Source organism: Arenibacter hampyeongensis (assembly GCF_002909255.1).
Taxonomy (GTDB): Bacteria; Bacteroidota; Bacteroidia; order Flavobacteriales; family Flavobacteriaceae; genus Arenibacter; species Arenibacter hampyeongensis.
On the sequence record NZ_PIOB01000009.1, the window covers coordinates 115,344 to 173,014 of the forward strand.

Consider the following 57,671-nt stretch of genomic DNA (forward strand, 5'->3'; position numbering starts at 1 on the left):
GGATACACTCAAAATACTGGGCCATAATTGGTCCTTAATACTTACGGATGTTAATAAGGGCAAGGTTGGTAACGGGGAACGCATGGCCTACCTGTTCGACACCAGAAGAGTCCAAATGTCCGGACTTGCCGGAGAATTGGTTGTCCCAGAAGAATGGGAGGACGACATAAATGATGGCGCATTGGTGAAACAATTCGTACGATCTCCTTACGCTGTAAGCTTTCAGTCCGGTAAGCACACTTTTATTTTGGTGACCTTGCATATTTTATACGGGGACAGTCCTAAAAGCCGTATCCAAGAGTTAAAGGGAATCGCGAAATGGTTATCAAGCTGGGCGAATGATATGAATGCCTATCATCATGACCTTATTGCCCTGGGAGATTTCAATATAGATGAACGCGGGGATCTTTTGGACAAAACGTTCTTATCGGAAGGATTGTACGTGCCCCCTCAACTTCAGAAAAAGGAAGTAACGAGATCGATTTTTGACCAAACTAAGTACTATGATCAAATTGCTTGGTTCGATGGCCCGCCGAACGGACCAAAGCTTTCAATGGAATTCCTGAACGGAGGCAACTATGATTTTGTTCCAATAGCACTTCAAAACCGTGGATTGACCAAAAACAGTCTTTCTTGGCTCATATCGGACCATTATCCGCTATGGGCGGAATTCAAAGTTTAAAATAATGATTATTTCTTTTAAAAAGGTCCCTTTTCCCTAGGCCCTTTACTGGTAACTTTCCACTGATCATTCTCTTTGATCAATTTGAAAATCCCAGGCTTTTTGTCAAATGAAGAATTATATTTGACCCAAGCCGTATTGTCTTCAACAGCTTCGTCTAGGATTTCAACTTTAGTACCAATTTCCTCTTCGGGCACCAAATTCTGAATCAATATCAAGCCACTATAACCATCAGAAGTAGTATACTTTTTTAAAATAGTGTTGTCTTTGGTGGATACTTCGGTTCGTTTTGTGCCACTTTGAAAGATCAAGTAACAATTACCTTGTCGCCAAAAAAGCGATATGGCCAACACACTTGATCCAATGGACTTAAAACAGATTATTTCCCTTCATCTCGATGGGTTCAGCAACCATAAGATAGGTGCCGCCTTAGGGATATCCCGTAATACGGTAAATACATATATGCGGCTGTACGGGGCCTGTGACCGCTCCCTTAAAGAATTATTGGCCCTTGACAATGGGGCCCTGGAAGCCCTCTTTCCCTCGCACACGACCATAGACAACAGGCGTTACGACGAGCTCATGCGGTGTTTTGAGGGGGTCAACAAGGCCCGGAACCATCCCGGATTTACCTTTCTATATCATTATCAGCAGTACGTACAGCAGGCCAAAGAACCTTATGGCTACACCCAGTTCATGGAACATTACCGGCGCAAATATGCCAAGACCAAAGGCTCGATGAAACTCGAGCACGATCCCGGAAAGGAAATGTTCATCGACTTCGCCGGCAAGAAGCTCCATATTGTTGATAGGGACACTGGGGAAGTGGTCCCGGTGGAAGTGTTCGTGGCCATCCTGCCCAATAGCCAGTATACCTATGTGGAGGCCTGCAGGAGCCAAAAACGGGAGGACCTGATCAGCTGTTGTACCAGTGCCCTGAACTTTTACGGGGGAGTGCCCAAGGCCATCGTCTCGGACAACCTGAAATCGGCGGTGACCAGGGCCAGCAGATATGAGGCGGACATCAACCGGAGCTTCAAGGATTTTGCACGCCATTATAACTGCGCCATAAACCCCGCCCGGGGGTATTCCCCCCAGGACAAGGCCCTGGTGGAGAACGCCGTGCACCTTGCCTACCAGCGTATCTACTACCCCTTAAGGGAAATGGTGTTCTTCTCTTTGGCAGATCTGAACCGGGAGATAAAACGCCTGTTGGAAACCTATAACGATCTATTGTTCAAGCGAAAGGAGGCCAGTCGCAGGGAATTGTTCCAATCCGTGGAAAGGGAATACCTCAAGCCCCTGCCCGAGAGTGCGTACGAGCTAAAGGATTACCGCAGGGCCAAGGTCCAGAAGATGGGCTATGTATACTTCTCCCCGGACAAGAGCTATTATAGCGTTCCCTACCGCTATATCGGAAAAGAGACCACCATCCATTACACGGGTTCCGTTGTCGAGGTCTATTACCACCAAAAGCGGATAGCCCTGCACCGGCGCCATACGGAAAAAGGCAGCTATAATACCAACAGGGAACATCTTAGCAGCACCCATAAATATTATAGTGACTGGAGCCCGGAGTTCTTTAAAAAGAAAGCGGCCCGACACGGCGACCATGTACTGGGCTGTGTGGAGGCGATACTCGCCAAGGGGGACTATCCGGAAATAGGATATAAACGGGCCATGGGGGTCATACAGCTCCATAAGGCATATGGCTCCGAACGTCTGGACAATGCCTGCAAAAGGGCCCTGCAGGCAGATGCCGCCACCTATATGCGGATCAGGAACATACTGAAGAACAACCTGGACAAAAGCTCCCTGTTCTACCGGGACCTCGAAGAGGACAAGAGCCATATCCCTGACCACGGGAACATACGGGGCGCCTCCGCTTACCGATAATAAATAACTTAAATCCAATATATTATGAACAATGAACAGACGATCGAAAAATTGAAACAGATGCGCCTTACGGCCATGGCCCAATTGCACCTACAGTACGTAAGGGACAACGGTGTGGCCGACATTACCGCAGATGAATACCTGGCCCTGCTCACGGACCACCAGTGGGAGGACCGCCAGAACCGGAAGATCCAACGGTTGTTGAAACAGGCGGGGTTCGCACAGTCCGCCAACCTGGCCGAGGTGAACTATGCCCAGCAACGCAACCTGGACAGGAACATGTTCGCCCGCCTGGGGACCTTGGATTTTATGGCCCGGAAGGAAAACATCATCCTCACCGGGGCCTCGGGAACGGGCAAAAGCTATCTGGCACAGGCACTGGGACATCAGGCATGTATGATGGAACAAAGGGCCATATACGCCAATACGGCCAGGCTCCTTAAAAAACTGAAACTATGCAAAGTGGACGGTACCTATCTCAAGGAGCTGGACAAGATCCTGAAAACGGACCTGTTGATCCTGGACGACTTTGGACTGCAGAGTTTTGACAACCATGCCCGCGAGGCACTGATGGATATCATCGATGACCGTTACAATAAGGCCTCGACCATCATATCCTCCCAGATACCCGTATCCGCGTGGTATGATATTATTGGGGAAAGCACCATTGCCGATGCTATATTGGACAGGATAGTGAACTCATCGCACAGATTGGACCTAAAAGGTTATGACAACAATATGGTTATGATAATTACAATCTTACTCTTCCATTAAAGGTTCTCATTTACAGTGAATTATCATTGAACTACGCATAATGACTTTCCATAATTTTAATGTGGCATATTACAAAATCAACATTAAAAGTAAAATTTATGGAAATTCAAAAACTTATTGAACGTGGCAACCAACTTTTAAAAGAAACGAGATATTCAAGTAGTCGCATCGACACCTATAATTGGCTGTGGAAGAAAGGCATACTTGCGTACATGTTCTCAAGGGGTTTGGTTGAGTATGATGAAAATGTCGGCAATGAATTTGCGATGACATGTCATGATGGGTACAATGTTACATTCCATCATCGGGACCTTATCAAGAGCATTGATGTGTTAACCAATGTGTTGTTAAATAACAATCTTGGTGGAAGAATGCATCGTGCAGTACAATACCCCCTTAGGGGTGAAATTGGGGACGCTGCCAATCAATATCTTGACTTCTTGAAATCCAGGCGCATAGACGAGAAGAAAACTCTCCAGCGTTACAAAAAAACAATGAGCAATTTTATTGAATATCTGTTAGGGACAGGAATAGATAATCTTTCCGAAATAACAGAAGAAGCAATAATAAAGTATATTGAAAGTCGCGAACATCAACAGAAGGAGTATATCGATACTACGAGGCGCTTCCTTTCCTTCCTCTTTCACAAAAACCTCATAACAAAGGACTATTCGTATTTGCTGAAATCAATTGGTAAGAGATTCAAGCGCGTGAAAATCCCTTCATTTTACGCTCCAGATGAAGTGCTTAAGGTAGAACAGTCGATATCTCGTTCAAGTAATGTGGGGAAACGGAACTATGCTATGGTGTTGTTATGTTCCCGCATAGGGCTGCGTGTCTCCGACGTTGCCAATCTGAACTTCAGTAATATAGATTGGGAAAACAATAAAATAAATCTTATACAATATAAGACTGAAAATCCGCTGACCGTTCCACTTTTACCTATCGTTGGTAATGCTATTATAGATTATCTACGCTATGCACGACCAAAATCCATGTCTGACAAGGTGTTCTTAAGCTGTCGTGCCCCGTATGAAGAGCTTAATGGGGCATCCGTTCATGGGGCTATCAGTGTTGTTTTTAAATCTTCAAAAATAGAGATCGAGAACAGGCATCACGGGGGGCATGCATTGAGGTTTAGTCTTGCACAGAGGATGTTGGATAAATCCATACCTATCCCAATTATATCAGAAACACTGGGCCATTCAGAATTGGACTCCACAAGAAACTATGTGCGGATAGATCTATTGCATCTGCTACAATGCGTCTTGGACGTTCCGGAATCACAGGATAACTTTTACAAGCAGAAAGGAGGGTTGTTTTATGACTGATCCATTTGATTATCAAGGAGTACTGGCTCCCTATATGAAAGCCCTGATTCGTATAAAAGAATCCTGCGGGCAAACTGTAATTGGGACCAAGTGGACTTACAAAGAGTTTGATGAGTTTACCATACAATATGGCTTGTCGGAACCGATCATTACGAAAGATCTGATAGGAACTTGGGCAAAGTCGAGAGAAAATGACTGTAGCAGGACGTTCTATGGAAAATGTTCCAGATTGTCGCAACTGGCTAAATACATGAAGGAGCATGGGATTAAATCATATATCATGCCCTTGCCGAAATGTACGAATGATCGAGGTTTTATACCCTATATCTTCTCAGAAGAACAGATGCAATCCATATTCCAGGAGTCTGACAGGCTCCTGCGCCAAAGTCGCCGAAAAGACGACCCAATTATATCAGTGCCTTGTCTTATTCGGCTTTTATATAGTACGGGTCTAAGAATCACAGAAGCCATTTCATTGAGGAACAAGGATGTGGATCTTGATAGGAACATTCTAAAAGTAGGGACATGGGGCAGTACTAAAAATGGAGAAGAACGTTTGGTTCCTATATGCAACACCTTAAAGGAGAATCTTCAGAAATATCTACATTACCGGAGTATGCTTCCAGTACAGGATATTACTGACCACGATCATCCGTTCTTTATCAAGTTAAATGGCGAAGCGCTTTCTTCCGCTAATGCATACCACTGGTTCAAAAAGGTATACGGGCAATGTGGGATTGCATATAAGGGTGAACGCTTTGGACCTCGTGTACAAGATCTTAGACATACCATGGCAACACATTCTCTTGCAAAAATGGTGAGAGAAGGGTTAGATATATACGCTGCCCTTCCATTGCTGTCCGCTAGTCTTGGGCACAAGTCTCTCTCATCCACTGAAGGGTATGTAAGGCTAACTTGCAGTGAATACCCTGAGCTATTGGAACAATGCTCTTCCCTGAACAATTTTATATATCCGAAAAAACATGACAACAACGAATAACTTAGCAAAATATATGACAGGCTTCCTTGGCGTATATCTCCCGCACGAACGAAATGTCAGTCCGAATACAATATCTGCATACCGCGATTCTTTTGTCTCCTTCTTTTCCTACTTGAGAGATGAAAAGCAAATAAAAATTGAAAATGCAGCATTGTCAGACATTAACAGAGATAACGTGCTTGGATATCTTCGATGGCTGATCGATAAGCAAGGAAATAGCATCGCCACCCGAAATAGTAGGTTAGCGGCTATCCGTTCCTTTGTATCATATCTTCAGTATGAAACCATAGAGCATCTTGAACAGTGGCAAAGAATAATGGCAATCAAGAACCTAAAAAAACAACATCCAACTCCAGCACACTTCACAAAGGAAGGGATAAAGCTACTACTGGAACAACCAGATAGTACATGTTATAAGGAGTTAAGGCATCTAGCGATACTCGCGTTGATGTATGATACAGGTTGTAGGGTACAGGAACTGGTCGACCTAACGGTAGAGTCATTAAGAATCCAGTATAGGCCATACTCAATCCGGGTATATGGAAAAGGGAGAAAAGTGAGGATAGTACCTCTTTCTGAACATGTTGTTGCAATACTCAAGGAGTATATGAATAGACATAACATTGATTATGAGCTGAATATAAAAAAACCTGTATTCTGTAATAGCGCGGGAAATAAACTCACCAGAGCTGGAATAAGTTACATTTTAAAAAAATATGCAGATATGGCTCGTGTATGTAATTCTAATATGATCCCTGAAATAATTAGTTGCCATCAGCTTAGACACAGCCGGGCTATGCATCTGTTGCAATCTGGAGTAAATCTAATTTGGATAAGAGACTTGCTGGGACATACTTCTATCCAGACTACAGAGGTATACGCAAGGGCCGATTCAAAACAGAAAAGAGAAGCAATAGAACAAGCATCAGAATGCCTTACACCTAGTATGATAACAGGAGAATGGATAGATAACAAGAACCTGATAACTTGGCTGAAAGGGTTGGGTAAGGTATAATTATTATGTAAAGTCCAAATGTAAAGTTGTAACGTAATATGCTAAAGTTCAACACGCTTTACATCGGGCTTTACATAACCATATTGTTGTCATAACCCTTTTTATGTAAAGCTATCCATAAAAAAGGGGAAAGCTTAAGAAAAGGAATTTTAAAAAACGACTAACACATTTTTTTTGTATAATTGAAAGATCTTTCAAAGTGGCACTGTTTGACCGAAACAGGTGGCACCATCACTCGGTTCTTCCTCATATTTGGGGAAACATCAACCAGTTTGAGATAATATCACTTTTTTGCGCAATAGATCAAAGCTGGCCCTACCATACATTTGTCTTTTTATACTCTTTATCCGGTTTACATGGCCTTCCACAGCACCATTGCTCCAGGACATGTTAATCCCGTTTTTAACAGCTTTAATATCCCTTAATAGACCATTGGCAAAATTGATCAAACCTGGCATCTTGTATTTTGAGCGTTTTATAAATCCGATCCATCGGTTTATATTACCGCGTCCTCTTTTTAACATCGTTTTGAAAATCTGCACCAATTTTCGAACGACCTGTAGTTCTGAGATATTATCCAATAGTGTTTGCAGATAATTTCGTTCATCGGGATCCTTGATAACAGTTAAACAAGAGCCAATATATTTAGCCAGCGTCCTTGAGCTCAAGGGCTTTATATAGGGGATTCTTGATTTTTGAATTTGGGCGAAATCAGGTGTGTGTATTTCAAATTTTTCCTTTATGCTATTTATATTATGGTAGGCCTGGGTTCTACTTCCGTTGTATCCTAATTTATAGATCTCGTCTATTATATCTTTCATCATATATCCTTTGTCATTTAATCGAGCAACAATGTGCTGGGCAAATAATTCAATATTGGTTGATTTAGAGCTTATTCTGGGAGGTAATGATTCTAGTGGGAAATATGAATGAACTGTATTGCGGCTTATGCCCAGATCCCTTGCTATCTTTCGTTTGGATATGCCCTTGGCCTGTAATTCCTTGACCTTATTGAAGACATCCAACCTTTGGTCTCTTCTAATTTCAACTATTTCCTGGACTTTTGATAATAATCGTGACCTTTTTCCTTTGTCACAGCCTGCATTCTGGCCATCCGACATATTTAAAAGCTCATTGCCCTTATCCTTAATAAGCTTTCTGATTTTTGGATTCACACTTTTGAAATACTTGTCCAAGGCATCGGATAGGTTCATTAATAAATGGAATCGATCCGCGACCTGTTCTGCATCAGGACAAACCTCATTGATAGCAGAAGAATACGAACTGGCCCTGTCCCTGGTTACAATTTTCACATCAGGATATTTTGACAGCCACTTTTTTAGCTCTTTGCCCTCCCTGGAAGGTAAGATATCAATAGGCCTTGAAGTCTCCATATCAATGAGAATGGTTCCATAACTTATCCCTTTTCGGTATGCAAAATCATCAACGCCAAGCACCTTTGGTTGTATTATCGGGGGTAGTCGTTGTCTGTGGACTATTCGTGTAATGGTCGAGCTGCTAACCGAAATCAGTAGTTGTCCAGATAGTATACTGCCCAATTTTCCTGTTAATTCAATTGACAAGGAATCAAGAATCCTTGATACCCTTTTTGTTCTTCTTGAATACCTCAAAATATATGGTGTTTGTTCTGAGAATACTTTTCGGTCACATTGCGGGTTTTGGCATTTGAATTTGCGTGTCTTTAGGATAATAGTGGTTTTGTTTTGAAATACCGGAAGATCTGATATTGTTCGGGTATAACGATCATGGACTTTATTGCTATATTTTTCACATTTCGGACACTTTGACCGCTTGGCTTTTATTGATGCGTATATTTTAACAATGGAGCAAGAATAATCAATATTATTTACAATCAGCACAGGCATGCCAATCAGTTGTTTTATGGTCATAAGTAGTTGTCAGATAACTACTTAAAGATAATAAATATCGTCCTGTAAAACAAGGGAATACGACTTTATATCTTTGATTATCAACATTTTACAGCAATCCTCAATGTTTGGAAATTTCCCCAAATATGAGGAAGAACCCATCACTCCGAAATAGCCACTTTGGCGTAGAAACTTTCTACAACTATCTTGGCTGTTTCTGTATGCCATAGATCTTGTTTATTAGAACATGCAATCAGCAAGAATGCCAGTATGGAAGTGATCAGTGCTTTCATAATATTTTAATTTGGGTTATTGATATATCTATGCGAGACTTTTAACTCCAAATTTCGTTCTCCTTTCCTTTCATTCAATTCAAGGACAGCGATGCGGTCATCACTCAAAGAGAATTTGGGAACGACGTAAACCAATCTTGCCGTTTCGTTTTTCTTGATTCTTGAAGGCAGGTTGTGTTTAAACATGGGTTTCAAGTATAGTTTCTGTAAAGATTTCCTTTTTCCCTTCTGTCTTGTTTCAACCGAGAGTTTTAAGAAATTTAAATCGTAATCCAAAGTAGATTTGTTTTCAATCTGGATAACGAAATAGAGTTCTTCGGTATCAAAAACAATATTTTCAACACTTAAAAGGATATCTTCGCTACCCTTTTTTAACCGATCTATTTTCTGCTTTTGGTTGAGAAGGTATGCGCAAATTTTCTTGTAATAAAACGTTTTGTTGTCAATGGTATCCACAAGCGAATCTTTACTGGGAATTACTGGTGTCAGAGGCTTTTCATTGCCTATACTACTGGAATCCGTTATAAAATAATTCAGCTTGGAAAGCTCCTTTTTATACCTTACAATATACGAAAAAATAGAACCATTTCTATTGACTACTAGCAAGTTACTTTCCTTTCCGGGCTTTGCCTGTAGCAAACCGAAATATTGTTCTTTTTCCCGATTGTAGGTAAAGATGAAGTTATCGGACCCAGTAATTCCTTGGCGAATGGGATCGGGAAAAAAGAGTGCCACATTCTTATGGTCATTAGCGTAAATAGTATCCAATGCTATTGACTGTTGCGCAGGGGCCTGTGCCGAGCAAAGTTGAAGTACAAAAGCGGAAATTAGTAGAGTAGGTATTAAAATAAATGTTCTCATAGCTTTGGTTTTAAAATCAGTTTGTAGTTGTTCAATACGGTTACTTTTACGTTTCGATTCTTTCGCCGAAGTACTTTGGTCACACCGCCCACCTGGGGTACGCTGGGAATATTGATGACCTGAATAATATCGTTGAGAACTTCGGTGCCTACTTCTTCCCGAAAACTATTTTCTACATAGATTCCCTCACTACCATCCTGAACATCAAAGGCCTTTAATTTGGTAGGATGATTGTCAATATTTTCAATTTCGATCAGGGCACGATTGGGCTGAAAGCTGATGAAACCGAAGACAGGTGTATTTTTAGGAACGACCCTGCCATTTATAATCGCTGTGTTGGTCAACCGCATCCGCAATCGTGAATTGGCCTGGACTACTTGGTCTCCGTCGACCACTGCATAAATCGTAGCATCCGTATTTCCAATAATCGAAATATCGTTTGGTTTAGGTGAAGCAGCAAAGAATAATTGATGTTCCAAGCCTAATTCCTTGGCTTCAATCTTCTGTTCCCGTTTTATTTCCGCAGAATCTATTTCCTGAACTTTTTTGGGAGCGGTTTTTCTTTCCCCAAGATTCTGATAGGACGATTTAGAATATTTAATTTTCCCTGCTGCATAGATGCTATCCACAATACGCTCTTTTTCAAGTTCAGGGAGATCTGGATTATAATAGCCAAGGGAATCAATCAGTTTTTCATTATAAATACTCGGCGCATTGTTCTCACGCACTTCTTTCAAATCATTGATGGCATCCAGTTTGGAATTGTATTCTTTTTGATTCTCTTCCAAATCGGGCACTAAGGTTTGCTCCAGGTTTTCATTTTCACTTTCATCATCGCCCATTACCATTACGGAATAGGAAATTAGAAACAGGAATATCACAGCCAGGACTGCAGCAAAGACAATTTTATTTTTTTCTATCTTCATCGTTAAATTTTTTTAAAGTGTTCTCGAAAAAGTCAGTAATCAATAGGCCATGTGGATTGTTTGGAAAGTTTCGATCGACCATAGCTAGGTTGCCAGTGGAAACAAGTTCATAGGTGTCTATTATAGACCCTCTATTGATTTCAAAAATGGTCGTGGTCGTAAAGCCATAGGAACCATTATTTTCTGTTAACCGTGAATCGATGCTCAGTACTTTTTGAACCAAAGAATATTGCAATAATCGATTATAGACACCATCAGCTTTTTTTTGGCGATAGAGATTATCCACCGAACTATTGCCCAGCCAAAGTGCTTTTTTTAAATTACGTTCATAGTTACTGGCATCAATATTATAGAAGTAATTGTGGAACAGTTCCAAATGGGCCAAAGCTTCGACCCTGATATTCTCTTTTTGGGTTACAAGCTTTAACGGAATGATACTCCCATCGGTATTGATGGCAAACGCACTATTTAGCGCATTTTTATTGGCCGTAAAAGCCATCCAAACCGAAAAGGTGCTGGACAACAAAGCAAAAACGACGACTGTCAAAACGATGAATCGGTTTAGCTTTAGGACGTTATAAATATTCTTGTATGCTGTTTTCATTTTAAGTTAAATTAGCTAGTAAACAATCTAAGGGTAAAGGACGTGGCGCGCCTGTATAATTTGAATTTCAGGAAGACAATGAAACCCACAGATCCAAGCTGTACCACAGGGGCAAAAAAGCCTTGACCCACATCCGTACCAAAAAGATTTGTCCAGAAATTGGTATTGATTTCGGTGTAAATGGCATTCACAAATATGTTGACCAAAAAGAAGGCGGGTACGAGCATATAAACTGCAGCATACAATTTGAAAAACGTGTAGGCCAGTGATCGAAATTTTTCAAATACTGCCAAGCTTATGACCAATGGGAACAATGCCTGCATTATTCCCAATAGAAAATATCGTTCTGCAAGAAATAATGGATAGATAAACAAATCCAAAATCCAAAGAATGATACTTATGATAAAGGCGAATATTTTAAAGCCATATAGTGGCGTTATAAGGGCTTCATAGAGCAATGCCATAGCTGCTTGAGCTGCTCCTATAAAGTTGATATCCTCCTCTATGGGAATGTCCTGCATCTGTAATGGCAATAGTGCTGGTGCTGTGCCGCGATATTGCCCTTCAATTGCTACTAAAATGCCATCAAATAATCCCAAAACTTGTGATGAAAAAATGACCAATACAACTATTGCAAAATTCTTAGCCAATTCTCCAGGGTTCAATCCCCAGGTGTAGCCATCCTTATCCGCAATCCCCTCATTGTATTTTTTAAGGATATTGACCAGAAAGAACAGCACGGCAAGCGCTTTGATTCCTGCAATAGTGTATTGCGAGAAGCTGCTGTTCTGTATGGTCTGGAAAACAGTATCTATATATTCCAGTCCTATCCCTAATATGATGGTCGCGGTCATCTTTAATATTCGGTTTCTCGGTTGTTGATTTTATCCTGCATTTTCCTGAAGGAAATAATATCCTTGTAGCGTCTTGTTTTAGTAGTGATATTGGAAACCATTTCCCTTGATTCCAGCTCTTTTTCCTTTAGAATTTCGGCACGTTCGGCATCGCTCATTTTAAGATAGTCACTGGATAGGATCTCGTCTATAAAATCCATGGTGTCCAAAGAATTTTCTATAACAGCAGTGAACGATTCCGAAACCCTTGCCACTTCCTCGGGTTTGATATAGGGGCTATCAAGGATGTTTCTTAGATCATCCTGCATCACATCGATAAGTCGTTGATTATTGCGTCCAATTTCCCGGACAGCTCTTAATTGCTTGACCACATCGTTGACCTTTTCAAAATTTTCTTTTTGTACTTTCAAGAACTTTACGGTCTTGATAATGTTCGCGGTCTGCTTACCAGATTCTATCAGTTGTTTTACCAAACTTATAAAATTGGTGTTGTCATAAGTCGGTATTCCTTGGCACTTGGCACGTGCAGGCAATAAAAAAATAAATGCCATTGCGATAATTAAAATTTTTGTTTTACTCATCGCTAAAAATTTATTTTGGTATTCGTGAATCTTTGATTTCATTTTATTGTGTTTTAGATGTGAATTCTTTAATGGCTTGTTCCATATTCTGGGTCCTTTCGTAAATGGCCATTATGGTCTCGTTTTCCTGTCCATCCGTTAGATAGGCAGCATAGACCTCCTTTGGGACTTCGAGCCGAAAAATGTTGCTTTCCTTTCCTATTTTGATGAACATTTCGGTGTACTTCCTTGGTCCGGAAAGATTGTTCTTGATCGATTTTAATTGGTTCAGGTCGTGGCTGGAAAGGTTAAGCCTTTTGACCAGTTCGTTATAGCCTTTCTCGTTGTTCAGGCTATAAATGACCTGTGTGTTTTCCAGAATACTTGCGGAGGTAGAATTGTTGGGCAGCTGATTAATGGATTGCAGTATAATACCAATTGCACCGTTCTGTTTACGGATAGCTTGGTAATAGAATTCAACGCTTTCCAGTACGTTTTCAAACTTTAGTTGTTTGGCAAACTCGTCGAATAGGATGATTCCTTTTTCAGCTCTATTTTTCCAAATAGTCCTTTGGATCGCCGACTTGATCAGCTTCAACATTACGGACAGGATTTCCTTATTATCCTTTACTTCATCCAATTCAAAAACAATCAATCTTTTGTCCTCGATCTTGTAGGTTTGGTCTTCGCTTACCTCAAAAAGAAAGCTATATAGACCATCGCCGACGTACTCGGACATTACGTGCAGGAAGCTTGTAACATTGAAGTAGTCGGGATGGATTTTAAGGGTATTTAGAAGGTCTTCCCGATTCTTTTCGATAAAGTTATAGAAGCCTTCCAATGAATGATTTTCCACAGTGCCATCGTAATAATGGCGCAGTATTTTCTTGATAGAGACCGATTGTGCCTTGGTCACTTTTAGATCCGAAGCGAACAATTCAAAAAGGAACACGGACAAATCTTCAAGACGTTCCGGTGTCAGGTCATTTTGGTTACTGATATAAAATGGATTGATGCCCAGATTCTTTCCGCTCTCGTAGCGAAGCACCGTGTATTTTTCGGGATAGAGTTTTGCGAATTTGGTATACGAGCCCCCCAAATCTATAATGACCAGACGAAGGCCACTTTCAAAATATTGACGCAGGATGTTATTGGCCAAAAAGGATTTTCCCTCGCCCGTTGGTGCGAAAATGGCAAAGTTCCTTGCCTTTATTCGTTTCTTTCGTTCGTCCCAAACATCCTTTAGAACTGGAATATTATGTTCCCTGTCATTAAAGATGATCCCGGTAGTATCAGATTTATAATTGGTGTTGTTTATAAACAAACACAGTGCGTGTTTCAAATCGGTAACGTACAGATCATTGTTCGAGAAATTGGAAGAGAAGCAGCAGTAACTGTTCAATATATAATTTTTGCGCTCTTCGCCACGGGGATAGTAGGGGATAATATCCAGTTCCTTGAATTCGGTCTTTATCATTGACGTTATTTTGTCGAGCTCTTTGGATTCTTTGGCCCAATAGACAATATTGAGATGACCACGGATAATCCGTGCATTATCATCGGCATTGATTTGGTCAAGAATGTGTTGGATCTTTCCAAGAACCACTTTGTTCTGTGAACCAAAATTCGAACTCTTGTTCAGTTCCTCAATTTTCTTATCGAGCAGCTTGCGCCACTTTTGTTTGTCATCCAAATACAGGATTTGGTTGACGATATGGTTTTCATATAGCGTAAGCCCTAGGCCATCAATAAACCCTTGATGGAACACAAAATCGTCAGAAGTGAATTTTTCATTGGTCTTGCTGCTCTGTACGCTTTCGCCAAAGCACAGTTCACTATTGATGGCCAGGGCATCAAAATGGTTTTCACCAATATTGACACCTTTTTTATCCAGTAAAATATCGGTATCAAAGCCTTCGTTGAAGCCATTGAAATAAGTCTCTGTGAGACCTACGATTTCATTTTCATTCAATGTTCTGAGAGACATTCTCCTGCTATTGTTTATAAAGGAAACCGAGTCGCTTACGGAGTTGACGAAGCTTTTAATATTGCCATCCAGTTCCTGTACAATTCCATTTGAAACTTTTCGGAAGGGATTGACGTATTTTGGGTTGTTGAGTGATTTGTTTTTGGTAAGAATGAAGAACAAATAGCAACGATGTTCAATATGTCCACGTCCCTTAAAATACTCGTGTGTGGCCTTTTCCAAAAAAGTTGCATTCGGAAGTTGCTCCGAGGAATAGGATTTTTTGAGGTAGACATCCTGTTTGTGAACTACAGTCCCAACGGGCAAAGATTTTAATGCCTGAAACCAGGCACCGTGCATATCCTCAAAATCCTTTTCGGACAAGGAGTAGATTTCCGGTAGATTTCCTTCATAGCATAGGACTACATTGCCATTATTGGCAAAAACGATATGGTCCTGAATATCTACAATTGGCCGATATGCCGAAAGATTGATCTTATTCATAATCGAGGCCGGAATTTCGTTTATTACTTATAATTCTTGGGAAGACCTTCCCCGTTTGAAATAGCTGTGGATTGTTGGTAATTCGGGTCAATGCCACGTAGAGCGCAGCATTAAAAATCATTATGCCTATAATCATCCCGAAGCTGAACGAGAAGATGATGACCATCAATGACGCAAGTATGGACATCATCATTAGGGCAAAAAGTGAAATGGGCAGTCCAAAAATGACCGCCTGTTTCCTGATGTTCTTATATACTTCGAACCGCTTCACTATACCACGATTGAAATTAGATAGGTAAATATGCCCACTACTGCACCGGCGATAAGGACAAATACAAGAACTCTAGTAATTCCCTTTTTTAGATCTGCGTTTTCGCCAAAGAAGTGTCCTGCATTGAAAAGGAAACCGACAAGGAAGATGACGCCTAAAATTATTGGAAAGATGGTCCTGATGGTGTCCGAAACATCGTTTACAGAATCCTCGATACCACCGATCTGTGCAAAAGTGGGCATTGCCATAAGCAGCAATCCCATTAACATAAAAAGTGATTTTTTCATAACTGTTCGTTTTTGGTTATTAAATCCCTATGCCTGTTTAGTTTGCCGTCCGAGTTGGACGTGATATATAAATTTTGTGAAATCTATTGAGAAAAGAAGCTTAGAGAAGGAAATCTCTAAACTTTAACTCGAAATCTTGTTAAACTTTGGAAGATTCCTAAGGAAAAGAGAAAAACGTTGCAAATTGTTCAAAAACAAAAGTGTGATGATCATTCTAAGTCGATTTTTTATAGGGTTGATCGTGGCAGGTATTTTATGGAGCCCAAGAGCATTATTTTCCCAATTCAAAGAAAGTTCCAAAAAGGTAGTTGTCATAGACCCGGGTCATGGAGGAACGGATTCCGGTGCTACGGGAACCAATGGCATTATGGAAAAGAATGTCGTGCTGAAAGTTGCCAAGGAAATGGTGCGATATAACCAAAATCTCTTTGATAATGCCCTTGAAATATACCTGAGCAGATATACGGATACCTTGATTTCTTTGGGTGAAAGGACAAAATTGGCAAAAAGGCTGAATGCCGATATATTTATTTCCCTGCATTGCAATCATTCGGAAAACCCCAATGCAAAGGGTATTGAAGTTTATGTTTCCGATCGAAAGGGGGAACATACCAATGAATCTATTTTATTGGCCTATAACATTCAAAAAGCCAATCAAAAAAATCTAGGCTTTAAAAGCCGTGGCGTAAAGTTTGCCAACTTTCAGGTTCTTAGGGAAGGGTCCCGGCAGATTCCTTCCGTGCTTGTGGAGTTTGGTTTTTTATCCAACTCAGTTGAGGTAATGCATATGGGCGAGGAAGGAAATATCCGTGCACTTGCGTTGTCGGTTCTTCAAAGTTTAATCCTATCAAAATAATGGTATGCAAGAAATATTTACTGCCGTATTCCGGAATATTCGAGTATTACTCCTAACGATAGCCTTGGAACTCAAAGCTGCTATCAATGGCCTTAGAAAACCTAAATCTTGATATCCGCCCATAGCGCAGGATGCCCACTTGCTTCCTGTGACTTTTCCTGGACGGTCGAATACACGGACCACATCGGTTTTTCTAATGGCCATATGGCCTTACGATTGAGACCACCTGCCTCGGCTTTTCCAAAGAGGTCCGGGGAGAGCAAGAGATAATCTTTCTGCTTAATATTGACCCCTATTCGATATGCCCCAAGACGAAAGTAACTAGCATCCTTTCCCTTGTCAATATCAACGTTGAACGATGGGTGTTTGGTAATATCCCTAAGATCGGTATCTCGGAGTAGGGGGGAGAGGCAGTCACTATAGGGGACGTTATTCAGGGTCCCAGCAATGGAAATATTGGTTTTACCATCTTCTTGCAAACCCTTATAAACCTCTGCTGCTTTCTTAGCCTGGGCCTTTCGCATACGATCGGTTTTATCGGTATCTGCCGTGCGCTCCTGAAAATACGCGGAAATAAGATGGTATGTAGTACCGGACGGGGTCTTGACCTCATACTCCAATAGGTCTTTTTTAAAGAGTGGATTTCCATTTTCATCTTGATCGTAGATATGGCTTCGAATAGATTGCAATCTATATCCGTTCTTGGTCATTATGGCCATTTCCAGCCCACGTTTATCGTTCCCCTGCACCACGAAAATCTCGTCAAAAGGACGACAGCCCATCTCGGGTAGGAACTCCTGGTTAAACTCTTCCAAGGACGCCCTGTCCTCAATTTCCTGCAACAGTAAAATATCGGGATCGATATCTGCTATCACCCTTGCCTTATTTTTTACGGCCAATGTTTTGATAGGGACGGTCCGGAGGGAGACCCAACCGTTCCAATCGTTAATCTCATTGGCGGCCAGCTCCTTGGAGTAATTTTTGCCCTTTAGAAAAAGATAGCCGGCCCTGCGGCGCATTACCGCATAAGGTTGGTGATATGTTTTGTCGAACCCGAGCAAAAAGCTAAGTTCTTGGATACGCTGGGCATTTGATCCGTGCCGATCGTTTTTCTTAAGAAGGCCATCGAGTTCATTGACCCAGTCGGACATACATTTGCCAAATGTTCTTTCCGAATTGGTCCGGTCTCGATGGAAAAGGTTTTGGATATTAAATGTGGCCAGTTTCATAATTACTTGCGTTTGTCGTTAGTATTCTTATCAAATGCGATCAGGTTAAAAATATCGCGCATCCGACTGCGGACACGGTTGCCGTAAAGCTCTTCCAGTTCTTCGGCATTAAGGTTTGTGGTGGCGTGTGTCTTGACCTTCCCCTTGGTCTGAAGAAACAGTTCATATCGGGATAATAACACTTCGCCCATCACGTTGCAGTCCCTGCCATAGTAGCGGCCGATCGGCTCTATCCCCAGATCATCGAAGCAGTAGGATCTACCGTTCCCAAACTCTTCGATGGTCTTATAGCCCAAATGGTTAAAGCTGAATGTAATATTCCTTGAGGGAATCAATTGGTAAGGGCGTTGCTCCGGTACAAGATGGCGGATCAACTTCATTAGGCTTGTCTTGCCACAGCCCACTGGACCGGTAAGAAGAATACCTTTTGTGGGGTCTATATTCTCTTTATGGCAAAATCCTTTGTCATTGATGAAGTAATTGCAGAGCTTAAATACGATGTCCCTATCCTGGTCATAAATCTGGAATTGCTTGCCAAAGAGCAGTTTTCCTTTGGCGTTCAAGTAAATCAAGATCTTGTCGAAATCATAGAGCACTTCTTTCCCGTCGAACACACCAAGGGTATATTCCGTACCGTCTTCGATTATTTTAGAGGGGTTGTCCATAGTCCTTGTCTTTAGTGATTTTTAAGTTGTCCCGTTTTTGGGACGGTCCGTGCAGCGTTTTTTCTTTTTGTATTTCTTCGCCCTTTAACATCCAGTTCTTGGCCGTAGAATGCCAATCCAGTATCGTAATTTTTCCACCAACTTTCCACCCGATAGAATTGTAATGGTTGAAGAATTTTTTTGCTTCATTAGCGGGCCATTTTTCTTTTTTAAAAAAATCCAAAACCTCATTTTCATTTTTGGGTAGCTTATGTTTATTAATGTTTTTATTTTGTTTATTAATGTTTATATAAGGTACTAATGCTTGTCCCTCTACTTGGCCACTACCTGAACCTATAGTTGCCCTAGTGCTAGTCTCTCTAGTTATCCCGAATTTGAGCATGTGTACCCGGCTTCCTTTGTACGGATTGTGCGAGGGCAAATACCTGATGTATTTCCAATAGTCCAATTCTCTTAAACAGCGATGATAAGTACTCTTTGAACCTACTTTTGCAATACGCATCACTTCCTCCCGGTTGATATAAAAAGAATCTGTAAAACGGTTGATGTTCCACAGTTGGAAAAGAGCGATATAAATACTGATATGCGTGGGATTTAACCTAGAATCCTTCGTAAACAATTCAAAAACTGAATTTAGATGTCTTATGTAATTCATCTCTTTGTCTTAAAAGGTTTCACGGTATTCTCCATAAGTACTTTTTCGATTTCTCTTACTTCATAAAAAATAAGTCCCCCTATTTTGGTAAAAGGAAGGGTTCCGTTAACCCGGAGGCCGTGAAGAGTGGTCATACTGATCTGGAGCATATCCATAACCTGAGTACTCCTGAGCCATTCCTTCTTCGTCCTTTTAGACTGGTTTTCGTTCAACAATTCCTTGATTTCCTCGAGAAGTTCCAGTTTAAATTCCCGAAGATCGTCCGTAGTGATAATAGCTGTTGGCATATCCATTGATTTAATACAGATGCTACCTAATTGTAGTTGTCTGTGATTCGGATACAAAGTTGAAAAGGAGTTATGGAATAAATTGCCAAGTCATAGCCAGTTGGCTAAATTCATTTTTGGATAAAATCGGGGCTAAAAATAGGCGGAACGATCTAAAAAGAGTAATATTTTTATCAAAATAATACTACTGTTAAGCCGAGAAAACAAATTGCCAATTGGCTATGACTGGCTTTTTTTATTCATCGACCTCACTTATCCATTTCTGCAAGGAATTTTTAAGTTTATCCACAAATTTTGTTGGATTGGTGCGGTTTCTTAAACGAATGGAAGTATGGTGATAATCCCCTAAATCCATTGCCGTAACCTGCTCCAAAAACCGCATTACAGACTTTATGCTAGCACGTCCGTGGTTAATGGACCCACTATGATATAGGGCGAACCCTAATTCGACCAAAGCTACCTTGGATCCGGTCCATTCTATTCCTGGCATTACCACTTTTGAAGCAGACCCAATGGTGCTGGACATCCCCAATTTATATTGGAGGTATTTAAGAAATCCTTGATATCCAACTAAATTGGCAATCAATCCATCATGTGAAGTACAAAATTCGGAATCAAAACAATGGTCATGACGACATAGGTAGGTAAATTGTCCTTTGTTCTTCCTTAGAAAAAATTGAGAATCGAATGTTTTACTTTGCAGTTCAAGGTATAGGACCATATCCTTATGGCTTGAGAGAAAGGCAGTTACTTCCTCTATTTTTTTATTGATAATATCATCATTCCCGCCATAGGGGATATTAGGAAAATTCAATTCAAAAGAAAGCTGGTGATTATATTGTAGAAGAAGACCAAAAAGGAACGGTTTATCCTTTTTAAAAAACTGAATTTCAGCTTCTTCGTCAGGGAAGCCATGGGAAACAACAGCTATACGATATTCCTCCAAAATATGTTGGCAATAAGAAATAACCTTATCGTATGATACTATCTTATTTAAGAATGATCGTTCTATATGATGCAATTCAGATTCAATTTCTTCCTGGGATCGTAGCCAATCCATTGTCCTATTCTTTAAAATCTCTAATGAATCGTTTTTAGTACATCATCAAAGAATCCATTAATGTTTCTCTATTAAATATCATAAGAAAAATAAAGAAATAAAAATAGTCCCGAAGGCCATTTATAAATGCAATGGGGCATTTATAAATTAAGGGAGAATAATAGAAAATTTAACAGTGGGATACGGTCATCGTTGCCGATCGGTTATTGCTGGGTGTTCTTCCTAATCTTTAATTCCTTTAATAAATTGGAAGGATATACCCCAGTCTTCTGATGGAATGCTTTTGAAAAAGATTCCCCAGTTTTGAAGCCAAAGGTTTCCGCCAATCCCTGATAGTTGTATTTCAATAGTTCTGGGTCTTTTGAAAGCCTCTCAATCGCTGTGGTAATTTTTAGATCTTTTATATAATTCGGGAAACTCATCTGTTTGTAATGATTGATAATAATGGACAAATAAGAGGTATTGGTATCCATTTCTTGAGCTAATTGGGCCATATCAAGATTTTTTCTCAAATAAAGGTCCGAATTCTCGAACGCTTCCAATTTCATCAAGAGTTCATTCCGTATCTCTACAGGAACCGATTCAGGATGTGTGCCCACTTTTCGGGAGGAAGATTTAATGGGTTTAATACCATCCATCAGTTCTTTCACTTTTTTTTTCGTCTTCCGTACCCTGATATAGAAGTAGATGCCTATCAGGGCAACAAACCCAGCCAATGCCCCCAATATGATGTTCCAAGTAGATTTAACCTTCAGCTGTTCCTCTGCTTTCTTTTTTTGAAGTTTGAGATAGGGAATATCATAGGCCATGGTGGCCTGCATAAGGACTCCTTTATGGTCTTTGGTCATTAAACTATCAAAAAAGATGAGTTTTTCGATAGACTCAATTTCCCGCTGCTGGTCATCTTGCAGACCATAGTGCCTTATTAATTGCTGGTATACATCCTTGATCTCATCAAACGGCTTTTTTGTGACTTCCACAATGGAATCAATTTGTTGAAAATAGGTAATGGCTATGGGATGATCTCCTGAGTTTTGTGCCATCTTCCCTAGATAATACAATTTCATGGCCTTGCTATTCCCTTCCAATTGGTTCGTATATTTTATAAGGGTATCCTTTGCCTTTTGAAAATTTCCTTCATAATAATCCAACTGGGCCCCCACTAAAACGAAATCACGATATTCCAAGGTATCGTTTACAGAGATAGCCTTACGAACACCCGACTCTATATAGTACCGCGCAGAGTCCAATTGAGATAACCTTAAGTGGGCCAAGGAAAGATTGTACATCAACAGCATATAATCGTCGTAATGACTATCCTCATAATCCCTCTTCTTCTTTAAAGAATTCAATGATCGGGTATAGATATCCGCTGCCGCATGTGGTTGCCCGTTAATATTTCTAATTGCTGCTATGGCCATGGAACAGGTAAGTTGGTCCTCGTAATTCTTTTTTTGCACTGCCAGATTATAGGCGGCTAGATAGTTGTGCATCGCTTGTCGGTAATCGCCTAAGTCGTAAAGATTTATAGCTTTAAGAATATAACCAAAGGTGGGATATTTAGAATCATCGCTATCCGCCGTCGCTAAAATTATGGAGTCTGAATAGGTAACCGCCAATTCTGGTTCCTCTATGATTGTACGGTAGTAATATCCGCTTGCAATTTCCAAGAGATTATCCTCTTTTTTAGCTTTCCGGATGTGGATATCGGTTAAAATACGAAGTCTGTCCAGTTCATTATTTTCATAGGCCTCATCTTCCAATTCCATAATTTCATTATAGGTCAGATTCAAGATTTTAATTTCCTTCATGGAAGTGGGTTCCTGGGCAAAGCAGTTTTGTGTAGGAAAATATATCAAAACAAGGAAAAATAAAAGACCAGAAATAAGACATGAACCTCTGAATTCAATTTGATTGGGTTGGCGGTAATTTAGAGATTTTGAAGTACCAAACATTTTCTTTATTTCAGTTATACTTCCCTAAATTAATCCAAAATCTCTAATGAAATTCTAGCATGTCAAGGCCATTTATAAATGAAGACCAATCGATAATGAATAGTGTACGCCATTCTAAAATTAAGCAAGATAATTCAAGGTTTTTACTTCCTATTATTTCACTCCTGGGTATAAAAATCAATTTATGAAGTTTTTCTATCTATTTCGAACGATAGCTTCTTTCTAAGATGTTGCATATCCTCACTCACTTTTAAATCCAATATTTTGGCATAATGCTGTGTAGTTCTCAATGATTTATGCCCGAGCATTTTACTCACAGTTTCAATAGGCACCCCATTAGACAGCGTGATTGTGGTAGCAAATGTATGTCTAGCCAAATGAAAGGTGAGATTTTTGGAAATCCCACACAAGTCGGCAATTTCCTTGATGTAAGCATTCATCTTTTGATTAGTCAAAACTGGCAGTAATCTGTCCTTATTAGAAACATCTGGATGACTATTATACTTTTCCAGGATGGACATAGCAGTTGGAAGCAATGGTATACTACTGCGAGTATCGGTTTTAGAACGTTTTATTTTTATCCATTTCTCACCGTCAATTCCCAAGATGATATCGTTTTTTGAAAGCTTTTTAACATCTGCATAGGCTAATCCGGTAAAGCAGGAGAAAAGAAAGATATCCTTCACTTGATCCAATCTATAAGTATGCAATTCCTTTTCAATCATCGTTTGGATTTCTGCTTCCGTTAGGAATTCCCTTTCAACAATTTTTAATTTTCCTTTCCAATTCACAAATGGGTCTTTAGTAATCCAATCGTTCGCGAAGGCTATACGGATAATCTTTTTAAAGTTGGTTACATATTTTATGGCAGTATTATGAGCGCATTTACGTTCAGTTTTGAGATAGTATTCTAAACCTGTAATAAATCTATTATCAACATCTTTAACTGGGATATCGGTTAGATTATATTCCTTTTTAATGTAATCGGATACGTGCTTTTTTGCAGTTTTATAACGCTCAATAGTTCCAGGTGCAAATTCTTTACCTACCAACTTCTCAATTTTGTTATTATGTGCAAGGAAAATTTCTAACAGCATCTTTTGTCTGATTACTTTACCTTGATATATATTTTTGATTTTCTCCGCAGTAATGATCTCTTGTTTATCTGTCAACTGGCCTTGTATACTATAAATCCTACTTCTAATAGCATCCATATACCTGTTTAGTTCACGAACATCAGTGGTTGTTCCTCGAATTTTTCCTGCCTCAGAATTCCATTTTGAAATTAAAACTTTTCGTTTAATGCTAATTTCACTCCGTTGGCCATTAATAGTAATTCTTAAGTAAATAGGGGCATTCCCATACGTATCAATGTCGTTTCTTCTTGGGTAAAATAGAACTGAAAATGTAGTTTGCATCGGTGTGTAGTTTTTATCCTCTTAAAGATAATAAAATAAATCAAAAAAGAGTATCTGTAACTATCTGAAAATGAATATTTAACAAAGAATTCGGTGCGTGTTTTTTATTGAAAATTTACGCACCGAATTACGCACCTTTTATATGGTATTATATGGTATCAAATGATACTATATAAAATAAATAAAGCCCGTAAACGTAATGTTTACGGGCTTTTGGTAGAATTTGCGCAATTCCCAGCGGAGAAAGAGGGATTCGAACCCCCGGAGGTGTGACCCTCAACAGTTTTCAAGACTGCCGCATTCGACCACTCTGCCATTTCTCCTTAGCGGGTGCAAATATAGAAACCTTTTTATTCTTTTTAAAAGAAAAGGGGAATTTTTATTTAATTATTTTAATAATGATAGATTATAGTGAAGACCTTATTTTTGCCCAATGGAAGAATGGTATCACTATGTGCTTTTGGCTTTGGTAGGTTTCGCTGTGGGAGGTCTTAATACCTTGGCTGCCGGTGGTTCCCTTCTAACTTTACCAATGCTCATCTTTATGGGACTACCTGCCAGTGTTGCCAACGGTACCAATAGAATAGCTGTATTAACACAGGGAATTGCCAATGTGGCAGGATATAAAAGCAAGGGGAAGGAGATTGCCAGTCCATTTATACTATATCTCTCCATCGTAGCAACCGCGGGTACATTAATTGGTTCCAATTTGGCAATAGATATTGACGACAGCGCATTCAATAAAATTTTGGCCATAGTAATGGTCCTGATCGTTATTGTTATGGTTATTAAACCGAAAATTCATATTAACGATTTTGAAGAGCTTATCACCGGAAAAAGGCAGTTCTGGGGGATGGTTGCATTTTTCTTTATTGGTATATACGGTGGATTCATACAGGCCGGAACGGGTATTTTTGTATTATTGGTACTGTCCTCCATCAATCACCTTACCTTAATGAAGTCGAATGTTATTAAGGCTGTTGTTATGGTGGTATATACTAGTGCGGCCTTAATACTTTTCGGGTTGAACGGCAAACTGGATTGGGAAATAGGGTTAACTTTGGCCTCAGGACAAACCCTCGGTGGATGGCTCACCAGCAGATGGTCAGTGGACAAAGGAGACGGAATTGTAAAAATTCTATTGATTATAGTGGTCATTTGTATGTCCATTAAACTATGGTTTTTTAATTAAAAGATAATTAGCTTTGGATATTATTAAGAAATTGGAATGGCGTTATGCAGTAAAAAAGTTTAATCCTGACAAGCTTTTGTCAGAAGACAAACTTGAAAAATTGAAGCAAGCTTTTAATTTAACGGCCACATCATATGGCCTACAACCCATTAAATTATTGGTGGTTAACAATAAGGCCCTACAGCAAAATCTGGTCAAATTCTCCTACGGTCAAAAGCAAGTGGCGGAAGCATCGCACGTATTTGTTATTTGTATTGAAAAGCAAATTGACAAGAAATTTATTCATGACTATTTCGCAAGGGTACAACAAATTCGAAACACTTCGGATGAAATACTGGATCCCTTCAAGGGCGCACTGGTCGAAAGCTTTTCTAAAAAAGAAAGGGAAGAGGTAAGGGGTTGGGCCACCAATCAGGCGTATTTGGCATTGGGCACCTTATTGACAGTTTGCGCATTGGAAGAAATTGATGCCTGTCCCATGGAAGGGTTTCAGCCTAATTCCTACGACGAGTTGTTGGGACTGGATAAACTTAAACTGACTTCCGTTTTAGTGCTTCCCGTTGGATATAGGGCAACTGATGATATGTTCGCCACCCTAAAAAAAGTGCGCAGAGATCTTAATGAGAGCATCATCCACATACCCTAGTCCCTCTATAATATTCAATTAATCAAACATAAATCATAAATAAAATTTAAAATATGCCAGGATTTGAACTTTTTGGAGATAAGGAACGTGAACATTTGAATGACGTATTGGATTCAGGAGTATTAATGCGGTATGGTTTTGACGGCATGAGGAATGGTCATTGGAAAGCTAAGGAGTTGGAAAAGGCCCTGGAAAAGCGTATGCAGGTGAATCACGCACAACTGGTGAGCAGTGGTACTGCCGCTTTAACAGTTGCTTTGGCCTGTGGAAAGATAGGAGCAGGGGATGAAGTTATTTTGCCCACCTTCACATTTGTTGCGAGTTTTGAAGCGGTTCTTTCAGTTGGTGCTATTCCCATTTTGGTAGATGTGGACGATACACTTACTTTAGATCCCGCAGCAGTTGAAAAGGCCGTTACCAGTAAAACCAAAGCCGTGATGCCTGTACATATGTGCGGATCTATGGCCGATTTGGCACCATTAAAAAGCATATGCGACAAACATAATCTAATTCTACTGGAAGATGCCTGTCAGGCCATTGGTGGCAGCTATGAAGGGAAACCTTTGGGCAGCTATGGAGATCTGGGATGTTTTTCGTTCGACTATGTAAAGACAATTACCTGTGGGGAAGGTGGTGCCATTATTACCAATAACAAAGAATATTATAAAAGTGCCGACCAATATTCCGATCATGGTCATGACCATATTGGAAAGGATAGGGGAGCGGAGAACCATCCCATACTAGGTTACAACTATAGGATTTCTGAACTACATGCAGCAGTAGGTTTGGCTCAAATTGAACGTTTGGACGATTTTATAGCCACTCAGAAAAAGAATTATTTCGTTTTGCGAACGGCCTTGGAAAAAATCCCTGGAATTAGCTTTAGGCGGGTCCCAAAAAATGGAGTTGAGAACTATTCTTTTCTCAGTTTCTATTTGCCAACGGAAGAAATGGCCAGAAAGTCGATCAAGGCTTTTTCTGAAAATGGCGTGGATGCCTGCTTTTATTGGTTCGACAATAATTGGCATTATTACAGAAAATGGGATCATTTAAAAGACCTTAATGGCCTCAATGGTTTTTCCAAAGAGATTAAAAACGGACTTCCAAACTATGAGGCTTCGGATTTCTCCCGGTCCGATCATTGGGTAAGTAGAAATATTTCCTGTTTGATCAAGTTGGGATGGACAGATGAAGAGGTTACTTCAAGGGCTAAAAATATGGTAAATGTTCTCCAAAATATTATCGTGAGTAAGACATAATTAACTCTTAAATTTTTGACATTTCAGGTTTAAAATTGACAATATGTCTTAAATTCCTTTCACAATTCCTTTTAATTAATATCATAAAAGAGGGCTCAACGCCCTCTTTATTGGTTTTGATCAATTCCTCCATGTTTTTGGGAAATATGTCCATTCTTTCACATTTTGTTAACATTAGTTTAGCACCTGATAAATAACAAACTCAAGTAAAACATGAAGAAACTTAAATTTTTGATACTAGTCTTTCTGATGGGTATCACATCTGTTTCCTGGGCTCAGACTAATGTGACGGGAACAGTAATGGACGAACAGAACGTTCCGCTTCCAGGGGCGAACGTAGTAGTAAAAGGCACTACCAATGGAGTGGTGACAGACTTTGATGGTAATTTCACTATTAATGTCAAAGATGCTAAAGCGCGGTTGGTGGTATCCTATATAGGATATGTTGCTAAAGAAATTACCTTGGATGGTTCATCCAATTACACCATAACCCTTGCTGAAGATGCTACTGGTCTTGAAGAAGTGGTTGTCATTGGATATGGATCTGTAAAAAGAACCGATTTAACAGGAGCAGTAGCTTCTTTAGATGCGACAGCAATTACCGAGCAGAAAAAAACTGATATTAGTCAGGCATTGCAAGGGCGTGTTGCCGGTGTTGATGTTAGGGCCAATAACAACAAGCCTGGGGCACCAATATCCATAGATATTAGGGGTAATACCGTTATTCAGAATACTAATGAAACACGCGATGGGCTAAATGATGACCTTGCTGCCGACCTTTCCAGTCCATTATATGTGGTAGATGGGGTGTTTTTTGATGATATTAACATTTTAAACCCGGCTGATATCCAGCAAATAGACATTTTAAAGGATGCTTCGGCTACGGCAATTTATGGATCTAGAGGTGCCAATGGTGTGGTAATTATTACTACTAAAAATGGTGTTGAAGGAAGAACGGTATTCACTTACGAAACTACTGTAGGGATAAACTCAGTAGCCAATAAACCTGATATGTATAATGGAGATGAGTTTGTAGGTTTTGTTGAAGATGTTATAAGGAGTAGAAATTGGCAAGGGCTTTTTGATTTTAATACACCCTACTATCCGACGGTTGACGATTACAATAATACACCTGTAGATTTTTCCGACGAATTTAGATCTTCAAATGAAGAAGCCGATAATGTGGCGAACCGCCGTTACACCGATTGGCAAAACGATTATATAAAAACAGGGCTTCAAACAAGTCATAATTTAGGTATGTCAGGTGGTCGTAATGGGTTGACATATAATGGATCTATTGGTTACTTGAGTAATGAAGGGGTAGTGGGAATAGAAAAATTCGATCGGTACAACTTAAATACTTCTATAACTAAAAAGGTATCCGATAAGTTTACGGTTGGTTTAAAAGCATATTTATCACTGTCAGAACGTGAAACTGGTAGTAATGAATTGTTTAGAAGCACATTGCGTTTGTCGCCTACGGTGAATCCTCGTGATCCCGATGGCGACCTTATTCTATTCCCGGACGATCAAGATGGTCGTTTCTTAAACCCATATTATGAAGCTAACGAAAATGCTTGGTTAAGCAATACTAAAACGTTGGACGTCATAACCAATGTCTTTCTACAGTACCAACCAGTAGATTGGATAAGCTTTAAAACACAATTTGCTCCTAATTTAAGAACTACGCGATATGGGTCACAATTCGGACTGTTAACAAAATCAGCCAGAAATGAAGAGGCTCGTACACGTGCGTACTATAATGCGTTTTTTAATACTTCTTATTCATGGGATAATATTGTTGATTTAAACTTTGAAATTGCTGAAGGTCATAAATTAAAATCTACCCTAATATCGTCGGTATATTATAGACAAGACGAGGGCAGTCGGATTGAAACCAGAAACTTTGATACTGACTCCTATCGATATTACAATACAGCTGCCGGACTGGATGTACAAACTTACGCAACTGACTATGAAAAAGAAACCTTGTCCTCTTTTGCTGGTAGATTAAATTATAGTATTGACGATAAATACCTGTTCACCTTTACAGGCAGATATGATGGTTCTTCTAAATTAGCTGTTGGCCATGAGTGGGCATTTTTCCCATCGGCGGCATTTGCTTGGAAGGCCAACGAGGAAAACTTTTTACAAGATGTAGATTGGTTAAGCAATCTTAAATTACGTTTAAGTTATGGTGAGTCAGGTAATGACAATGTGGCTCAACCTTATCAATCGTTGGCGTTTTTGAATGGAGCCGACTATGTTTATGGAAGCAACCACTTAAACGGTGTGCATGTTGCAGGATTGGCTAACTATGATTTAACATGGGAACGCTCCAAAGAATATAACTTTGGTGTCGATTTAAGTATACTTGACAATAGAGTACGTTTAGGTTTGGAGGTTTACAACAAAAAAACAGTGGATGCAATTTTAGGCAAAACCTTATCGGCTATAACAGGATATGGTACTGCTATTGGTAATTACGGATCCGTTAGGAACAATGGTGTAGAAATAACTCTAAATACCACCAATATCCAAACAGAAAATTTTAAATGGACTACAAATCTAAACTATGCACGGAACAAAAATGAAATTTTAGAGCTTGATGGCGGTATAGACAAACTTCCTTATGGGGATCATGGTGTACGCCAAATAGGTGAGCCTGTAGATGCCATTTACAGTTACAAAATAGCCGGAATATGGCAATTGGATGAAGCTGCTGAAGCACATAGCTACAATGCTTTTCCTGGGCAATGGAAGTATGAAGACCTTAATAATGATGGTGTCTTAAATCAAGATGACAATACTGTAATTGGGTCCATATCGCCAGATTGGATTGGAGGTATGACAAACACTTTTACCTATACTAATTTTGATTTATCCGTTCAAATGTACACCAGACAAGGTTCTTATGGACATTCTGAGTTTTATAACAACTTTGTGCCATGGCAAAACGACCGGGCAAAATTTAACAAGTTAGATATGGATTATTGGACACCCAACAATCCAGATGCAAAATTCCCTGCAGCTCATTATGCCTCAACTGGAAACAACTATTACACTGGTTTCGATTTTGTTAAAATTGGGAACATCGGTTTAGGATATAATGCTTCACAAGCCTTGTTGGATAAACTTAAAATGTCTAGCTTAAGGTTAACGCTAGATGTTCAAAATCCATTTACGTTTACCGATTATACCGGCCCAGATCCAGAAACCGGATTGAATAACTCATATAACGCTGGTTATATGATAAAAACAGTGTTATTCGGACTTAAATTGTCGTATTAATTTTAAAAATGTTAAAGATGAAAATAAATAATAATATAAAGCAAGTTATTGCATTGTTCATTTTTTCAATGCTCTTGATTGGCTGTAATGACTTTATCCAAGAGGATGCATATTCAGATGTAACCAGTGAAACTTTTATAAATGAAAGTAATGCTGATCAATTAGTGGTTGGGGTTTATACATCTACACGAGGATATTATAGAAATCACGGCTATAAATTTGAAGGAACTGACCTATTTACCACAAAGAGTGAACTGTCTTCGTTTAGCAGTTCAAACGATTACAATAACTTTGTGGCACCAGAAACTAATGGTGTATGGAGTAGTAATTATAACGTAATAGCCAAAGCGAATACAGCAATTAACCGTTTTGAAAACCAAATTAGTTGGAGCGATGCCAATCTTAATGCTAAAGCCTATGGTATTGCCCAAGCACGTGCCTTAAGAGCACTAGCATTTTTTAATTTGGCCGTACAATACGGTGGTGTAGCGTTGGATTTGGAAGAGCCGTTAAGCATACGTAATGATTATACACGTTCAACGGAAGAAGCAACTTATACATTGATAATAAGTGAGTTGGAAGCTGCCATACCAAACCTTGAGGATAAACCGGAAACAGGGCGTTTCTCTAATAGGGCAGCTCAGCACCTTTTGGCAGAAGTGTATTTAACAAGAGCGTATAAATCTTTTGCCGGAGCAAGCGATTTTCAATCCGCTGCCGATTTAGCTGTTCAAGCCATCGATGGGTATGATATTAGGAGTCAATCATTTGCTGATGTCTTTGCTTATGACAATCAGGTGAATGACGAAATACTTTTTGCGGCTCAGTGGGAAAATAATGAATTTACAGAGGATAGAAATAATAACAAACATTCCTTATTTATGTTTGGTGTGCAGGAATTACCAGGTGTAAGTAGATCAAATCAATATGGTGTATCATCTGGTAATCAAATGATGACGCCATATTTCTATTCCTTATTTGCAGATGACGATACTCGTGAAGACGCGACCATACATCGCGTACTTTATGCGGACGAAGACGCGGCATGGGGCGATGATACCATTGTTCCAGGTGATACAGTAGTATATTTCCCAAAAGAAGCGATTAATGTAACAGAACTTACGGATAAATTGGATAGATACTGGGTATATCAACCAGATCAATACCTACATGGTAAACCAGCTGATATTACGGGGGTAAATTATTTGTATTCTACTGGTCTTGTTACACATTTTCCAATCATGAAAAAATTTGATGACGAGGTTTATAATGATGAAAACGGTGGTGCACGCGATACCTTTATTTTTAGGGTTGCGGGAACACATTTGTTGGCGGCAGAAGCTTTCTTGGGCGCCGGAAATACTGCTCAAGCTCTATTTCACCTAAATCGCGTGAGGGAACGCGCAACAGGTCTAGCTGATCATTATTCAACCATAGATTTAGATGTAATACTGGCCGAAAGCGCATTGGAACTTGCTGGGGAGGATAATAGATGGGCCGCCTTAAAGCGTATGGGGAAATTGGAAGAAAGAATCAATTTATATAACCCGCATGTAATAGATCATGGTGCTTTTGATTCCTCAAAACATTTATTACGACCAATACCCACAAGAGAGATAGCTCTATCGCCAAACACAATGGAACAAAACCCAAATTATTAAGAGAAATAATTTTATAAAATATTGTTTGAGTTAGTTGTTAGTTAAAATTATGGACGGGGGTTAATCCCTGTCCATATCTTTTGAAACTTTCAAAAACACTTCTTTCAAACTTATAGAATTGGATATATTTGGAATAATATTGGATATTTATAAAAAGTATAGCCAAAAGAAATACCAATCACTCTAAATGAATTTGGACAAAATAACTTGCCAACATAGAGCCACTGATAACAAAGCCCATCGGATAAATGGTTATTGCCGAGAATCAAAAAGACCCAACAATAGATTTCCTACTTTTGAAATATTGGAGTCCAATCGATAGAATTTTGAACAAAACCTTAAATTAAATATTAAATGAAAGTAGTCAAATTATCCTTATCGGCTATCCTTGGCACCTTGCTTTTAGCAACGTTCCTTAATTCTTGCAAAGAAAATAAAATAGAAGAAAATTTCGATACCGCGACAATAAGTCCTGTCGACTTGGTATACCCACTTCTGGACACTGAAAATTCAAGATGGTTTTTCTTTTCATCGGCAAGTCGCCCATTCGGTATGGTAAATTTAAGTCCGGATACGGAAGTGGACGGAGCTTGGGGAAGTGGATATCGATATAAGGTAGATACCATCCATGGTTTTAGTCACATTCATGCCTGGCAACTTTCGGGACTATCCGTACTGCCGGTTACACTATCCGAGGAAAACAGCAAGTCCATTTTCAAGGATTTTAAATCCAAGTTCGGTCATGAAAATGAAAAAGTATCACCGGGTTATCATTCATTGGCTTTGAAGAAGTATGGAATTAATGTAGAGCTCACAAGCACCAAAAGAGTTGGCTTTCATAAATATATATACCCTAAAAATAAGGAGGCAGCTATACTTTTCAATTTAAATGGAATGTTGGGGCCTTGTGAAAATTTAGATGGGAATCTAATTCAGGTAGATGCTAAAAATCTTACAGGTGAGCTAGTCATGGCTCCGACCCATAGAAGGCCCAAACCGGTAAAATTATTTTTCCATATTATTTTGGATAGAGAAGTAACAAGGGTAAACAAAGATGAAGAAACTGGAAACTATTTGATCGGATTGGACAATGACTCCGACCAGATTTTGATGAAAGTGGGCATTTCATATACTTCAGTTGAAAATGCCAAAGCCAACATAGATGCGGAACTGTCCCATTGGGATTTTGAAAGGATTGTAATGGAATCCAAGGATGAATGGAACAATGCCTTGGGTAGAATAAAAATATCGGGTGGCACAGAAACCTCCCAAAAAAGATTTTATACGGATCTATGGCATGCCTTGCAAGGTAGAAGGGTTATCAGCGATATTAACGGGGCATATCCAGATAATACAGGGGAGATTTTCAGAATTGGTCAAATACCTTTGGATGCAGCCGGAAAACCGAAATTCAACCACTATAATTCCGATTCTTTTTGGGGAGCTCAATGGACCATAAACACGCTTTGGGGCTTGGTATATCCCGAAATTATGGAAGAGTTTGTGCAATCTTTATTGCAGTACCAAAAGGACGGGGGATTGGTTCCCCGTGGGCCTTCAGGTGGTAATTATACATATGTAATGACCGGGGCCTCATCCACACCATTTATTGTCAGCGCCATACAGAAAGGTATAGTTACGGATAACTTGGAGGGAATATATGAGGCGTTAAAGATAAATCATATGCATGGGGGAATAATGGAAAGGGCTGGATATGAGCATAATACCTCCCTTGGCGGTGGATTAAAATACTACATCAGGAATGGCTACGTACCCTATCCCATTCCAGAGGGTAAATTTGGTGGCCATCAGGAGGGTGCAGGGGTAACCATGGAGTATGCCTATCAGGATTGGACCTTGGCACAATTGGCTAAAAAAATTGGAAATGAAGAAGATTACAACTATTTCATGAAGCGTTCTTTAAATTACAAAAATGTATTTGATAAGAGTGTAGGTTGGATGAGACCAAAAGATGTAGATGGTGTATGGACCCAAAACTTCAATCCCTACCAACATCAACACGGCTTTGTCGAATCTAACTCGGCCCAAGCAACTTGGTTTGTACCCCACGATCTAACCGGTCTGGCAAATCTTATGGGAGGCAATGAAAAAGCAGTGGAGAAACTCAACCTTCAATTCGAAACGGCGGAAAAACTAGGATTCACATCTGGCAATTCGCATGCCCTGGAATTGCATCCCGAATATAGAAAAATACCGATCAATTATGGCAACCAGCCTTCCATGCAAACGGCCTTTGTGTTTAATAAATTGGGAAGACCGGATTTAACACAGTTATGGTCCAGAAAAGTAGTGGATAGAGCCTTTAGTGGTTTGTCTCCCGCAACCGGATATAACGGGGATGAGGACCAGGGACTAATGGGCAGTTTGGCAGTACTGTTGAAAATAGGGCTTTTTCAAATGAACGGAGGTACCGAGGACAATCCTATATACGAATTTGGCAGCCCTATTTTTGACAAAATAACCATAAGGTTGTCTAATGGTAAGGAAATGGTCATCAATGCCCCAGGTACAGCTTCGGATAAGCCTTATTTAAATGCTTTAAAAATAAATGACATGGCATCGGACCAAAATTACATTAGTCATTCCGATATTTTAAAAGGAGTTATTTTGGATTTTACGATGGGATCAGTACCTTCCATGAATTTACGGCAATAATAAGGGTAGAGTGATCTATTAGGATTTTTCAGGAACAATAGATGGAACACCTCAAATATTCTAGTCCACTATAGGGTTAATTTATTTGAGGTTTTTAAGCTATAGCGACCAAGGTTCCTTATAACGGTTTTTAAAAGATAGTAGTAATCACATTATGGGAAACAAACTTCAATTTCTGTTGGCATTAATGGTCTCTATGTGGAACCTTAATGCGCAGACTATAAAGTTTGAACATTACAATGATCAAAATGGCCTGTCCCATAATTCCGTAAGGCATATTATTCAGGACGATCAGGGATTTTTGTGGTTGGGTACTTTTTCAGGATTAAACCGTTTTGACGGTTATGAATTTAAAACTTACACCAGCTCTTCCGAACTTAACAATACAATCCCGGACGATGATATTACAGACTTGGAATTGGATAAGGAATCCAATCAACTATGGATAGGCACAAGAAAGGGACTCGTTCTTTATCAATTGGACACCCACACCTTCCGAACCTTCCTGCCAAATGTTAATGACCCAAACGCTTTGCAGGACGGGGAGATACGGTCCGTTCATGTAGATAGGTTCAAACAAGTGTGGGTTGGAACCAAGGATAACGGCCTTTTTATATATAATCCAAAAACCCACAATTTTAAAAAAGTGGTGCTGGAGGGCTTTGATTACATTAAAGAAATAATTGAAGATTCCCGTGGATTTATCTGGCTTGCAAGTTATGGAACCGCAGGAATTGCCAAAATTTCCTTGGACAATACAGGCGATATCGCACAAATTAGGGAGTACACCTTGGAAGTTCCAGAGTCGACCGAAACAAACCCATATGTCAATTTTATCTATGAGGATCACAAATCGGATATATTTGTTGGGAGTAGGAGAGGACTCTATAAATTGGAAGAGCAAACCGACTCATTTAAAAATCTATATCTAAAGGATTCAAAGGTCAGGGATAAATTGGGGCCATACTTTATTTCGGTAGCCAGGGCGCCCAACGGTGAATATTGGCTGGGGACCCTAGGCGGGATCCTGGTGGTAGATAAACTAGAAGACATTATTCTACAGGAGTACCGATGGTATTACTCGGAATTATCGGATGATGATTCCTTGGCGGATAATTTGGTGGCAGCACTTTATTTTGATGCCTCAGGCGTGCTATGGATTGGTACTGAAGACGGCTTGGAGAAATATGATCCCTATAACAACCAATTCAATTACAACTCGGATATTTCCCAATATATAGGGAACCAGGTACCACGGATTCGTGGATTTGCAAAAACTAAAGACAGTAGAATCATTGTGGCCACAAGACATAATGGTCTCTTTATTTCGGATAATGGACGTTACATTCCCTTGTTCAACAACCAAAAGGATATAGCCAGTATTTTCACCATAGATGGCAACATATTTTATTGTGGCCTGTGGGAAGGCCATATTTTGCGATACGATTACAGCTCTGGTAAAGCGTCTGTAATTGATGTTGGCTTTAGTAGGTCTCCAATTCTGTCTTTTGCAGATTTAGGAAACGAAAAGATGATGGTTGGCGCTCATGGTGAAGGGGCGGTAATTATCAATACAGAAACCTTGTCACCTATAAATGGAATGGGAATATTATTGCCTTCACGCCCCATTAATAAATGTGTGGTCGATAAAAAAGGCACTATTTGGTTCGCCACCCAAACAGGGGTTATTCGATTTGACCAAGAAAATGGAAATACGCATGTATATGACACCGATTTAGACGAAAACATTGGTTTGTCACATGAAAATGTCAGTGATATCACCATAGATCCGTCAGGAAAAATATGGGCGGCGACACGGAAAGGATTGGATTACTACGATCCCGATTTGGATGATTTTGTTCCAGTTATGGAACCGACGGAATTAAAAAATAGCTGGATAACCGATGTGGTATCCGATACAAACGGAGCCCTTTGGCTAAATATGAACAATAATCGTATTGCACAATACAAAACGCAATCCAATGAACTAAAAATATATTATACCGATAGTGGTAATAGGTTGGACGTATTTAGCACAACCGGATTTTACTACGCCGATGATTCCCACATCTATTTAGGAGGCAAAAATGAAATTATTTCCTTTTCACCTGCCCATATCAAGGACAATGATATATCACCAGCTCCCCTGATCACAAATATCAAAATTCAGAATACCGATTTGGAAGTAGGAAGTTTTTTAAACGATCAACAAGTACTTACCTCCGACATAAATTTAAGTCGCGAACTGGTTTTGGAAAATGTCAACAAGAATTTTTCACTTACTTTTTCCAGTCCATCCTACACCAGTGAACGTTTTAACAAGTATAGTTATAGGTTAGTAGGATTTGACAAGGGATGGAATACGGTCGACATACGACAGCGTACAGTTCAATATACCAATTTGTTTTTTGGTGATTATAACTTCGAGGTAAAGTCAATGAACAGTCACGGGATATGGAGCGATGTTTCCTCGTACCAAATAAAAATCCTTCCCCCTTTTTGGCTTACCTACCAGTCCTTGATCATCCTTATCCTATTGTTGTCCCTACTATTCTATATGGTACGCAAACAAATGAAAGCACGACTTGGATTAAAACACCAATTATTGCTAGAGAAAGTAAAAAGGGAACGCGATGAAAAACTGAACAATGAAAAACTTAAATTTTTCACCAATATATCGCACGAGCTAAGGACCCCTTTGACCCTCATATTAGGTCCCGCAAAACAATTGATTGAGGAAGGAAAAGAATCTGGCAACCAATTCCAGCAAAGCAGGTTCAATCTAATCCACCAAAATGCCAACAGACTTTTAAACCTAGTGAATCAAGTACTGGATTTTCGTAGGGCGCAATCCGGCGAATTACAGCTGAAAGTCACTAAAACCAATATTTTTCAGCGAACTACCAATACCTTTAGATCTTTTCAAGAACTGGCAGATGATAAGAAAATCAACTTTAATATTGTCTGTGACAATCAGGAAATGGAAGGATATTTGGACTGGGACAAGTATGATAAGATACTGTACAATTTGCTATCCAATGCCTTGAAATTTACCCACCAATATGGGCAGGTAGACCTATTTGTAAATACGCATCTGGAGAACGACGGGCAGATATTAATAGTTGAAGTCAGCGATGATGGTATCGGTATACCACCAGAGAGTCAAGCAAAGATTTTTTCAAGATTTTTTCAAGCTTCCAATAGTAAGGAAAACAATACCGGCTCTGGAATTGGGCTGTCTCTTGTATGGGCTTTGGTGGAATTGCACAAGGGCACTATAGAGGTAGAGAGTGAGCTGGAAAAAGGCAGTACTTTCACCTTAAAAATTCCAATTTCCAAGAAAGCCTATTCAGCCGATGAAATTTTTGAGGTAGTAAAGCCTGATGCTCATGAGGAATCTCCGCAACTATTAACAGCCAAAAAGATAATTCAAAGCACCCACTTAAAGGAACGGATTCTTATCATTGAGGACAATATTGAATTGCGAAATTATTTAGTGGAGTACCTTTCGGACCATTACAAAGTTTTTGAAGCGGAAAACGGTAAAGTGGGCCTTGAACAATGTAGAAAAGTAAAACCCGTACTTTGCATTGCCGATATTATGATGCCAGAAATGGATGGACTGGAATTCTGTAGAATTTTAAAGAACGATGACGATATAAGTCATGTCCCTGTTATTCTATTGACAGCACTTTCGGACAGTGATGATAAAATTCGAGGGTATAGCAGTGGTGCCGATGGATATTTGGTAAAACCCTTCGAACCTTCCTTGCTAAAAACGAGAATTGAGAACATCATCAAATCGCGCATGGAGCTGAAAAATAAATTTTCTGTGGAAGTGGATAGTGAGGTCACCACTTTGACGCACTCACCGGCTGATGAGATGTTTATGGAGAATCTCACACAATTGATCAAAGATGATATGAGTAACCTAGACCTAAATACCACTTTTTTGTGTCATGAATTAGGTATGAGCTCTTCCAAATTATATAGAAAGATAAAGGAGATAACAGATTTGGCTCCAAATGAATTTATTAGAACCATTAGGCTTAAGAAGGCGGCACATTTGCTAAACACCAAAAAATACAATGTCAGTGAGGTAACTGTCCTGGTGGGATTTAACGATCCATTGTATTTTAGCCGCTGCTTTAAGAAGCAATTTGGTTACCCGCCAAGTAATCTTATCAAATAGACATATTGCACATAATCAACAAATAATTTTGTATAGCATTGGAAACATATCCAACCTCTAGGATATGTTTAAGTAATATTGCTATATTTAGTACATAAAAAATTCACGTATAATTTACGTTTTAAATCCGCCGAAAATATGAATTCCAAGATCATTTCCCTCTGCTTGTTCTCTCTTGCATTTTCAATTCAAATTGGAGCTCAAAATAAGCATATCAGTACTCCTCCTGAAGTATCCCCCATGCCCATGAAGGCGGAAATGACGGAAATATGGGAGCCAGAGGTAAGTGTAGTGACTCCTGCAAAAACATTGGGAGACGCCCCTTCGGATGCTATAATTTTATTTGATGGCACAAACTTGGATCAATGGGTAAAACAAAAAGATAATGCACAACCTGCTCCATGGAAAATTGTAGACAATAACCATATGGAAGTAGTTCCAGGTTCTGGAGGTATAAGTACAAAAATGAAATTTGGCGACTGCCAGATTCACATAGAATTTAGTGCTCCGGATGTGGTGGAAGGTTCAAGCCAGGGTAGGGGCAATAGCGGATTATTTTTACAGAACAGATATGAATTGCAAATATTGGATTCTTACAATAACCGCACCTATAGAAACGGACAGGCAGCCAGTATTTATAAGGATCATGCACCCTTGGTAAATGCCATGCGCGGTCCATTGGAATGGAACACTTACGACGTAATTTATACGGCTCCTAGATTTAAAAAAGATGGCCGATTGGATGCCAAAGCGAGGATTACGGTTCTACACAACGGTATTCTAGTACAAAATAATGTAGAGATTAGTGGTAACACCTATTACATTGGGTTGCATGATTATCCATCTGCCCATGGCGATGATGTACTTTCTCTACAGGATCACGGCAACAAAACCCAATTCAGAAACATCTGGGTAAGACCCTTGTAGGTCGGGACTACCTTGAGCCCAAATAAAATGCCGAAGGAAATTGATCCCTCGGCATTTATTATTTAAGATTTATTCGTTCTAATTAATACGTTACGTATTCTACAATTTCGAGCCCGTAACCTACAAGACCCACTCTTTTAGTTTGGGTAGAATTGGACAACAGCCTTATTTTGGCGATATCCAAATCATGTAAAATTTGTGCGCCTACTCCAAAATCCTTGGCATCCATATCCACTTTGGGCGCCTTGAATATACCCTTCTTTTGCAACTCCTTCAGCTCGCCCAATCTTCCCAGTAAATTTAGTGATTCGGTTTCCTGATTTATAAATACAAATGCTCCTTTGCCCTCTTCATTGATCGCATTGAACATGTCTTCCAATTTTTTATCGGGATTGTTCGTAAGCGTACCTAAAATGTCATTGTTTATTAAGGTTGAATTGATCCTGGTAAGTACCTTTTCGTCCTTTTTCCAGGTACCCTTTGTCAATGCTATATGTATTTGATTATTGGTCGTCTGCTGATATGCCCTCAACCTAAATTCCCCAAACCTGGTAACAATATTAAAATCTTCCTTTTTACGGATCAGACTGTCGTGTTCCATACGATAGGCAATCAAGGCTTCAATGGAAACAATTTTAAGGTCAAATGTTTTAGCTACTTTGACCAATTGAGGTAATCTGGCCATGGTGCCATCTTCATTCATAATTTCCACTATGACTCCTGCTGGTTTTAGTCCGGCCAAACGGGCAAAATCTATAGCGGCCTCTGTATGCCCAGTTCTTCTTAACACGCCACCTTCCTTGGCGACAAGCGGGAATATATGCCCCGGCCTTCCAAGGTCATAAGACTTAATATTTTCATCGGTCAAAGCCTTAACGGTACTTGCACGATCTGCGGCAGAAATACCAGTGGTTACCCCTTTGCCCCTTAAATCCACAGAAACGGTAAATGCAGTTTCCATAGGATCTGTATTATTATGGACCATCATGTGCAGGCCGAGTTCCTTACATCTACCCTCTGTGAGCGGAGCGCAGATAAGTCCCCTGCCATGGGTGGCCATAAAATTGATCAATTCCGGGGTGGCCAATTCGGCTGCAGCCAAAAAATCTCCTTCGTTTTCCCTATTTTCATCATCCACTACAATAATTACCTTGCCTTGTCTAATATCCTCAATAGCTTCTTCAATGGTATTCAAAGTAATGTCCTTGCTAACTTTTGTTGTCATGTTGCAGCAATTTTATCTTTCTTCCTAAATATGCCTTTAAAATAATCCAAAATACTTCCAAAGGACAATAAACCCTTGTCCGCCGTTGCCCGCCTGGTTAAAAACACACCTAAAGGTAACATTATAAAAGTAGAAAGCCATGCGCCTATAATTGGATTTATATTCCCTTCCTTGGCGTAATTACCAGCAAATACACCAATAAAGTAATAGGTAAGGAATAAAACAATAGCGATTACCATTGGTAATCCCAATCCTCCTTTTCTAATTATGGCTCCAAGTGGTGCCCCAACAAAGAACAAAATAATACAGGATAAGGCCAAGGCATATTTTTTATGAAGTGATAAGATATGCAGACGATATATCTTGTATTTTATTTGAAGTTCATTTTTCTTTCCCTGTATACTTGTGATAATATTGGACGCGGAACTTTTGGCCGAATTCACTATTTGCGATTGGTGCCATGAAGGAAAAAGTGCAACAATATTATCGGTTGATAGGGTAGTGCCCAACGAATCCCTTTCCTTTATTTTCTTATCGATTGTAATTTGCGCCAATGAATCTGGTTTTTTAAGTGACACAAAAGCCCCCATTCTACCCACTATATTCTTGGAAAAAGCAGTCACCAATTTTACGTTGTCTTCCTTAAGCGAATCTATATCCTTGGTTAAGCGCGAAATATTCTTCATCTTATCCGTACTTACATCCCGCTCTTCATCCAGATCCACATCGTTCAGATCTGAAAGATCCTTATTTATGGTATAGGTTTTAAAATTGGCTTTGGTAAAAGGATTTTTCTTCTTTTCCTTGTTATTTTTCGTGGGCATTTGGGAATAGTAATGTCCATCTTTCAATACCAACTGTAAAATGTCCGATTGCTCGCTACTAATGAGTTCTCCCGATTTAGCTTTGATTACCGTTGTATTGACCTTTATTTTGGATTTCTCATGAATGATGACGTTTTCCAAGAATCGATCATTTTGGCCATATTTACGGTCCACCTTCATGTTCATCTCGGTACCTTCCAAATCACTAAAAACACCTTCAGAAATTATGGCCGCCGGTTTTACCTTGGCAATATTCCTTCTTAGGTTATAAATTTTTTGTTCCGAAATTGGGATAATGTTATTTGCAAAATAAAAAGTAACCCCTCCTAAAAAAGTGACAAAAATAATAAGCGGTAACATTGCCCTTTGTAAAGAAATACCAGAGGCCTTCATGGCCGCAAATTCATAATTTTCGGCAAAGGAGCCGAAGGTCAGGATAGAAGAAAGCAACACGGTTAAAGGTATAACCCGTTCCATTAGGTTGGGCATAAGGTAAAACAGAAATTTTCCGATTATAAAGATATCCAAGCCTTTACCTGCAAAATCATCAATAAACAGCCAGATCGTTTGAAATACGAAGATAAACATCAGTATTACGAACGAGCTGAAAAAATTAAAAAGGAAGCTCGATAATATATATCGGTCTAGAATTCTCAATGTCCTAATTTCTTATGATGTAGTACCCATCATTTTTATACTTGCTCTCGTCAAAAGTAAATAAGGTTTTGGACAAAGGCTGGTCTATTTTAAAAGAATTAACAGTAATGGTAGTTTTAGTACCGTTCTTCCCAGTTTCAATAAGCTTATAGATGTGCTTGGTCTCAACATCTATTCCCAATAATATTGACTTTATTTCGGAATTGGTATCAATTGGCGTCAACTTTACAAACTGTATTTTTCTTCCCTGGATATTTTGTAGAATGTCCCAATCATAATTGTGCCCTTGTTTATAGAAGGTAAGCATTTTTGAAGGGGTAATGGTGTTTTCATCATCCAGCTTTTCTTCAATAGTGACCTCCTCATTTTCCGGAACAACGGTATATACTTTTTTACCATCATATAATTGTTTGGAACCTAAATAATTAAATAAATATTTATCGCCCTGCATGGTTACATCTCCTCTTGTTTCTGTATTTATATTGGCCTCTTCATTATTGAGGCTATATTTAAAGTCTACAAAAATGTTGTCATAACTTTTTACTTTATTATATACTTCATCCAATAAAGATTTGGCCTTGGCGGAGTTCTGGGCCATTGAAATTGAAGTTGAAGTTGATAATACCAATAATATAACAGATAATTTAAGTTTCATTTGTATTCTTTTTAAATTTTAAAAGTGCCTCTTATTGGCTTTCATTGCTTAGGAGTTGATCTAAGGCATGTATATCCGGCACAAGAACCTGGCGAGCTTTACTTCCTTCAAACGAACCAACAATGCCTGCTGCCTCCAATTGGTCAATAATTCTCCCTGCCCTGTTGTAGCCTAATTTAAGCTTTCGTTGAATCAGGGAGGCCGAACCTTGTTGTGCAATTACGATAACCTCTGCCGCTTCCCTAAACATGGCATCACGATCAGAGATATTGTAATCAATACTTGTGCCAGAATCGTCATTCCCCACATATTCTGGAAGTAAATGCGCATCTGGATAAGCCCTTTGCGAACCTATGAATTCTGTAATCTTGGCAACCTCCGGAGTATCCACAAAAGCACATTGAATTCTGGTAACGTCATTGCCCTGGGTAAACAACATATCCCCACGTCCAATTAATTGATCGGCACCTTGACTATCCAAAATGGTTCTCGAATCTATTTTTGAAGTAACCCTAAAAGCTATTCTCGCCGGGAAGTTGGCTTTTATGATTCCTGTAATTACGTTTACTGAAGGTCTTTGGGTGGCAATGATCAAATGTATACCAATGGCCCTAGCCAATTGTGCCAACCTCGCAATGGGGGTTTCAACCTCCTTACCGGCGGTCATAATTAAATCGGCAAACTCATCTATAACCAACACAATATATGGAAGAAACATATGCCCATCATTAGGGTTCAATTTCCTGGCCTTAAACTTGGCATTATACTCCTTAATATTCCTCACCATGGCCACTTTTAACAACTCGTAACGGTTGTCCATTTCAATACATAGCGAATTTAAGGTGTTTATTACCTTGTTATTGTCGGTAATTATTGCTTCCTCGGAATCTGGCAATTTGGCCAAATAATGCCTTTCTATTTTATTGAACAGGGTAAGTTCTACCTTCTTGGGGTCAATTAATACAAACTTAACCTCCGCAGGGTGCTTCTTATAAAGCAGGGAGGTCAATACGGCATTTAACCCAACAGATTTACCCTGTCCTGTTGCACCTGCCATTAACAAATGGGGCATTTTTGCTAAATCTACCACAAAGGTTTCGTTGCTAATTGTCTTACCAAAGGCAATGGGCAATTGCATTTCCGCCTTTTGAAATTTACTGGAAGCAATTACGGAACGCATAGAAACAATAGTAGCGTTTTTATTGGGAACCTCAATACCAATGGTGCCCTTGCCCGGAATAGGCGCGATAATACGTATCCCAAGTGCCGCAAGGGACAAAGCAATATCATCTTCCAAATTTTTTATTTTGGAAATTCGCACCCCTGCATCGGGAACTATCTCATATAAGGTAACTGTGGGACCAATGGTAGCCTTAATTTGCGCTATGCCTATTTTATAATTCTTTAAGGTCTCAACAATTTTATTCTTGTTTTCTTCGAGCTCTTCCTGATTAATAGTAATACCGCCTGAAGCCCCATGCTGATCCAAAAGATCCAATGGTGGAAATTTATAGTTGCCCAATTCCAGGGTAGGATCAAATTCACCAAAATCTTCCACAAGTTTATCGGAAATATTGTCGGTCTCCTCTTTCTCTACCTTAATTTTTTCCACTTCCATGGAAATAGTTTCCTCCTCTTTCCCCACATTTACCTGAAATTCCCCATCGTCTCCTTCCTTTTCCAAAACAGGAATATCTTTCTTGTGGGTATAAGTATCTATCACGATAGGGGTTTCTACCTTTTCCTCTGTATATAAAATGTCGTTTTCCTTCGCATTGTCCGTCTTCGGAGTTTTAACACTCTTGAATTCGGATGCTAAAGATTTTCCCTTGTTGTTTAAATAAGCAACGGTCTTATCCGGGGAAAATTGAAACAATCTTACCAGAACTACGATCAAGCCGAAAAGCAATAACAAAAAAACGCCTACTTTCCCTCCATAATCTTGAAGAAAATCGTTCATTTCATACCCGACCATACCACCTAAAAGCGGTTTACTTGCAGCAAAAAAACCAAGTGCTACCGAAAACCAGATAATAAACACCAATCCCCAAATCCATTTTCGAAGAAGCCCTTGTTTTTGCATACTCAAAAACATATACAGCCCAGTTGTAAAAAGTAGAAAGGTAAATATGATCGAAGAAATTCCAAATCCTTTATATAAGACGAAATGACTTACATTGGCTCCAAATTTGTTCAACAAATTTCTTGCCTGTTCATTTCTGTCCGCAAATTCGGAAAGCAAGCTTTGATCGTCCTGCCATGTAAAATAGAAGGAGACAAATGAAAAGAACAAGGCAATACTTAAAAGCATTAACAACCCACCAAAAATAATTTTGTTCTGTTGCGATAATTTTAAGGAAAAGCCTTTTTTATTGGGTGTTGACTTTGGTTTTTTTACCTTTCTTGCCATTAAATCTTCAATTCTGGAGGCTAAATTACAAATTTACTATTGAACTCATCCGAACTTTATCTTTTGAAATATTATTTTAAGGAAACTCTGTCTGAGCAGGATGAATTAATATGTTATATAAACTTCGGTATATATATGATAAGACCAATAACGGAAGCAGCAACGGATACCAGCATAACGGCACCGGCCGATATATCCTTTATGAATCCAATTTTTTCATCGTATTCGGGTTGCACAAAATCAGCCATTTTCTCAATGGCCGTATTTAGACCTTCTATACCCAGTACCAATCCTATTGCCAAAATTTGAAGAATCCATTCCGTGTTCGAAATTTCAAAATAGAATCCCGCAGCCGTCATCACCAACGTTATAAAAACCTGAATCTTGATACTGGACTCTGTTCTTATCAGGAGTAGAGCTCCCTTAAAAGCGAAACCAACACTCTTAATACGATTCCTCAAGAAGCTTTCCTTAGGCATCTATCAATGCTTCTAGTGCTGCCTTATAATTGGGCTCATCTACGGTTTCTGCAACTTGTTCCGTATAAATTACCTTTCCGCTTTCGTCAAGTACAACTACAGACCTGGAATGCAAGGATTTAAGAGGTCCATCTATAAATTCAACTCCAAAAGCTTTTCCGAAGTTACCATCCCTAAAATCGGACAGCATTTCTACGTTTTCTATTCCTTCTGCACCACAGAAGCGATTTTGTGCAAATGGAAGATCTTTGGAAATGCATAAAATCTTAGTATTCTCCAATTCCGAAGCTTGCTTATTAAATTGCCTAACGGATTGCGCACATGTTCCCGTGTCTACACTTGGAAAAATATTCAACACCACCTTTTTTCCTTTGTAATCGGAAAAATTACTGGTAGATAAATCTTTTTTGGTCAACGAAAAGCTGGGTGCCTCGCTCCCAGTAGCAGGGAGGGTACCTATAGTATTTATTGGATTTCCTTTTAGTGTTACAGTAGCCATGATTAACTTTTTAAATTTTGCGTGAAAATAAAAAATATCTGATTGATAAGTTAGGAATAATGGATAAAAAAGTAGGATAATAAAAAGCCCGATCAAAGTAGGTAACTAAAAATAAAATCCCTCCAACCAATGAATTGTACAAAGGAAAAGAGGGATTTACAGCATTTGGTTCGATGGATTCTTTAACAACTATTTGTCAATGGATCCAACTACCCTTTGCATAAACTCGTTCAAAGCCTCTTTTTGGGGCTTACCTTCTTTAATGGATTTTTGAACCTCCAAAGCGCCGTATAAATTGGAAATCAATTCTCCAATAACATCCAATTCATCATCTTTTAATGAAGAAACTTCGGTAATGGATTCCAATGTTTCTATGGTTTCCAACAAATAATCCTCATCATTTTCGGCGATGAAGCCGGTTAGGTGCTTAATTACTGGTAATTTCACTTATCAATTCTTTTAAAACATCATATTTATTGGTCTGCACCTGATTTTTAAATTCCCCATCGCTAAAAATGGCAAAAGTGGGAAGATTGTCCACATTGGCCAATTTTCTGGATTCAGGGAATTTTTCTGCATCTGCAAGAACAAAGGTAATATCCTCATTCGCTAAGGACTCTTTTTTAAACTTGGGTTTCATTATTCTACAATTTCCACACCATGTAGCGGAATATTGAACAACCACATTTTTATTTTGACCAATAATCTCCTTAAGATTATCATTCTCCAATTCAAGTATCATAATTTCATATTTTAATTTATAAAAAAGGAGCCAAGTTTATTCAACAACCGACTCCTTTTATATGTTTCTGGGGTTTAGTTTGCGTGTGCAGACAAATAAGTGGCTACACCATTCCTATCGGCAGTCATTGCGTCCTTTCCTTCTTCCCAGTTGGCAGGGCAAACCTCTCCTTTTTCCTGAACGTGGGTATAGGCATCTATTAAACGTAAATATTCATTTACATTTCTCCCCAACGGCATATGATTGATTCCCTCATGGAATACAGTACCTTCTTCATCTATTAGATATGTGGCACGGTAAGTTACATTGTCACCATCTACCATGATAACCCCAGTTTCCTCATTATACTGTTCATTGGTAATATCCAAAATACCTAAAGTAGAAGCCAAGTTTCTATTGCTATCCGCTAGGATGGGATAAGTAACCCCTTCAATACCACCATTATCCTTTGCTGTACTCAACCAAGCAAAATGAACTTCGGCCGTATCACATGAAGCACCTATAACCAAAGTGTTTCTTTTTTCAAATTCTCCCAAAGCAGCTTGAAAAGCATGCAATTCTGTTGGACAAACAAAAGTAAAGTCTTTTGGATACCAAAACAAAATCACCTTTTTGTTGTTTTTTTGAGCTTCCTCCAAAACATTCAATTTGAAAGTGTCACCCAAATCGTTCATTGCATTAACGCTAAGATTTGGAAATTTTTTACCTACTAAAGTCATATTTATAAATTTTATACTATTAATTTCTGATGTAAAATTACAGCTTAATAAGGCGGATGACGATATTCTGGATTTAAAAAACTTATTCCAATATAACTATTGTATATACCTATGCCCTTTAAGGATTTTACTTGTGAAGTTGAAAAAAAATGAGCTATAAATTTCATTATATAGCAAAGAAGAGATGTTAAAAATATCAAATTTGTTATTTAAAAAAAACAATCAATTTTAAAAAATTGTTTATTCATTCCCAACCCATTTTGTGAAAAGCAATTTACTCAATACCAACCCATAAATAGTTTGATGATCGGGCCATTCGTTGAAAAAATCCATTAAGGAAAATATGAGAAATAGATAATGCACGAACCTAAGGTACTTACTCTTAAGGAGATGGTATTTTCCAACTAGATGATCTAAATTATCTTAAGATCAAGCAGCTACCGAGGATGTCCTAAGTTGTCTTATTTTTAGATGTAATGCTGCGAAAAACAGCGTCATAAAAGGGCTTAACCAATTAAAAATAGCGTAAACAAAGTATTCGGCCACCCCTACACCCAGAACGCTCGATTGATAAGCCCCACAGGTATTCCACGGAATTAATACGGAGGTTACGGTACCCGAATCTTCTAAAGTCCGACTTAAATTTTCAGGAGCCAAGCCCTTATCGTGAAAGGCCTTTTTAAACATTTTACCAGGGATGACGATAGCCAAATATTGATCACTGGCAATAGCGTTTAACCCAATACAGCTCAATACGGTACTGGCAAACAAACCAAATACGGAACTAGCAATGGATAATAAGGATTTGGTAATCCGGGCCAATGCCCCTATACCATCCATTATACCTCCAAATACCATGGCACAGCAAATAAGCAATATGGTCCAGAGCATACCCTGCATACCACCGGCACTGAACAATTCGTTTAACTTTTCGTTTTCTGTTACTATAGTCGTATCAATGAAAATTGCATTGAAAACAGCAGTTACATTGGAATCTGACAGGGTTTTCAATACTTCAGTCTGAAAAAACAGGGCAAACACTCCAGCCAACCCTACACCTGTCCCCAAGGCAATCAGTGGCTTTGTTTTAAGAAGTATAAGCGCTATTACCACTCCTGGCACTATAAATAAATACGGGCTTATATTAAAGGTATTTTTAATAGTGTCCAATAGTGCACTTACATCTGCACTCCCAGAGGTCTCTATATTGAAACTAATTACGGTAAAAACTATTAAGGTTATCAATATTGTAGGCACGGTAGTAAAGGTCATGTACTTTATATGGGTAAACAGGTCAGTTCCGGCCATGGCGGGTGCCAAATTGGTGGTATCGCTCAAAGGGGACATCTTATCCCCAAAATAAGCCCCTGAAATTACCGCACCTGCTATCATACCGGGATCAATGCCCAAGGCTGTTCCAATACCAACCAGTGCTATGCCTACTGTGGCAGACGTTGTCCATGAACTTCCGGTGGCCACAGAGATTATCGCAGCAATTACCACCGAGGCGGGCAAAAAAATAGAGGGATTCAAAACCTTAAGTCCGTAATAGACCATAGCGGGGATAACACCACTAACCAACCAAGTACCGGCCAAGGCCCCTACCAAAAACAAAATCATTATAGGGACCAGTACACTTCTTAGATTTTCCAGAACTTCGAGACCCATAGTTCTTAGGGAGGTTTTATTAAAAAACCCCACAATGGCACTAATGGCACCCCCAATTAATAAAATTATCTGATTGGAATATTCCCCGAACCATTCTCCATCGGCATAGAAAATATTATAGGCCAACATCATCATCAAAAGAACAACCGGGATAAGGGCCTCCCAGATATTTAATTCCTTATTTTCTACAATATGTTCATTCTCAGGTCCAGCGGGATTAGTGCTAAGGTTTTGCATCTAGTAGCTATTTGATTCTTCGTAATATTACGATTTTGATATCTGTTCTGCAAACCCAATATTTTACCTCTGCCCTTAAATTTTTTAAATTCCCAATTGGACCAAACAGTCTTTCATGGACCTATATGTCCTATCTATATGGTCGTCCAATCCTATGGAAAACCGAATTAGACCGTTGGATAAGCCCATCTCCAATTGCTCCTCCATTGGAATTTCTGAAGAGGTGGATGTTCCAGGGGCGCTAAACAAGGTTTTATAAAAGCCTAAACTCACGGCCAAATATCCCAAATGTTTCCTCTGCATTAATTCCATCAGGGCATTGGCATTTTCCAAGGAACCTACATCCAAAGTCATTAATCCCCCAAAGCCATATTCCGGGTTAAATTGTTTTTTCATTACTTCGTGCCCGCCATGTGATTTCAATCCAGGATATACCACTCGTAATCCATCTTTTTCAAAATTTTGGGCTAGGTACAAAGCATTTTCACTGTGCTTTTTTATCCTTATATGCAGCGTTCTCATATTCTTTAAAATAGAAGAGGCCCTTAAGCTATCCAAAGTGCTGCCCAACAACATACCAGCCCCATTGTTCACATCCTTTAGGCCCAAACAAAAATCTTTGGTACCACAAACCACTCCGGCTACACAATCGCTAGTACCGTTTATAAACTTGGTTAAGCTGTGGATAACAATATCGGCTCCCAAATTCGCAGGAGAAATGGATAAGGGAGAAAAGGTATTGTCCACCACCAAGGGGATATTATGCTTTTTGGCCAATTTGGATAGGGCATCAATATCGGCCACTTCCAATAAGGGATTACTGACAGACTCACAATAGATCATTTTTGTTTTTGGGGTAATGGCCATGGCCACTTCCTCCAATTTTGTAGTATCCACAAAGGATGTTGTAATATTAAATTTCTTTAAAAAGTTCTTCATTAGGGCGTAGGTTCCACCGTAAATGGTCCTGCTGCTAACAATATGGTCCCCTGCATTGCACAGCTGCATTATCACTGCACTAATGGCTCCCATGCCACTGGCGGTTACATTGGCAGTTTCCGTACCTTCCAAAGCAGCCAATGCCTCTCCCAAATATAGGTTGGAAGGGGAGGAGTGCCTACTGTAAAGGTAACAGCCTTCAGTATTGCCCTCGAACGTATCGAACATGGTCTTTGCCGATAAAAACGTATAGGTCGATGAATCGGATATAGAGGGATTAACCCCACCATATTCACCAAAATACTGTAAATCCTGTAAATCATCAGATGCCTTAAACTCCATAATAAATATTTATTTTACTATAAAACTAGCAGTATAAAATCAATAAATCAACCAATTAAACAAAATGCAGATTATAAATCTACAGATTGTATATTATTTAGTTTATTTTTATGCTATGTGAGGAATTGTGGCCTAACCAAAGAAAATATATCACCATGAAGTTTGACGAAATAGACATTAAATTATTGGGATTGCTACAAAATGATAGCAAAAAAACCACTAAAGAGTACGCTCTTCAATTAAATTTATCTGTTACGGCCATATACGAGCGCATAAAAAGACTCGAGAAGTTGGGGGTAGTAACCAAATATGTAGCCTTGGTAGATAAAAAGAAGGTCGACAAGGCCTTTACCGTGCTTTGCCATATTAAACTGGTTCAGCACATCAAGGAATATGTTCTCCGGTTTGAAAGGGAGGTACTCAAATTAAATGAGGTAGCCGAATGTTATCACACCAGTGGGGATTATGACTATATCTTAAAAATATACGTAGCCAACATGGAAGAGTACAGGGAGTTCATGATTACTAAACTTACCGCCATAAATCATATTGGAAGTACCCAAAGTTCTTTTGTAATCAATGAAGTAAAAAGCACTACAGAAGTATTCATTTAATAACTTTTATCCATAAAACGTTCATATCCCAAGGAATATGAATGTTGTTCAACTACAAAACATTTGTATTTTTGTCATTACAATGATTAAATTAATCTTTTCAATACAATAATAATATGACCCAATACGATGTGGCCATAATAGGCTCAGGTCCCGGTGGATATGTTGCAGCAATCCGTTGTGCCCAGTTAGGAATGAAAACTGCGATAATAGAAAAATATTCAGCTTTAGGTGGAACTTGCCTTAACGTAGGTTGCATTCCTTCCAAAGCTTTATTGGATTCTTCCCACCATTACGAAGATGCCGTGAAACATTTTGAAGATCACGGGATTGAAATTCCAGGAGAAATCAAGGTAAACCTTGAAAAAATGATTGCCAGGAAACAAGCTGTTGTAGACCAAACCAGTGGCGGAGTCAGGTTTCTTATGGACAAAAACAAAATAGAAGTTTACGAGGGTCTTGGAAGCTTCAAGGATGCAACCCATGTCAACATAATAAAGAACGACGGCAAAATAGAAACCATTGAGGCCAAAAATATAATTATTGCCACGGGATCTAAGCCATCCAGCTTGCCATTTATCAAATTGGACAAGAACCGTGTCATTACCTCAACGGAAGCTTTAAAGCTTAAAGAAATTCCCAAACATTTAATAGTTATTGGCGGTGGTGTAATTGGATTGGAATTGGGGCAGGTTTATAAACGTCTTGGCGCAGAAGTAACGGTCATCGAATATATGGACCGTATTATTCCCGGGATGGATGGAGCACTTTCAAAAGAACTTTTGAAAGTAATGAAAAAGCAAAAGGTAAAATTCAATTTGTCCCATAAGGTGAAATCCGTGGAGGCCAAGGGCAAAGAAGTCATTGTAAAAGCCGAGGATAAAAAAGGAGAAGAGATAAGCTTTACCGGAGACTATTGTTTGGTATCAGTAGGCAGAAGGCCTTTTACGGATGGGCTAAACATTGAAGCATCCGGCGTTAAACTGGAAAAGAATGGTACCATTGCAGTAAATGAACACTTACAGACGAATATAACAAATATATACGCCATAGGTGATGTTGTAAGAGGTCCCATGTTGGCGCACAAGGCGGAAGAGGAAGGAAGTTTCGTGGCAGAAATATTAGCCGGACAGAAGCCCCATATAGATTACAACTTAATACCTGGAGTTGTTTATACTTGGCCTGAAGTAGCCGCCGTAGGAAAAACGGAGGAGCAACTAAAAGAAGCCGGTGTGGAATACAAGGTAGGTCAGTTTCCTATGCGTGCCTTGGGACGAGCTAGGGCAAGTATGGACCTGGATGGTTTTGTGAAAATATTGGCCGATAAGGAGACCGATGAAGTTTTGGGAGTTCATATGATAGGTGCGAGAATGGCCGATGTTATTGCGGAAGCGGTAACCGCTATGGAATTTAGGGCATCCGCCGAAGATATCTCTAGAATGAGCCATGCACATCCAACCTTTGCCGAGGCCGTAAAAGAAGCTGCTTTAGCAGCTACGGACAATAGAGCTTTGCATGTTTAAATAATAATTGAACAAGTTGATAATAAAAGCCCCGTTAGATTGTGTCTAACGGGGCTTTTGTATTATAGTAATTCCCTAAGTATTATTTATCAGTAATCAAATTGTATTTAAATCTTATGGGTTCCATCGCAAAATGGAGGATTCTTGGTCAGTTTACAGGTACATAAATGGGCCTTTTTATCCTCTTCTGCTATAAAGACCAAAGGGGGTGTGGCGTTTTCCGCCTTATGGGAACCATCGCAAAAAGGTTGAACACTACTATGGCTACAAGTACACCATTTATATTTTTTATCTTTCTCCAATTCCACCGCAATCGGTGAAAATCTTTTATTCGTATCGCTCATCTATATTTTTTTGTGCGAAAATAAGGGAATAGCAATTAGGAAAATGAAAGTACTTCTAATTTTTTACCAATCTAAATAAGCGTGTCAACGTCACCTTAGTTTTCAGCACAAAAGCTTTTAATAGTGGTTGCCCTTCATTATTCAACCAAGACTCCCCTTTTAGTTGGACCAACTTGACAGCATTGGACAATTGTAGCTTTATATGAACTTTGTTCCTTTCATATTGCAGGGCCAATACTGTAGTTGCCAGCATAAATACAATGGCACCTGGAATTACAATAGTAGGGGAAAGACTGTGGTTTAAGAAGTAATAAAGTCCCAAACCGGTAAAGCTGCCGTACAAAATAATATAATGAATCACATAAATGGAGAGGGTGCTTTGACCAATTTTCAGCACGGTATTATTACTCATGAATCGTCTACACAACATAAACACGGCAAAAACCAAGGATACATCACCTAATCTTATAAACAGATAATTGTTGAAATAAACCTTCGAAAAAATAAGCATTCCCGTCCAATTATATAGTTTTAAAAAGAAACCTGAAGAATAAAACAAAAGACCGAAGCCAACAATAGTAAAACTGGCTATTGCAGCAGGATATAAATATTTGAAATTCTTGAATCTGGTAAACAAGACCGACATAAAAGCGCCAATAGTTGCATACCCAAACCATGGCATAATTGTAAATACGGATCCGTTGGCCTTAGTAAGGTAGTTCGCCAATAACTCTGGCAAGTAATGATGGGCGTATTGTTTATAATTAGGTTCCAATACAAATAAAACCAAAGTGGTAACCAATAATACTCCTGGGAAAAGATATTTGTTTCTTGTAATGGTCAGAAGATAAATTCCGATAATGCCCAAAATAGAAAGCCCAATACAGTGCAATACATCTACAAGATAAAAAGAACCATAAATCTGGCCTTTCAATAATCCAAAAAAGTTTAATCTAAGCAAGTAGCCAATTGCCAATAATTGCAATCCCCGTTTAATCCCTTTTTTCACCCTTGGGTTGTTTAACCCAATATCGTTTCCTTTTATTAAAAGGTAGGTAAATATAAAACCGGATACGGTAAAAAATACTGGTGCCGTAACGCCCCTGAAATATTTCCATACGGAAAATACGCTATTGGAATTATCCCTAAACGCATTGTCTAGCAATCCGTCCACAAAATGTCCTTGTAACATCATAAGGATTGCCCATGCCCTCATGGCATCAATAAAATAAAGTCTCAGGTTGTTATTGCCCATATTTACTTTGGTATACATCCTATATACTTGTATAACAGTGGTTTTGGATGTTTGCGCGTGCAAAATTATACAAATTCCTCGCAATTCAATCTATTTTACGGTATTTTCGTTGTTCAATTAATAAATAATTTCGGATGTCTCGTATTTTGGCCTTTGCTGGGAGCAACTCCAGCACCTCCATAAATTATAAATTGGTGAAATATACCACCTCACTCATTGGTGATCAAGATATTAGCCTAATAGACATGATAGATTATAATTTCCCGGTCTTTAGTGAGGATTTGGAAAGAAATGAAGGGTATTCCGATTTGCTAAAGAGCCTAAAGGACAAGATTGTCCATGCCGAGGGATTGATTATTTCCGTAAACGAGCACAATAGCAATCCGTCCGCATATTTCAAGAATGTATTGGACTGGTTATCGCGAGTGGACAGAAACTACCTCGCCGATACTAAAATTTTACTTATGTCCTGTTCCGGAGGTAGAAGGGGAGCCATTGGCTCCTTGGAGGTCACCAAGGGTATTCTACCTCGTTTTGGAGGAGAAGTCGTAGCCACCTTTTCTTTACCATCCTTTAATCATACCTTTGATGAGGCAAAAGGTATAACCGACCCTGAACTTGCAATAGCCCATAAAAACGCTTTGGAAATATTCTTATCACAAATTTAATAATCTTTGCGAAAAAAGGTATCATTTAAGGTTTCGGACATTATAACTTTTAAGCGGTCCCTTTTGCATTGGTCGCAACAATATTATGAGGTTGTTTGGCTGGACAGCAACGGACATAAAAGCAAGTACAGCTCTTTTGACGGTGTGCTTGCTGTAGATGCGCTAACATCGATCGTAACGGACACCCAAAATGCTTTTGAAGATTTAAGAACATACCAATCCAACGCCAAGGATTGGATCTTTGGCTACTTGTCCTATGATCTAAAAAATGATACTGAACGGCTTACCTCCGCTAATGTAGACGGGTTAAATTTTCCGGAACTTTACTTTTTTCAGCCCAAAAAGTTGATAATGATTGAGGAAACTGAAGTTACCTTCCATTATCTAAACATGGTAGCAGATGAAATTGAAATAGATTTTGAGTCCATCTCCAATATCAAAGATACAATTAGCTCGGTATTGGAAGTTGAATCCAACATACGCATTAAACTAAGAATTTTTAAGGACGACTATTTTAGTCGGGTAGGTAGAATGCTCAACCATATACATAGGGGAGATATTTATGAAGCCAACTTTTGTCAGGAATTTTATGCCGAGAATACAGGAATTGATCCATTAAGGACCTATCAAAAGCTCAATTCCATTACCCGGGCACCATTTTCGACTTTTTTAAAGATCAACGACAAATATCTATTATCCTCTTCGCCCGAACGTTACATTAAAAAAATAAATAACAAGATTATATCGCAACCCATCAAGGGCACTGCAAAGCGTTCCTTGGATAAAAACGAGGACATTGCGTTGGCAAAAACCTTGGAGAATGATGAAAAGGAAAGGGCAGAAAATATTATGATCGTGGATTTGGTAAGAAACGATCTTTCCAAAAGTGCCTTAAAGGGAACCGTTGCAGTGGAGGAATTGTGCAAGGTATATTCGTTTGATCAAGTGCACCAAATGATCTCCACTATATCCGCAGAGGTTTCCAGCACTGCAAACCCCGTGGATATTATAATGGAGACCTTTCCCATGGGTAGTATGACCGGAGCTCCTAAAGTTTCCGCCATGAGAATAATTGAAGCCCTGGAAGCATCAAAAAGAGGGCTCTATTCAGGTACCGTGGGCTATTTTACCCCTGAAAACGATTTTGATTTTAACGTTGTTATCCGAAGTATCCTATATAACAAAACAGCCCAATATGTTTCCTTCTCAGTCGGGAGCGCCATAACCGCCAAGGCTATTCCAGAAAAAGAATATGAAGAATGCCTCCTAAAGGCAAAAGCCATGAGACAGGTGCTTGAAAATTAATTAGTCATACTTGTTAATCAACAATTTTCAGTCTACCTTGACCTTTTATAAATCTTGGTATAAGTATTATTCTATATTTTAAGAGCTATGGATATAAAAATGCTTGATCTTCATTACAAGGCCTTTCCAATTTATGCCTGGTATACCAGACCGGAAATAATAAAAGGTGTTGTTGTTCTGGTCCATGGATTTGGGGAACATTCCAGTAGATACTTGGACGATGTTGTCCCTAGACTTTTGGAAGAAAATTTGGTTGTCTATGGTTATGACAATATTGGACATGGAAAATCGGGTGGAAAACGCGGTCATTGTCCCAATTATAGTGCATTGTTGGAGCTATTGGACAATATCATAGCAAAGACTATATTACTAAATCCCAATAAACCTATTTTCCTTTACGGGCATAGTATGGGCGGAAATTTAGTATTAAACCATGCTTTGAGAATAAAATCCGATTTGGCCGGAATTGTAGCTACCAGTCCTTATCTTAAATTGGCCTTTCAACCTCCAAAATGGAAAATGACCTTAGGAAAGGCGATGCTGCAAATTTTTCCTTCCCTAACCATGTCATCTGGTTTAAATCCACAGCACATCTCCAGAATAGGCCAGGAAGTAGAAAAGTATATTGAGGATTCCTTGGTCCATGATAAAGTAAGCCCAATGTATTCCTTTCCAATAATGGAAGCAGGCGAGTGGGCCATAAATAATGCCCATAAGCTTAATACCCCAACCCTTTTGCTTCACGGCACTGGAGACAAAATTATTGACTACCGTGGAACACAAAGATTACACAAAAATTCCAGCAAAACCGAGCTTCATTTAATTGAGGATGGCTATCATGAATTACATAAAGATGTTGGTAGTAAGGGTACTATGGATTTGAT

The 57,671-nt window shown here is 39.2% G+C and carries 50 protein-coding genes and 1 tRNA gene (2 of these 51 cut by a window edge); 20 read left to right on the forward strand and 31 right to left on the reverse strand.

The genetic code is table 11. The annotated features are described in order from the left end of the window. Nucleotides 1-682, forward strand: partial view of an endonuclease/exonuclease/phosphatase family protein gene (locus CWD91_RS18515; RefSeq protein ID WP_103442467.1) — the 3' portion only. It extends 281 nt beyond the left edge of the window; the window shows 682 of its 963 coding nt (coding positions 282-963); the start codon falls outside the window, past its left edge; its stop codon occupies nt 680-682. 17 nt (nt 683-699) lie between these two features. Here the strand turns inward: CWD91_RS18515 and CWD91_RS18520 are convergent, their stop codons facing one another. Continuing rightward, nucleotides 700-993 carry a hypothetical protein gene (locus CWD91_RS18520; RefSeq protein ID WP_103442468.1) on the reverse strand — a complete coding sequence of 98 codons (294 nt, stop codon included), beginning with the start codon at nt 991-993 and terminating at the stop codon, nt 700-702. A 31-nt stretch (nt 994-1,024) separates the two neighbouring features. Here CWD91_RS18520 and istA point away from each other — a divergent pair, with 31 nt between their 5' ends. From istA to CWD91_RS18545, 5 genes are read left to right on the forward strand one after another with little or no spacing between them, the layout of a single operon-like run. Further along, nucleotides 1,025-2,578, forward strand: a complete 1,554-nt coding sequence (istA, locus tag CWD91_RS18525; RefSeq protein ID WP_103442469.1) for an IS21 family transposase — start codon at nt 1,025-1,027, stop codon at nt 2,576-2,578. A 24-nt stretch (nt 2,579-2,602) separates the two neighbouring features. Next, a complete protein-coding gene (gene istB, locus CWD91_RS18530) occupies nt 2,603-3,352 on the forward strand; it encodes an IS21-like element helper ATPase IstB (protein WP_103442470.1) in 750 nt (249 codons plus the stop codon). Nucleotides 3,353-3,411: 59 nt separating this feature from the next. After that, nucleotides 3,412-4,683, forward strand: coding sequence for a site-specific integrase (locus tag CWD91_RS18535; protein WP_103442471.1), 1,272 nt, complete (start codon nt 3,412-3,414; stop codon nt 4,681-4,683). Continuing rightward, the gene (locus tag CWD91_RS18540; protein WP_103442472.1) at nt 4,676-5,683 is read left to right on the forward strand and encodes a tyrosine-type recombinase/integrase; all 1,008 of its coding nucleotides are present in this window, start codon (nt 4,676-4,678) and stop codon (nt 5,681-5,683) included. The genes CWD91_RS18535 and CWD91_RS18540 overlap by 8 nt, the downstream gene beginning before the upstream one ends. Then, nucleotides 5,667-6,698, forward strand: coding sequence for a tyrosine-type recombinase/integrase (locus tag CWD91_RS18545; protein WP_103442473.1), 1,032 nt, complete (start codon nt 5,667-5,669; stop codon nt 6,696-6,698). The genes CWD91_RS18540 and CWD91_RS18545 overlap by 17 nt, the downstream gene beginning before the upstream one ends. Nucleotides 6,699-6,961: 263 nt before the next feature. Here CWD91_RS18545 and CWD91_RS18550 read toward each other — a convergent pair whose 3' ends face one another. The 9 genes from CWD91_RS18550 to CWD91_RS18590 form a co-directional block, all read right to left on the reverse strand. Beyond that, nucleotides 6,962-8,608, reverse strand: a complete 1,647-nt coding sequence (locus CWD91_RS18550) for an ISL3 family transposase (RefSeq protein ID WP_103442474.1) — start codon at nt 8,606-8,608, stop codon at nt 6,962-6,964. A gap of 278 nt (nt 8,609-8,886) precedes the next feature. Further along, nucleotides 8,887-9,741 (reverse strand): DUF4138 domain-containing protein, encoded by an 855-nt coding sequence (locus tag CWD91_RS18555; RefSeq protein WP_103442475.1) that lies wholly within the window; start codon nt 9,739-9,741, stop codon nt 8,887-8,889. Next, nucleotides 9,738-10,667 (reverse strand): conjugative transposon protein TraM, encoded by a 930-nt coding sequence (gene traM, locus CWD91_RS18560; protein ID WP_103442476.1) that lies wholly within the window; start codon nt 10,665-10,667, stop codon nt 9,738-9,740. Before traM ends, CWD91_RS18555 begins: the two co-directional genes overlap by 4 nt. Beyond that, nucleotides 10,648-11,271, reverse strand: coding sequence for a conjugal transfer protein TraK (locus tag CWD91_RS18565; protein WP_103442477.1), 624 nt, complete (start codon nt 11,269-11,271; stop codon nt 10,648-10,650). The genes traM and CWD91_RS18565 overlap by 20 nt, the downstream gene beginning before the upstream one ends. A gap of 11 nt (nt 11,272-11,282) precedes the next feature. Continuing rightward, on the reverse strand, nt 11,283-12,125 hold the full coding sequence (locus CWD91_RS18570) for a hypothetical protein (RefSeq protein WP_103442478.1): 843 nt from the start codon (nt 12,123-12,125) through the stop codon (nt 11,283-11,285). Nucleotides 12,126-12,127: 2 nt separating this feature from the next. Next, a complete protein-coding gene (locus CWD91_RS18575; RefSeq protein ID WP_103442536.1) occupies nt 12,128-12,706 on the reverse strand; it encodes a conjugal transfer protein in 579 nt (192 codons plus the stop codon). A 43-nt stretch (nt 12,707-12,749) separates the two neighbouring features. Next, nucleotides 12,750-15,155: a TraG family conjugative transposon ATPase gene (locus CWD91_RS18580; RefSeq protein ID WP_103442479.1), complete on the reverse strand. Its 2,406-nt coding sequence runs from the start codon at nt 15,153-15,155 to the stop codon at nt 12,750-12,752. After that, entirely contained in the window at nt 15,148-15,426 is a 279-nt protein-coding gene (locus tag CWD91_RS18585) for a hypothetical protein (RefSeq protein ID WP_103442480.1), read from the reverse strand. The genes CWD91_RS18580 and CWD91_RS18585 overlap by 8 nt, the downstream gene beginning before the upstream one ends. Further along, entirely contained in the window at nt 15,426-15,713 is a 288-nt protein-coding gene (locus CWD91_RS18590) for a hypothetical protein (protein WP_031445819.1), read from the reverse strand. Before CWD91_RS18590 ends, CWD91_RS18585 begins: the two co-directional genes overlap by 1 nt. A 205-nt stretch (nt 15,714-15,918) precedes the next feature. Between CWD91_RS18590 and CWD91_RS18595 the strand changes: the two genes are divergently transcribed. Further along, nucleotides 15,919-16,569 carry an N-acetylmuramoyl-L-alanine amidase family protein gene (locus CWD91_RS18595; protein ID WP_103442481.1) on the forward strand — a complete coding sequence of 217 codons (651 nt, stop codon included), beginning with the start codon at nt 15,919-15,921 and terminating at the stop codon, nt 16,567-16,569. Nucleotides 16,570-16,670: 101 nt separating this feature from the next. On the opposite strand, the gene CWD91_RS18600 is transcribed toward CWD91_RS18595, so the two are convergent. From CWD91_RS18600 to CWD91_RS18635, 8 genes are all read right to left on the reverse strand, one after another. Next, on the reverse strand, nt 16,671-17,798 hold the full coding sequence (locus CWD91_RS18600) for an exonuclease/endonuclease/phosphatase family protein (protein WP_103442482.1): 1,128 nt from the start codon (nt 17,796-17,798) through the stop codon (nt 16,671-16,673). 2 nt (nt 17,799-17,800) lie between these two features. Next, a complete protein-coding gene (locus tag CWD91_RS18605; RefSeq protein ID WP_103442483.1) occupies nt 17,801-18,463 on the reverse strand; it encodes a P-loop NTPase family protein in 663 nt (220 codons plus the stop codon). Further along, entirely contained in the window at nt 18,447-19,118 is a 672-nt protein-coding gene (locus CWD91_RS18610; protein ID WP_103442484.1) for a hypothetical protein, read from the reverse strand. The genes CWD91_RS18605 and CWD91_RS18610 overlap by 17 nt, the downstream gene beginning before the upstream one ends. Continuing rightward, entirely contained in the window at nt 19,115-19,405 is a 291-nt protein-coding gene (locus CWD91_RS18615; protein ID WP_103442537.1) for a helix-turn-helix domain-containing protein, read from the reverse strand. The genes CWD91_RS18610 and CWD91_RS18615 overlap by 4 nt, the downstream gene beginning before the upstream one ends. A gap of 235 nt (nt 19,406-19,640) precedes the next feature. After that, complete coding sequence (locus CWD91_RS18620; RefSeq protein ID WP_103442485.1) at nt 19,641-20,465, reverse strand: RteC domain-containing protein; 825 nt, start codon at nt 20,463-20,465, stop codon at nt 19,641-19,643. A 203-nt stretch (nt 20,466-20,668) separates the two neighbouring features. After that, a complete protein-coding gene (locus CWD91_RS18625) occupies nt 20,669-22,276 on the reverse strand; it encodes a helix-turn-helix domain-containing protein (protein WP_157943838.1) in 1,608 nt (535 codons plus the stop codon). 326 nt (nt 22,277-22,602) lie between these two features. Further along, nucleotides 22,603-23,838: a site-specific integrase gene (locus CWD91_RS18630; RefSeq protein WP_103442487.1), complete on the reverse strand. Its 1,236-nt coding sequence runs from the start codon at nt 23,836-23,838 to the stop codon at nt 22,603-22,605. Nucleotides 23,839-24,076: 238 nt separating this feature from the next. Beyond that, a tRNA-Ser gene (locus CWD91_RS18635) sits at nt 24,077-24,161 on the reverse strand. Nucleotides 24,162-24,271: 110 nt separating this feature from the next. On the opposite strand from CWD91_RS18635, the gene CWD91_RS18640 reads away from it, so the two are divergent. The 8 genes from CWD91_RS18640 (at nt 24,272) to CWD91_RS18675 (ending at nt 39,682) form a co-directional block, all read left to right on the forward strand. Beyond that, nucleotides 24,272-25,030 (forward strand): sulfite exporter TauE/SafE family protein, encoded by a 759-nt coding sequence (locus tag CWD91_RS18640; protein ID WP_103442488.1) that lies wholly within the window; start codon nt 24,272-24,274, stop codon nt 25,028-25,030. A gap of 13 nt (nt 25,031-25,043) precedes the next feature. After that, nucleotides 25,044-25,676 carry an NAD(P)H-dependent oxidoreductase gene (locus CWD91_RS18645; protein ID WP_103442489.1) on the forward strand — a complete coding sequence of 211 codons (633 nt, stop codon included), beginning with the start codon at nt 25,044-25,046 and terminating at the stop codon, nt 25,674-25,676. A gap of 53 nt (nt 25,677-25,729) precedes the next feature. After that, nucleotides 25,730-26,935, forward strand: a complete 1,206-nt coding sequence (locus tag CWD91_RS18650) for a DegT/DnrJ/EryC1/StrS family aminotransferase (protein WP_103442490.1) — start codon at nt 25,730-25,732, stop codon at nt 26,933-26,935. Between the two features lie 213 nt (nt 26,936-27,148). Then, on the forward strand, nt 27,149-30,226 hold the full coding sequence (locus tag CWD91_RS18655) for a SusC/RagA family TonB-linked outer membrane protein (RefSeq protein WP_103442491.1): 3,078 nt from the start codon (nt 27,149-27,151) through the stop codon (nt 30,224-30,226). 53 nt (nt 30,227-30,279) lie between these two features. After that, entirely contained in the window at nt 30,280-31,887 is a 1,608-nt protein-coding gene (locus CWD91_RS18660; protein WP_192877698.1) for a RagB/SusD family nutrient uptake outer membrane protein, read from the forward strand. Between the two features lie 354 nt (nt 31,888-32,241). Further along, nucleotides 32,242-34,563 (forward strand): GH92 family glycosyl hydrolase, encoded by a 2,322-nt coding sequence (locus tag CWD91_RS18665; protein WP_103442493.1) that lies wholly within the window; start codon nt 32,242-32,244, stop codon nt 34,561-34,563. Between the two features lie 154 nt (nt 34,564-34,717). Further along, complete coding sequence (locus tag CWD91_RS18670) at nt 34,718-38,755, forward strand: hybrid sensor histidine kinase/response regulator transcription factor (RefSeq protein ID WP_103442494.1); 4,038 nt, start codon at nt 34,718-34,720, stop codon at nt 38,753-38,755. Nucleotides 38,756-38,893: 138 nt separating this feature from the next. Next, nucleotides 38,894-39,682, forward strand: coding sequence for a 3-keto-disaccharide hydrolase (locus CWD91_RS18675; protein ID WP_103442495.1), 789 nt, complete (start codon nt 38,894-38,896; stop codon nt 39,680-39,682). Nucleotides 39,683-39,764: 82 nt separating this feature from the next. Here CWD91_RS18675 and ribB read toward each other — a convergent pair whose 3' ends face one another. The 11 genes from ribB to CWD91_RS18730 all read right to left on the reverse strand — a co-directional run bounded on the left by ribB (nt 39,765) and on the right by CWD91_RS18730 (nt 51,078). Continuing rightward, a complete protein-coding gene (ribB, locus tag CWD91_RS18680) occupies nt 39,765-40,907 on the reverse strand; it encodes a 3,4-dihydroxy-2-butanone-4-phosphate synthase (protein WP_103442496.1) in 1,143 nt (380 codons plus the stop codon). Continuing rightward, nucleotides 40,904-42,319, reverse strand: a complete 1,416-nt coding sequence (locus tag CWD91_RS18685) for an LptF/LptG family permease (RefSeq protein WP_239985858.1) — start codon at nt 42,317-42,319, stop codon at nt 40,904-40,906. The genes ribB and CWD91_RS18685 overlap by 4 nt, the downstream gene beginning before the upstream one ends. Before the next feature lie 73 nt (nt 42,320-42,392). Further along, nucleotides 42,393-43,043, reverse strand: coding sequence for a LolA family protein (locus CWD91_RS18690; RefSeq protein ID WP_103442498.1), 651 nt, complete (start codon nt 43,041-43,043; stop codon nt 42,393-42,395). A gap of 31 nt (nt 43,044-43,074) precedes the next feature. Further along, nucleotides 43,075-45,453 (reverse strand): FtsK/SpoIIIE family DNA translocase, encoded by a 2,379-nt coding sequence (locus CWD91_RS18695; protein WP_103442499.1) that lies wholly within the window; start codon nt 45,451-45,453, stop codon nt 43,075-43,077. Between the two features lie 113 nt (nt 45,454-45,566). Next, complete coding sequence (locus CWD91_RS18700; RefSeq protein ID WP_103442500.1) at nt 45,567-45,932, reverse strand: diacylglycerol kinase; 366 nt, start codon at nt 45,930-45,932, stop codon at nt 45,567-45,569. After that, entirely contained in the window at nt 45,925-46,431 is a 507-nt protein-coding gene (gene tpx, locus CWD91_RS18705; protein ID WP_103442501.1) for a thiol peroxidase, read from the reverse strand. The genes CWD91_RS18700 and tpx overlap by 8 nt, the downstream gene beginning before the upstream one ends. 189 nt (nt 46,432-46,620) lie before the next feature. After that, nucleotides 46,621-46,878 carry a DUF6952 family protein gene (locus tag CWD91_RS18710; RefSeq protein ID WP_103442502.1) on the reverse strand — a complete coding sequence of 86 codons (258 nt, stop codon included), beginning with the start codon at nt 46,876-46,878 and terminating at the stop codon, nt 46,621-46,623. Next, the gene (locus tag CWD91_RS18715; protein ID WP_103442503.1) at nt 46,859-47,173 is read right to left on the reverse strand and encodes a thioredoxin family protein; all 315 of its coding nucleotides are present in this window, start codon (nt 47,171-47,173) and stop codon (nt 46,859-46,861) included. The genes CWD91_RS18710 and CWD91_RS18715 overlap by 20 nt, the downstream gene beginning before the upstream one ends. A gap of 74 nt (nt 47,174-47,247) precedes the next feature. Then, entirely contained in the window at nt 47,248-47,892 is a 645-nt protein-coding gene (locus CWD91_RS18720; RefSeq protein WP_103442504.1) for a peroxiredoxin, read from the reverse strand. 429 nt (nt 47,893-48,321) lie between these two features. Then, nucleotides 48,322-49,797, reverse strand: a complete 1,476-nt coding sequence (gene nhaC, locus CWD91_RS18725) for a Na+/H+ antiporter NhaC (RefSeq protein WP_103442505.1) — start codon at nt 49,795-49,797, stop codon at nt 48,322-48,324. Nucleotides 49,798-49,881: 84 nt separating this feature from the next. Continuing rightward, the gene (locus CWD91_RS18730) at nt 49,882-51,078 is read right to left on the reverse strand and encodes an aminotransferase class I/II-fold pyridoxal phosphate-dependent enzyme (RefSeq protein ID WP_103442506.1); all 1,197 of its coding nucleotides are present in this window, start codon (nt 51,076-51,078) and stop codon (nt 49,882-49,884) included. A 155-nt stretch (nt 51,079-51,233) separates the two neighbouring features. Here CWD91_RS18730 and CWD91_RS18735 point away from each other — a divergent pair, with 155 nt between their 5' ends. Together CWD91_RS18735 and lpdA are read left to right on the forward strand one after the other, a co-directional pair. Further along, nucleotides 51,234-51,692, forward strand: a complete 459-nt coding sequence (locus CWD91_RS18735; RefSeq protein WP_103442538.1) for an Lrp/AsnC family transcriptional regulator — start codon at nt 51,234-51,236, stop codon at nt 51,690-51,692. Between the two features lie 116 nt (nt 51,693-51,808). Further along, complete coding sequence (gene lpdA / locus CWD91_RS18740; RefSeq protein WP_103442507.1) at nt 51,809-53,215, forward strand: dihydrolipoyl dehydrogenase; 1,407 nt, start codon at nt 51,809-51,811, stop codon at nt 53,213-53,215. 107 nt (nt 53,216-53,322) lie between these two features. On the opposite strand, the gene CWD91_RS18745 is transcribed toward lpdA, so the two are convergent. Together CWD91_RS18745 and CWD91_RS18750 are read right to left on the reverse strand one after the other, a co-directional pair. Beyond that, nucleotides 53,323-53,559 carry a CDGSH iron-sulfur domain-containing protein gene (locus tag CWD91_RS18745; RefSeq protein WP_103442508.1) on the reverse strand — a complete coding sequence of 79 codons (237 nt, stop codon included), beginning with the start codon at nt 53,557-53,559 and terminating at the stop codon, nt 53,323-53,325. 55 nt (nt 53,560-53,614) lie between these two features. Beyond that, on the reverse strand, nt 53,615-54,832 hold the full coding sequence (locus CWD91_RS18750; RefSeq protein WP_239985860.1) for a heparan-alpha-glucosaminide N-acetyltransferase domain-containing protein: 1,218 nt from the start codon (nt 54,830-54,832) through the stop codon (nt 53,615-53,617). A gap of 116 nt (nt 54,833-54,948) precedes the next feature. Between CWD91_RS18750 and CWD91_RS18755 the strand changes: the two genes are divergently transcribed. The 3 genes from CWD91_RS18755 to CWD91_RS18765 form a co-directional block, all read left to right on the forward strand. Next, nucleotides 54,949-55,482: an NADPH-dependent FMN reductase gene (locus CWD91_RS18755; RefSeq protein WP_103442509.1), complete on the forward strand. Its 534-nt coding sequence runs from the start codon at nt 54,949-54,951 to the stop codon at nt 55,480-55,482. A gap of 6 nt (nt 55,483-55,488) precedes the next feature. Continuing rightward, the gene (locus tag CWD91_RS18760; protein ID WP_103442510.1) at nt 55,489-56,787 is read left to right on the forward strand and encodes an anthranilate synthase component I family protein; all 1,299 of its coding nucleotides are present in this window, start codon (nt 55,489-55,491) and stop codon (nt 56,785-56,787) included. Nucleotides 56,788-56,874: 87 nt separating this feature from the next. Continuing rightward, nucleotides 56,875-57,671: the 5' portion of an alpha/beta hydrolase gene (locus tag CWD91_RS18765; protein WP_103442511.1), read on the forward strand. The gene runs 49 nt beyond the window's last position; only the first 797 of its 846 coding nucleotides appear in the window; its start codon is at nt 56,875-56,877; its stop codon lies off the right edge, out of view.

Bases quoted from the DNA above. Each gene is read 5' to 3' on its own strand.
- istA (WP_103442469.1), top strand. From the start codon at position 1,025: ATGGCCAACACACTTGATCCAATGGACTTAAAACAGATTATTTCCCTT.
- istB (WP_103442470.1), top strand. From the start codon at position 2,603: ATGAACAATGAACAGACGATCGAAAAATTGAAACAGATGCGCCTTACG.
- CWD91_RS18535 (WP_103442471.1), top strand. From the start codon at position 3,412: ATGTGGCATATTACAAAATCAACATTAAAAGTAAAATTTATGGAAATT.
- CWD91_RS18540 (WP_103442472.1), top strand. From the start codon at position 4,676: ATGACTGATCCATTTGATTATCAAGGAGTACTGGCTCCCTATATGAAA.
- CWD91_RS18545 (WP_103442473.1), top strand. From the start codon at position 5,667: ATGACAACAACGAATAACTTAGCAAAATATATGACAGGCTTCCTTGGC.
- CWD91_RS18550 (WP_103442474.1), bottom strand. From the start codon at position 8,608: ATGACCATAAAACAACTGATTGGCATGCCTGTGCTGATTGTAAATAAT.
- CWD91_RS18555 (WP_103442475.1), bottom strand. From the start codon at position 9,741: ATGAGAACATTTATTTTAATACCTACTCTACTAATTTCCGCTTTTGTA.
- traM (WP_103442476.1), bottom strand. From the start codon at position 10,667: ATGAAGATAGAAAAAAATAAAATTGTCTTTGCTGCAGTCCTGGCTGTG.
- CWD91_RS18565 (WP_103442477.1), bottom strand. From the start codon at position 11,271: ATGAAAACAGCATACAAGAATATTTATAACGTCCTAAAGCTAAACCGA.
- CWD91_RS18570 (WP_103442478.1), bottom strand. From the start codon at position 12,125: ATGACCGCGACCATCATATTAGGGATAGGACTGGAATATATAGATACT.
- CWD91_RS18575 (WP_103442536.1), bottom strand. From the start codon at position 12,706: ATGAGTAAAACAAAAATTTTAATTATCGCAATGGCATTTATTTTTTTA.
- CWD91_RS18580 (WP_103442479.1), bottom strand. From the start codon at position 15,155: ATGAATAAGATCAATCTTTCGGCATATCGGCCAATTGTAGATATTCAG.
- CWD91_RS18590 (WP_031445819.1), bottom strand. From the start codon at position 15,713: ATGAAAAAATCACTTTTTATGTTAATGGGATTGCTGCTTATGGCAATG.
- CWD91_RS18595 (WP_103442481.1), top strand. From the start codon at position 15,919: ATGATCATTCTAAGTCGATTTTTTATAGGGTTGATCGTGGCAGGTATT.
- CWD91_RS18600 (WP_103442482.1), bottom strand. From the start codon at position 17,798: ATGAAACTGGCCACATTTAATATCCAAAACCTTTTCCATCGAGACCGG.
- CWD91_RS18605 (WP_103442483.1), bottom strand. From the start codon at position 18,463: ATGGACAACCCCTCTAAAATAATCGAAGACGGTACGGAATATACCCTT.
- CWD91_RS18610 (WP_103442484.1), bottom strand. From the start codon at position 19,118: ATGAATTACATAAGACATCTAAATTCAGTTTTTGAATTGTTTACGAAG.
- CWD91_RS18615 (WP_103442537.1), bottom strand. From the start codon at position 19,405: ATGCCAACAGCTATTATCACTACGGACGATCTTCGGGAATTTAAACTG.
- CWD91_RS18620 (WP_103442485.1), bottom strand. From the start codon at position 20,465: ATGGATTGGCTACGATCCCAGGAAGAAATTGAATCTGAATTGCATCAT.
- CWD91_RS18625 (WP_157943838.1), bottom strand. From the start codon at position 22,276: ATGAAGGAAATTAAAATCTTGAATCTGACCTATAATGAAATTATGGAA.
- CWD91_RS18630 (WP_103442487.1), bottom strand. From the start codon at position 23,838: ATGCAAACTACATTTTCAGTTCTATTTTACCCAAGAAGAAACGACATT.
- CWD91_RS18640 (WP_103442488.1), top strand. From the start codon at position 24,272: ATGGAAGAATGGTATCACTATGTGCTTTTGGCTTTGGTAGGTTTCGCT.
- CWD91_RS18650 (WP_103442490.1), top strand. From the start codon at position 25,730: ATGCCAGGATTTGAACTTTTTGGAGATAAGGAACGTGAACATTTGAAT.
- CWD91_RS18655 (WP_103442491.1), top strand. From the start codon at position 27,149: ATGAAGAAACTTAAATTTTTGATACTAGTCTTTCTGATGGGTATCACA.
- CWD91_RS18665 (WP_103442493.1), top strand. From the start codon at position 32,242: ATGAAAGTAGTCAAATTATCCTTATCGGCTATCCTTGGCACCTTGCTT.
- CWD91_RS18670 (WP_103442494.1), top strand. From the start codon at position 34,718: ATGGGAAACAAACTTCAATTTCTGTTGGCATTAATGGTCTCTATGTGG.
- CWD91_RS18675 (WP_103442495.1), top strand. From the start codon at position 38,894: ATGAATTCCAAGATCATTTCCCTCTGCTTGTTCTCTCTTGCATTTTCA.
- ribB (WP_103442496.1), bottom strand. From the start codon at position 40,907: ATGACAACAAAAGTTAGCAAGGACATTACTTTGAATACCATTGAAGAA.
- CWD91_RS18685 (WP_239985858.1), bottom strand. From the start codon at position 42,319: ATGTTTATCTTCGTATTTCAAACGATCTGGCTGTTTATTGATGATTTT.
- CWD91_RS18690 (WP_103442498.1), bottom strand. From the start codon at position 43,043: ATGAAACTTAAATTATCTGTTATATTATTGGTATTATCAACTTCAACT.
- CWD91_RS18695 (WP_103442499.1), bottom strand. From the start codon at position 45,453: ATGGCAAGAAAGGTAAAAAAACCAAAGTCAACACCCAATAAAAAAGGC.
- CWD91_RS18700 (WP_103442500.1), bottom strand. From the start codon at position 45,932: ATGCCTAAGGAAAGCTTCTTGAGGAATCGTATTAAGAGTGTTGGTTTC.
- tpx (WP_103442501.1), bottom strand. From the start codon at position 46,431: ATGGCTACTGTAACACTAAAAGGAAATCCAATAAATACTATAGGTACC.
- CWD91_RS18715 (WP_103442503.1), bottom strand. From the start codon at position 47,173: ATGATACTTGAATTGGAGAATGATAATCTTAAGGAGATTATTGGTCAA.
- CWD91_RS18720 (WP_103442504.1), bottom strand. From the start codon at position 47,892: ATGACTTTAGTAGGTAAAAAATTTCCAAATCTTAGCGTTAATGCAATG.
- nhaC (WP_103442505.1), bottom strand. From the start codon at position 49,797: ATGCAAAACCTTAGCACTAATCCCGCTGGACCTGAGAATGAACATATT.
- CWD91_RS18730 (WP_103442506.1), bottom strand. From the start codon at position 51,078: ATGGAGTTTAAGGCATCTGATGATTTACAGGATTTACAGTATTTTGGT.
- CWD91_RS18735 (WP_103442538.1), top strand. From the start codon at position 51,234: ATGAAGTTTGACGAAATAGACATTAAATTATTGGGATTGCTACAAAAT.
- lpdA (WP_103442507.1), top strand. From the start codon at position 51,809: ATGACCCAATACGATGTGGCCATAATAGGCTCAGGTCCCGGTGGATAT.
- CWD91_RS18745 (WP_103442508.1), bottom strand. From the start codon at position 53,559: ATGAGCGATACGAATAAAAGATTTTCACCGATTGCGGTGGAATTGGAG.
- CWD91_RS18750 (WP_239985860.1), bottom strand. From the start codon at position 54,832: ATGTATACCAAAGTAAATATGGGCAATAACAACCTGAGACTTTATTTT.
- CWD91_RS18755 (WP_103442509.1), top strand. From the start codon at position 54,949: ATGTCTCGTATTTTGGCCTTTGCTGGGAGCAACTCCAGCACCTCCATA.